Source organism: Enterobacter sp. NFIX58 (assembly GCF_900110475.1).
In the GTDB taxonomy this organism is placed as follows: domain Bacteria; phylum Pseudomonadota; class Gammaproteobacteria; order Enterobacterales; family Enterobacteriaceae; genus Enterobacter; species Enterobacter quasiroggenkampii.
In genome coordinates, this window is record NZ_FODW01000007.1 from 1 (window position 1) to 57,671 (window position 57,671).

50 protein-coding genes and 1 rRNA gene (1 of these 51 running past the window's edge) are annotated in these 57,671 nt (G+C 56.7%); 36 read left to right on the forward strand and 15 right to left on the reverse strand.

The window, feature by feature from the left end:
• Positions 1-11: 11 nt before the first annotated feature.
• The 5 genes from rrf (at position 12) to aceK (ending at position 6,296) form a co-directional block, all read left to right on the forward strand.
• A 5S ribosomal RNA gene (rrf, locus tag BMW97_RS20790) occupies positions 12-127 on the forward strand.
• A gap of 228 nt (positions 128-355) precedes the next feature.
• Positions 356-1,285, forward strand: a complete 930-nt coding sequence (gene metA / locus BMW97_RS20795; RefSeq protein WP_008503405.1) for a homoserine O-acetyltransferase MetA — start codon at positions 356-358, stop codon at positions 1,283-1,285.
• A gap of 270 nt (positions 1,286-1,555) precedes the next feature.
• The gene (gene aceB, locus BMW97_RS20800) at positions 1,556-3,157 is read left to right on the forward strand and encodes a malate synthase A (protein ID WP_045909135.1); all 1,602 of its coding nucleotides are present in this window, start codon (positions 1,556-1,558) and stop codon (positions 3,155-3,157) included.
• A gap of 31 nt (positions 3,158-3,188) precedes the next feature.
• Complete coding sequence (gene aceA, locus BMW97_RS20805) at positions 3,189-4,493, forward strand: isocitrate lyase (protein ID WP_008503407.1); 1,305 nt, start codon at positions 3,189-3,191, stop codon at positions 4,491-4,493.
• A 51-nt stretch (positions 4,494-4,544) separates the two neighbouring features.
• On the forward strand, positions 4,545-6,296 hold the full coding sequence (gene aceK, locus BMW97_RS20810; RefSeq protein ID WP_045909136.1) for a bifunctional isocitrate dehydrogenase kinase/phosphatase: 1,752 nt from the start codon (positions 4,545-4,547) through the stop codon (positions 6,294-6,296).
• 22 nt (positions 6,297-6,318) lie between these two features.
• On the opposite strand, the gene iclR is transcribed toward aceK, so the two are convergent.
• Positions 6,319-7,149: a glyoxylate bypass operon transcriptional repressor IclR gene (gene iclR / locus BMW97_RS20815; RefSeq protein ID WP_126534939.1), complete on the reverse strand. Its 831-nt coding sequence runs from the start codon at positions 7,147-7,149 to the stop codon at positions 6,319-6,321.
• 193 nt (positions 7,150-7,342) lie between these two features.
• Here iclR and metH point away from each other — a divergent pair, with 193 nt between their 5' ends.
• The gene (metH, locus tag BMW97_RS20820) at positions 7,343-11,026 is read left to right on the forward strand and encodes a methionine synthase (protein WP_045909138.1); all 3,684 of its coding nucleotides are present in this window, start codon (positions 7,343-7,345) and stop codon (positions 11,024-11,026) included.
• Positions 11,027-11,142: 116 nt separating this feature from the next.
• On the forward strand, positions 11,143-12,774 hold the full coding sequence (locus BMW97_RS20825; protein WP_008503411.1) for a Na/Pi cotransporter family protein: 1,632 nt from the start codon (positions 11,143-11,145) through the stop codon (positions 12,772-12,774).
• Here BMW97_RS20825 and BMW97_RS20830 read toward each other — a convergent pair.
• Positions 12,771-13,058, reverse strand: a complete 288-nt coding sequence (locus BMW97_RS20830; protein ID WP_021242718.1) for an addiction module antidote protein — start codon at positions 13,056-13,058, stop codon at positions 12,771-12,773. The genes BMW97_RS20825 and BMW97_RS20830 overlap by 4 nt on opposite strands.
• A gap of 6 nt (positions 13,059-13,064) precedes the next feature.
• Entirely contained in the window at positions 13,065-13,367 is a 303-nt protein-coding gene (locus BMW97_RS20835; RefSeq protein WP_045909139.1) for a type II toxin-antitoxin system RelE/ParE family toxin, read from the reverse strand.
• 197 nt (positions 13,368-13,564) lie between these two features.
• On the opposite strand from BMW97_RS20835, the gene rluF reads away from it, so the two are divergent.
• Positions 13,565-14,437 carry a 23S rRNA pseudouridine(2604) synthase RluF gene (gene rluF / locus BMW97_RS20840; protein ID WP_008503414.1) on the forward strand — a complete coding sequence of 291 codons (873 nt, stop codon included), beginning with the start codon at positions 13,565-13,567 and terminating at the stop codon, positions 14,435-14,437.
• Here the strand turns inward: rluF and BMW97_RS20845 are convergent, their stop codons facing one another.
• From BMW97_RS20845 to rtcR, 3 genes are all read right to left on the reverse strand, one after another.
• On the reverse strand, positions 14,438-14,710 hold the full coding sequence (locus BMW97_RS20845) for a YjbD family protein (protein WP_014830263.1): 273 nt from the start codon (positions 14,708-14,710) through the stop codon (positions 14,438-14,440).
• A 50-nt stretch (positions 14,711-14,760) separates the two neighbouring features.
• Positions 14,761-15,705, reverse strand: a complete 945-nt coding sequence (gene panS / locus BMW97_RS20850; RefSeq protein ID WP_045909140.1) for a ketopantoate/pantoate/pantothenate transporter PanS — start codon at positions 15,703-15,705, stop codon at positions 14,761-14,763.
• 105 nt (positions 15,706-15,810) lie between these two features.
• Complete coding sequence (gene rtcR, locus BMW97_RS20855) at positions 15,811-17,385, reverse strand: RNA repair transcriptional activator RtcR (protein WP_045909141.1); 1,575 nt, start codon at positions 17,383-17,385, stop codon at positions 15,811-15,813.
• A 441-nt stretch (positions 17,386-17,826) separates the two neighbouring features.
• Here rtcR and BMW97_RS20860 point away from each other — a divergent pair, with 441 nt between their 5' ends.
• The 3 genes from BMW97_RS20860 to BMW97_RS20870 are packed head-to-tail and all read left to right on the forward strand — an operon-like array spanning position 17,827 to position 20,978.
• Positions 17,827-18,954, forward strand: coding sequence for a slipin family protein (locus tag BMW97_RS20860; RefSeq protein WP_045909142.1), 1,128 nt, complete (start codon positions 17,827-17,829; stop codon positions 18,952-18,954).
• 4 nt (positions 18,955-18,958) lie between these two features.
• Complete coding sequence (locus tag BMW97_RS20865; protein ID WP_045909143.1) at positions 18,959-20,185, forward strand: RtcB family protein; 1,227 nt, start codon at positions 18,959-18,961, stop codon at positions 20,183-20,185.
• A gap of 4 nt (positions 20,186-20,189) precedes the next feature.
• Complete coding sequence (locus BMW97_RS20870) at positions 20,190-20,978, forward strand: nucleotidyltransferase domain-containing protein (protein WP_045909144.1); 789 nt, start codon at positions 20,190-20,192, stop codon at positions 20,976-20,978.
• A 41-nt stretch (positions 20,979-21,019) separates the two neighbouring features.
• Here BMW97_RS20870 and lysC read toward each other — a convergent pair whose 3' ends face one another.
• Complete coding sequence (gene lysC, locus BMW97_RS20875; RefSeq protein WP_045909145.1) at positions 21,020-22,369, reverse strand: lysine-sensitive aspartokinase 3; 1,350 nt, start codon at positions 22,367-22,369, stop codon at positions 21,020-21,022.
• A gap of 374 nt (positions 22,370-22,743) precedes the next feature.
• Between lysC and pgi the strand changes: the two genes are divergently transcribed.
• From pgi to psiE, 6 genes are all read left to right on the forward strand, one after another.
• Positions 22,744-24,393, forward strand: coding sequence for a glucose-6-phosphate isomerase (pgi, locus tag BMW97_RS20880; RefSeq protein WP_045909146.1), 1,650 nt, complete (start codon positions 22,744-22,746; stop codon positions 24,391-24,393).
• Between the two features lie 367 nt (positions 24,394-24,760).
• Entirely contained in the window at positions 24,761-25,003 is a 243-nt protein-coding gene (gene yjbE, locus BMW97_RS20885; RefSeq protein WP_045909147.1) for an exopolysaccharide production protein YjbE, read from the forward strand.
• Between the two features lie 63 nt (positions 25,004-25,066).
• The gene (locus tag BMW97_RS20890; RefSeq protein ID WP_024906676.1) at positions 25,067-25,705 is read left to right on the forward strand and encodes a YjbF family lipoprotein; all 639 of its coding nucleotides are present in this window, start codon (positions 25,067-25,069) and stop codon (positions 25,703-25,705) included.
• Complete coding sequence (locus BMW97_RS20895) at positions 25,702-26,439, forward strand: capsule biosynthesis GfcC family protein (protein ID WP_090393118.1); 738 nt, start codon at positions 25,702-25,704, stop codon at positions 26,437-26,439. The genes BMW97_RS20890 and BMW97_RS20895 overlap by 4 nt, the downstream gene beginning before the upstream one ends.
• On the forward strand, positions 26,439-28,535 hold the full coding sequence (locus tag BMW97_RS20900; protein WP_023345255.1) for a YjbH domain-containing protein: 2,097 nt from the start codon (positions 26,439-26,441) through the stop codon (positions 28,533-28,535). Before BMW97_RS20895 ends, BMW97_RS20900 begins: the two co-directional genes overlap by 1 nt.
• Before the next feature lie 193 nt (positions 28,536-28,728).
• Complete coding sequence (gene psiE / locus BMW97_RS20905) at positions 28,729-29,139, forward strand: phosphate-starvation-inducible protein PsiE (RefSeq protein WP_000202963.1); 411 nt, start codon at positions 28,729-28,731, stop codon at positions 29,137-29,139.
• A gap of 97 nt (positions 29,140-29,236) precedes the next feature.
• On the opposite strand, the gene malG is transcribed toward psiE, so the two are convergent.
• The 3 genes from malG to malE form a co-directional block, all read right to left on the reverse strand.
• Positions 29,237-30,127: a maltose ABC transporter permease MalG gene (malG, locus tag BMW97_RS20910; RefSeq protein ID WP_008500077.1), complete on the reverse strand. Its 891-nt coding sequence runs from the start codon at positions 30,125-30,127 to the stop codon at positions 29,237-29,239.
• A gap of 14 nt (positions 30,128-30,141) precedes the next feature.
• Entirely contained in the window at positions 30,142-31,686 is a 1,545-nt protein-coding gene (malF, locus tag BMW97_RS20915; RefSeq protein WP_048030187.1) for a maltose ABC transporter permease MalF, read from the reverse strand.
• 120 nt (positions 31,687-31,806) lie between these two features.
• Positions 31,807-32,997, reverse strand: coding sequence for a maltose/maltodextrin ABC transporter substrate-binding protein MalE (gene malE / locus BMW97_RS20920; RefSeq protein ID WP_045909150.1), 1,191 nt, complete (start codon positions 32,995-32,997; stop codon positions 31,807-31,809).
• A 370-nt stretch (positions 32,998-33,367) separates the two neighbouring features.
• On the opposite strand from malE, the gene malK reads away from it, so the two are divergent.
• From malK to ubiA, 5 genes are all read left to right on the forward strand, one after another.
• Positions 33,368-34,477, forward strand: a complete 1,110-nt coding sequence (gene malK / locus BMW97_RS20925) for a maltose/maltodextrin ABC transporter ATP-binding protein MalK (RefSeq protein WP_008500080.1) — start codon at positions 33,368-33,370, stop codon at positions 34,475-34,477.
• Positions 34,478-34,548: 71 nt separating this feature from the next.
• On the forward strand, positions 34,549-35,874 hold the full coding sequence (locus BMW97_RS20930) for a maltoporin (protein ID WP_074168353.1): 1,326 nt from the start codon (positions 34,549-34,551) through the stop codon (positions 35,872-35,874).
• Between the two features lie 112 nt (positions 35,875-35,986).
• A complete protein-coding gene (gene malM, locus BMW97_RS20935; protein WP_045909151.1) occupies positions 35,987-36,940 on the forward strand; it encodes a maltose operon protein MalM in 954 nt (317 codons plus the stop codon).
• A gap of 180 nt (positions 36,941-37,120) precedes the next feature.
• Positions 37,121-37,618 (forward strand): chorismate lyase, encoded by a 498-nt coding sequence (gene ubiC / locus BMW97_RS20940; RefSeq protein ID WP_021242729.1) that lies wholly within the window; start codon positions 37,121-37,123, stop codon positions 37,616-37,618.
• A gap of 12 nt (positions 37,619-37,630) precedes the next feature.
• Positions 37,631-38,500: a 4-hydroxybenzoate octaprenyltransferase gene (ubiA, locus tag BMW97_RS20945; RefSeq protein WP_045909152.1), complete on the forward strand. Its 870-nt coding sequence runs from the start codon at positions 37,631-37,633 to the stop codon at positions 38,498-38,500.
• Between the two features lie 88 nt (positions 38,501-38,588).
• On the opposite strand, the gene zntA is transcribed toward ubiA, so the two are convergent.
• Together zntA and BMW97_RS20955 are read right to left on the reverse strand one after the other, a co-directional pair.
• Positions 38,589-40,760, reverse strand: coding sequence for a Zn(II)/Cd(II)/Pb(II) translocating P-type ATPase ZntA (zntA, locus tag BMW97_RS20950; protein ID WP_045909153.1), 2,172 nt, complete (start codon positions 40,758-40,760; stop codon positions 38,589-38,591).
• Between the two features lie 76 nt (positions 40,761-40,836).
• The gene (locus BMW97_RS20955) at positions 40,837-41,463 is read right to left on the reverse strand and encodes a lysoplasmalogenase (protein ID WP_045909154.1); all 627 of its coding nucleotides are present in this window, start codon (positions 41,461-41,463) and stop codon (positions 40,837-40,839) included.
• Positions 41,464-41,592: 129 nt separating this feature from the next.
• Between BMW97_RS20955 and BMW97_RS20960 the strand changes: the two genes are divergently transcribed.
• Positions 41,593-41,952, forward strand: a complete 360-nt coding sequence (locus tag BMW97_RS20960; protein WP_045909155.1) for a DUF2500 domain-containing protein — start codon at positions 41,593-41,595, stop codon at positions 41,950-41,952.
• Between the two features lie 82 nt (positions 41,953-42,034).
• Here the strand turns inward: BMW97_RS20960 and BMW97_RS20965 are convergent, their stop codons facing one another.
• Together BMW97_RS20965 and rsmD are read right to left on the reverse strand one after the other, a co-directional pair.
• Complete coding sequence (locus BMW97_RS20965) at positions 42,035-42,316, reverse strand: DUF1145 family protein (RefSeq protein WP_008500088.1); 282 nt, start codon at positions 42,314-42,316, stop codon at positions 42,035-42,037.
• Entirely contained in the window at positions 42,300-42,902 is a 603-nt protein-coding gene (gene rsmD / locus BMW97_RS20970) for a 16S rRNA (guanine(966)-N(2))-methyltransferase (protein ID WP_008500089.1), read from the reverse strand. Before rsmD ends, BMW97_RS20965 begins: the two co-directional genes overlap by 17 nt.
• A 127-nt stretch (positions 42,903-43,029) precedes the next feature.
• On the opposite strand from rsmD, the gene ftsY reads away from it, so the two are divergent.
• The 6 genes from ftsY (at position 43,030) to livJ (ending at position 50,015) form a co-directional block, all read left to right on the forward strand.
• Positions 43,030-44,490 carry a signal recognition particle-docking protein FtsY gene (gene ftsY / locus BMW97_RS20975; RefSeq protein WP_045909156.1) on the forward strand — a complete coding sequence of 487 codons (1,461 nt, stop codon included), beginning with the start codon at positions 43,030-43,032 and terminating at the stop codon, positions 44,488-44,490.
• A 2-nt stretch (positions 44,491-44,492) separates the two neighbouring features.
• A complete protein-coding gene (gene ftsE / locus BMW97_RS20980) occupies positions 44,493-45,158 on the forward strand; it encodes a cell division ATP-binding protein FtsE (protein WP_025758973.1) in 666 nt (221 codons plus the stop codon).
• On the forward strand, positions 45,151-46,206 hold the full coding sequence (gene ftsX / locus BMW97_RS20985) for a permease-like cell division protein FtsX (protein WP_045909157.1): 1,056 nt from the start codon (positions 45,151-45,153) through the stop codon (positions 46,204-46,206). The genes ftsE and ftsX overlap by 8 nt, the downstream gene beginning before the upstream one ends.
• 251 nt (positions 46,207-46,457) lie before the next feature.
• Complete coding sequence (rpoH, locus tag BMW97_RS20990) at positions 46,458-47,315, forward strand: RNA polymerase sigma factor RpoH (RefSeq protein ID WP_008500093.1); 858 nt, start codon at positions 46,458-46,460, stop codon at positions 47,313-47,315.
• Between the two features lie 136 nt (positions 47,316-47,451).
• Positions 47,452-48,717: a 4-aminobutyrate--2-oxoglutarate transaminase gene (locus BMW97_RS20995; RefSeq protein ID WP_090393120.1), complete on the forward strand. Its 1,266-nt coding sequence runs from the start codon at positions 47,452-47,454 to the stop codon at positions 48,715-48,717.
• 197 nt (positions 48,718-48,914) lie between these two features.
• Positions 48,915-50,015, forward strand: a complete 1,101-nt coding sequence (gene livJ / locus BMW97_RS21000; RefSeq protein ID WP_072163886.1) for a branched chain amino acid ABC transporter substrate-binding protein LivJ — start codon at positions 48,915-48,917, stop codon at positions 50,013-50,015.
• 133 nt (positions 50,016-50,148) lie between these two features.
• Here livJ and panM read toward each other — a convergent pair whose 3' ends face one another.
• Positions 50,149-50,532, reverse strand: coding sequence for an aspartate 1-decarboxylase autocleavage activator PanM (gene panM / locus BMW97_RS21005; protein ID WP_045909159.1), 384 nt, complete (start codon positions 50,530-50,532; stop codon positions 50,149-50,151).
• Between the two features lie 424 nt (positions 50,533-50,956).
• On the opposite strand from panM, the gene livK reads away from it, so the two are divergent.
• The 7 genes from livK to ugpA form a co-directional block, all read left to right on the forward strand.
• Positions 50,957-52,066, forward strand: a complete 1,110-nt coding sequence (livK, locus tag BMW97_RS21015) for a high-affinity branched-chain amino acid ABC transporter substrate-binding protein LivK (protein WP_008500098.1) — start codon at positions 50,957-50,959, stop codon at positions 52,064-52,066.
• 46 nt (positions 52,067-52,112) lie between these two features.
• Complete coding sequence (gene livH / locus BMW97_RS21020) at positions 52,113-53,039, forward strand: high-affinity branched-chain amino acid ABC transporter permease LivH (RefSeq protein WP_008500099.1); 927 nt, start codon at positions 52,113-52,115, stop codon at positions 53,037-53,039.
• Positions 53,036-54,313, forward strand: a complete 1,278-nt coding sequence (livM, locus tag BMW97_RS21025) for a branched chain amino acid ABC transporter permease LivM (protein ID WP_045909161.1) — start codon at positions 53,036-53,038, stop codon at positions 54,311-54,313. The genes livH and livM overlap by 4 nt, the downstream gene beginning before the upstream one ends.
• Complete coding sequence (gene livG / locus BMW97_RS21030; RefSeq protein WP_024906698.1) at positions 54,310-55,077, forward strand: high-affinity branched-chain amino acid ABC transporter ATP-binding protein LivG; 768 nt, start codon at positions 54,310-54,312, stop codon at positions 55,075-55,077. The genes livM and livG overlap by 4 nt, the downstream gene beginning before the upstream one ends.
• Before the next feature lies 1 nt (position 55,078).
• Positions 55,079-55,792, forward strand: a complete 714-nt coding sequence (livF, locus tag BMW97_RS21035) for a high-affinity branched-chain amino acid ABC transporter ATP-binding protein LivF (RefSeq protein ID WP_008500102.1) — start codon at positions 55,079-55,081, stop codon at positions 55,790-55,792.
• 247 nt (positions 55,793-56,039) lie between these two features.
• Positions 56,040-57,356 carry a sn-glycerol-3-phosphate ABC transporter substrate-binding protein UgpB gene (gene ugpB / locus BMW97_RS21040; protein WP_008500103.1) on the forward strand — a complete coding sequence of 439 codons (1,317 nt, stop codon included), beginning with the start codon at positions 56,040-56,042 and terminating at the stop codon, positions 57,354-57,356.
• A 157-nt stretch (positions 57,357-57,513) separates the two neighbouring features.
• Positions 57,514-57,671 carry the start of a sn-glycerol-3-phosphate ABC transporter permease UgpA gene (gene ugpA, locus BMW97_RS21045; protein WP_032650577.1) on the forward strand. The gene runs 730 nt beyond the window's last position, so only the first 158 of its 888 coding nucleotides appear in the window; it begins with the start codon at positions 57,514-57,516; the stop codon falls past the right edge of the window.

Consider the following 57,671-nt stretch of genomic DNA (forward strand, 5'->3'; position numbering starts at 1 on the left):
AACAGAATTTGCCTGGCGGCTTTAGCGCGGTGGTCCCACCTGACCCCATGCCGAACTCAGAAGTGAAACGCCGTAGCGCCGATGGTAGTGTGGGGTCTCCCCATGTGAGAGTAGGGAACTGCCAGGCATCAATTAAGTGAAGAGGCCATCCGAAAGGATGGCCTTTTTGCGTTTATACGCCAAATAAACGGCAGGCCGGGTAAGCGCAGCGCCACCGGGCATGGCAGACCGCACCATCCTCTCCTTGAAACTTTCTCACCTTCTGCTTGCAGACTCGACATTCAAGCCATTTCTGGGTATCGTTAGCTGTCTGGATGTCTAAACGTTTATACGTATGCTGTGAGGATACAAAGCTATGCCGATTCGGGTGCAGGACGAGCTACCAGCCGTCAATTTCTTGCGTGAAGAAAATGTCTTTGTGATGACGACTTCACGTGCGACAGGTCAGGAAATTCGCCCGCTGAAGGTGCTTATTCTCAATCTGATGCCCAAAAAGATCGAAACAGAAAACCAGTTCCTGCGTCTGCTGTCGAACTCCCCGCTGCAGGTCGATATTCAACTGCTGCGAATCGACGCCCGTGAGTCACGCAATACGCCTTCTGAGCATCTGAACAACTTCTACTGCAACTTCGATGACATTCAGGGTGAAAACTTCGACGGTCTGATTGTGACCGGCGCGCCGCTGGGCCTGGTGGAATTTAACGATGTCGCTTACTGGCCGCAGATCAAACAGGTTCTGGAGTGGGCAAAAGATCACGTCACGTCCACGCTGTTTGTCTGTTGGGCGGTACAAGCCGCACTGAATATTCTCTATGGCATCCCCAAGCAAACCCGCACTGAAAAGCTCTCCGGCGTATACGAACACCATATTCTTCACCCCCATGCGTTGCTGACGCGCGGGTTTGATGATTCTTTCCTGGCTCCGCATTCCCGCTACGCTGACTTCCCGGCCCAGCTGATTCGTGATTACACCGATCTGGAGATTCTGGCCGAAACGGAAGATGGAGACGCTTACCTGTTTGCCAGTAAAGATAAGCGCATTGCCTTTGTGACCGGACATCCTGAGTACGATCCGCACACCCTTGCGTCAGAGTATTTCCGTGATGTCGAAGCGGGTCTGAACCCGGATGTCCCGTACAACTATTTCCCGAAAGACGATCCGCAAAACAAACCGAGAGCGACCTGGCGCAGCCACGGGAATTTGCTTTTTACTAACTGGCTCAACTACTACGTCTACCAGATAACACCATACGATCTGCGTCACATGAATCCAACGCTGGAGTAATCGTCTGCACTAAACGATCCTAAAGCGTTTCAGCTATTCAAATCAGGCACCTTCGGGTGCCTTTTTTATTTCCGAAATGTCACTCATCATTCTTCAAAACTTTAATTTCAATAAAATCAATCAATTAATTGCAATTTATAATTAAAATGGAAATTGTTTTTGATTTTAGAAAAAATAGAGATAGTCTTAATTCTGCTGAGCGAAAACTACCCAACGATCTTTCGTTCGCATCGGGAGCGTGATTTTGGATCTTTGATGAGGAGCAGAGTAATGACTCAACAGGCAACGACGGTCGATGAACTGGCCTTTACCCAGCCGTATGGCGAGCAAGAACAGCAAGTTTTGACGGCAGAAGCGGTAGAATTTCTGACTGAACTGGTGACCCGCTTTACGCCGCAGCGCAATAAGCTGCTGGCGGCACGTATTCATCAGCAGCAGGAAATTGATAACGGCAAGTTGCCTGGTTTTATTTCGGAAACCGCTTCCATTCGCCGTGGCGAGTGGAAAATCCGCGGCATCCCTGAAGATTTACAGGATCGTCGCGTTGAGATCACCGGTCCGGTAGAGCGCAAAATGGTGATCAACGCCATGAACGCCAACGTTAAGGTCTTTATGGCCGATTTTGAAGACTCGCTGGCACCGGACTGGCGTAAGGTCATCGACGGACAGATCAACCTGCGCGACGCCGTAAACGGCACCATCAGCTATACCAACGAAGCCGGCAAAATATACCAGCTCAAACCGAACCCGGCGGTACTGATCTGTCGCGTGCGTGGGCTGCACCTGCCGGAAAAACATGTCACCTGGCGTGGTGAAGCCATTCCGGGAAGCCTGTTTGATTTTGCGCTCTATTTCTTCCACAACTACAAAGCCCTGCTGGCAAAGGGCAGCGGCCCGTATTTCTATCTGCCTAAAACGCAGGCCTGGCAGGAAGCGGCCTGGTGGAGCGAAGTCTTCAGCTATGCGGAAGATCGTTTCAACCTGCCACGCGGCACTATCAAAGCCACCCTGTTGATTGAAACGCTGCCTGCCGTGTTCCAGATGAATGAAATTCTGCACGCTCTGCGTGACCACATTGTCGGCCTGAACTGCGGACGCTGGGACTATATTTTCAGCTACATCAAAACGCTGAAAAACTACCCCGATCGCGTACTGCCGGATCGCCAGGTCGTGACCATGGATAAACCGTTCCTGAGCGCCTACTCGCGTCTGCTGATCAAAACCTGCCACAAGCGCGGAGCCTTCGCGATGGGCGGCATGGCGGCCTTTATCCCGAGCAAAGATGCCGAGCGCAACAATCAGGTGCTCAACAAGGTGAAAGCCGACAAAGAGCTTGAAGCACGTAACGGCCATGACGGGACGTGGATCGCGCATCCGGGTCTGGCCGATACGGCGATGGACGTCTTTAACCGCGTGCTTGGCGACAATAAAAACCAGCTGTTTGTCACGCGTGAAGACGATGCCCCAACGGCTGAAGAACAGCTGCTGGCCCCGTGCGCGGGCGAACGGACGGAAGAGGGGATGCGGGCCAATATCCGCGTTGCGGTGCAGTACATCGAAGCGTGGATCTCCGGCAACGGCTGCGTGCCGATCTACGGCCTGATGGAAGATGCTGCGACGGCGGAGATCTCACGTACCTCTATCTGGCAGTGGATCCACCATCAAAAAACGCTCAGCAACGGCAAGCCGGTGACCAAATCCCTGTTCCGCCAGATGCTGGCCGAAGAGATGCGGGTGATCCAGGACGAGCTGGGCGAACACCGCTTCAGCAGCGGACGCTTTGACGACGCTGCGCGCCTGATGGAGCAAATCACCACATCAGATGACTTAATCGACTTCCTGACCCTGCCGGGCTACCGCTTCTTGGCGTAACTCACCACATAACAATATGGAGCATCTGCACATGAAAACCCGTACCCAACAAATCGAAGAATTAAAGAAAGAGTGGACACAACCTCGCTGGGAAGGCATCCGCCGTCCGTACAGCGCGGAGGACGTGGTGAAATTACGCGGCTCGGTCAATCCGGAATGCACGCTGGCGCAAAATGGCGCGGCAAAAATGTGGAAGCTGCTGCACGGTGGTTCCAAAAAAGGCTACATCAACAGCCTCGGTGCGCTGACCGGCGGTCAGGCTCTGCAGCAGGCGAAGGCCGGTATTGAGGCGATTTACCTCTCCGGCTGGCAGGTGGCGGCGGACGCCAACCTGGCCTCCAGCATGTACCCGGATCAGTCGCTCTATCCGGCTAACTCCGTGCCGTCGGTCGTGGATCGGATCAACAACACCTTCCGTCGTGCGGATCAGATCCAGTGGGCGGCGGGCATCGAACCTAACGATCCGCGCTTTATTGACTATTTCCTGCCGATCGTTGCAGATGCGGAAGCGGGCTTCGGCGGCGTGCTGAACGCCTTTGAGCTGATGAAATCGATGATTGAAGCCGGTGCAGCGGCCGTTCACTTCGAAGATCAGCTGGCGTCAGTGAAGAAGTGCGGACATATGGGCGGGAAGGTGCTGGTTCCCACACAGGAAGCGGTTCAGAAGCTGGTTGCCGCGCGTCTGGCTGCTGACGTGCTCGGCGTGCCGACGCTGGTCATTGCCCGTACCGATGCCGACGCGGCTGACCTGATCACCTCTGACTGCGATCCGTACGACAGCGAGTTCATCACCGGCGAGCGCACCAGTGAAGGTTTCTATCGTACCCACGCGGGTATCGAGCAGGCGATCAGCCGCGGTCTGGCGTACGCGCCGTACGCGGATCTGGTCTGGTGTGAAACGTCCACGCCGGATCTGGCGCTGGCAAAACGCTTTGCTGATGCCATTCATGCGAAGTACCCGGGCAAACTGCTGGCCTACAACTGCTCGCCGTCCTTCAACTGGCAGAAAAAGCTGGATGACAAAACGATCGCCAGCTTCCAGCAGCAGCTGTCCGACATGGGCTACAAATACCAGTTCATTACTCTGGCAGGCATCCACAGCATGTGGTTCAACATGTTCGACCTGGCGCACGCCTATGCGCAGGGTGAGGGCATGAAGCACTACGTTGAGAAGGTGCAGCAGCCAGAATTTGCGGCGGGCAAAGATGGCTACACCTTCGTCTCTCACCAGCAGGAAGTGGGCACCGGCTACTTTGATAATGTGACCACGATTATTCAGGGCGGCACCTCCTCCGTCACCGCCTTGACGGGTTCAACGGAAGAAGCACAGTTCTAATCTTTTCCCCCTCTCCCCCCTGGGGAGAGGGTTGGTGGTGAGGGGGAATATATGTCGCGTGGCCTGGAATTACTGATTGCCCAAACTATTTTGCAGGGCTTCGATGCCCAGTATGGTCGTTTTCTTGAAGTGACCTCCGGCGCGCAGCAGCGCTTCGAACACGCAGACTGGCATGCGGTTCAGCAGGCCATGAAGCAGCGTATCCATCTTTATGACCACCACGTGGGTCTGGTGGTGGAGCAGTTGCGCTGTATTACCGACGGTAAAAGTCCGGACGCGGAATTTTTACTGCGCGTAAAAGAGCATTACACCCATTTGTTACCCGACTACCCGCGCTTCGAGATTGCGGAGAGCTTTTTCAACTCCGTCTATTGCCGGTTATTTGACCACCGCTCATTATCTCCTGAGCGGTTATTTATCTTCAGCTCCCAGCCCGAGCGACGCTTTCGTACCATTCCGCGTCCGCTGGCGAAAGATTTCTTCCCCGATCGCGGATGGGAAAAGCTCCTGCACCGCGTGCTTACAGATCTGCCTCTGCGCCTGCCCTGGGAGAATAAAACCCGGGATATCGGGTATATCCACGCCCATCTCAAGGAAGCCTTCGGCGCGGAGGTGCTCAACCACAGCCATTTGCAGGTGGCCAACGAGCTTTTCTACCGCAATAAAGCCGCCTGGCTGGTGGGCAAACTGGTTACGACGACGGCCATTGTGCCGTTTCTGCTGCCCATTCACCGCACCGACGGCGGGGAACTGTTTGTCGATACCTGCCTGACCACCAGCGCCGAGGCCAGCATCGTGTTTGGCTTCGCCCGTTCCTATTTTATGGTCTATGCCCCGTTACCTGCCGCGCTGGTGGAGTGGCTGCGCGAGATCCTGCCGGGCAAAACCACCGCTGAGCTGTATATGGCTATTGGCTGCCAGAAGCACGCTAAAACGGAAAGCTACCGGGAATACCTGCGTTATGTCACTACCGCTGATGAGCAGTTCATCGAAGCGCCCGGCATTCGCGGCATGGTGATGCTGGTGTTTACGCTGCCGGGCTTTGACCGGGTCTTTAAGGTAATTAAGGACAGATTCGCGCCGCAGAAAGAGATGACTGCCGCGCACGTCCGCGCATGCTACCAGCTGGTTAAGGAGCACGACCGCGTCGGGCGCATGGCGGATACTCAGGAATTCGAAAACTTTGTGCTGGATAAGCAGCAGATCGATCCGGCACTCATGGCGCTTTTATTGCAGGAAGCACCTGCCAAAATCACCGATCTTGGCGACAAGATCGCCATCAGCCATCTCTATATTGAACGACGCATGGTGCCGCTGAATATCTGGCTGGAGCAGTCCGACGGTCAGGCTTTAAGAGATGCGATTGAAGAGTACGGCAACGCGATTCGTCAGCTTGCCGCCGCCAACATCTTCCCGGGCGATATGCTATTTAAAAACTTCGGCGTCACCCGTCACGGTCGGGTGGTGTTCTACGATTACGACGAAATTTGCTACATGACCGAGGTGAACTTCCGCGATATTCCACCGCCCCGCTACCCGGAAGATGAGCTTTCCAGCGAGCCGTGGTACAGCGTTTCGCCGGGCGATGTGTTTCCCGAAGAGTTTCGCCACTGGTTGTGCGCCGATCCGCGCATCGGGCCGCTATTCGAAGAGATGCATGCCGATCTGTTTCGCGCCAGCTACTGGCGCGGACTGCAAACGCGGATCAAAAATGGGCATGTCGAAGATGTGTATGCATACCGCCGCAAGCAGCGGTTTTGCATCCGCTTTTCTCCCTCTCCCTGTGGGAGAGGGCCGGGGTGAGGGCATCAGGCCGCACTCAATTTTAACGAATCCCACCGTACGCCAGCGTCACCTCTTTCGCCGCTTTAATCACCAGCGCACCCAGCTCAGTGACCCGATCGTCGGTCATACGCGAAATCGGCCCGGAGATAGAGATGGCGGCAAACGGCTCGCGGTGCTCGTCAAAAATACAGGCTGCGATACAGCGCAGGCCGAGGGCGTGCTCCTCGTCGTCAAACGAATAGCCGCGCTTGCGGGTCAGGGCCAGATCTTCTTTCAGATGCACCGGCGAAACCAGCGTGGCGTGGGTATAGGCGTGCAGCCCTTTACGGTGCAGCAGCCCCGTCACCTGCTCCTCGCTCAGCTGCGAGAGAAATGCTTTCCCCGCCCCGGACGCGTGCATCGGCAGCTTACCGCCAATCGGCGCGGACATGCGCATCAGCTGCGTGCACTGTACCTGGTCGATGATAATCGCCTGATGGTCGCTCTGGTCGAGCACGGCCAGATTCACGGTCTCGCCCGACTCTTCCATCAATTTGCGCAGAATCGGATGCACAATCGCCAGCAGGTTGCGACTCTGCAGGAAGCTGCTGCCCACGATAAACGCATGCGCGCCCACCGCCCAGTGTCCCAGCTCGCCCACCTGGCGGACAAAACCCAGCTGCTGCATGGTGGTCAGCAGGCGGTGTGTTGTGGAGTTCGGCAGGCCAGCCTGCTGGGCCAGCTCCGTCAGGGCCACGCTGCTGTGCGACTCGGCTATCCACTCCAGCAGCTTCAGACCGCGCGTGAGCGATTGAACCTGTCCGCCCTGTTGTGCGGCGGCGGTGGTGGCAGCAGGTTTTCTGCCGCGTTTAGCGGGAACGGTCGCGACCATGACGATCTCCTTTTTCTGTATCGTGGAAATCATTTTCGTTTTATTTGGTGAATTTGCAACCGTTATCCTGACTGATCGGAGGAGTGATGGTGAACATGTCTCATGTTACCGCTGAGCGGCTTTTCCACCCTGCGAGATTGTGCCAGTATGGAACGCAGCCTTTTGGCCTTGTTGAGCGTTGTCGGGAGCAAGTGTGAGCAGCAAAGTAGAGCAACTGCGTGCGCAGTTAAATGAACGAATTCTGGTGCTGGACGGCGGCATGGGCACCATGATCCAGGGCTATCGCCTGAGTGAAGATGATTTCCGCGGCGAACGCTTTGCCGACTGGCCCTGCGACCTGAAAGGGAACAACGACCTGCTGGTGCTCAGCAAGCCGTCCGTGATTAAGGATATCCACAACGCCTACTTCGAAGCGGGTGCGGATATCGTTGAAACCAACACCTTTAACTCGACAACCATCGCCATGGCGGATTACCAGATGGAATCCCTGTCGGCGGAAATCAACTTTGAAGCCGCGAAGCTGGCGCGAGCCTGCGCCGACGAGTGGACGGCCCGCACGCCGGATAAGCCGCGCTACGTTGCCGGGGTGCTTGGCCCGACGAACCGCACCGCGTCGATTTCACCGGACGTCAACGACCCGGCGTTTCGTAATATCACCTTTGACCAGCTGGTTGCGGCCTACCGTGAATCGACCAAAGCGCTGGTGGAAGGTGGTTCCGATCTGATCCTGATTGAAACCGTCTTCGATACCCTCAATGCCAAAGCCGCGATTTACGCGGTGAAAGAGGAGTTCGAGGCGCTGGGCGTTGACCTGCCGATCATGATTTCCGGCACCATCACCGACGCCTCTGGCCGTACCCTGTCCGGCCAGACCACCGAAGCGTTTTATAACTCCCTGCGCCACGCCGACGCGCTCTCCTTCGGCCTGAACTGCGCGCTGGGCCCGGATGAACTGCGCCAGTACGTGCAGGAGCTGTCGCGCATCGCGGAATGCTACGTCACCGCGCACCCGAACGCCGGTCTGCCAAATGCCTTCGGTGAATACGATCTGGATGCCGACACCATGGCGGCACAAATCCGCGAGTGGGCCGAGTCTGGCTTTCTGAACATCGTCGGCGGCTGCTGCGGCACCACGCCGGAGCATATCGCCGCCATGAGCAATGCCGTCGCCGGACTGCCGCCACGCAGGCTGCCCGAACTGCCGGTTGCCTGTCGCCTCTCCGGCCTTGAGCCGTTGACCATTGGTGAAGACAGCCTGTTTGTGAACGTGGGTGAGCGTACGAACGTCACCGGTTCCGCGAAGTTTAAACGCCTGATCAAAGAAGAGAAGTACAGCGAAGCGCTGGACGTTGCCCGCCAGCAGGTGGAAAGCGGCGCGCAGATTATCGATATCAACATGGATGAGGGGATGCTCGACGCCGAAGCGGCGATGGTGCGTTTCCTCAACCTGATTGCCGGTGAGCCGGACATCGCCCGCGTGCCGATCATGATCGACTCCTCCAAATGGGACGTGATCGAGAAGGGGCTGAAGTGCATTCAGGGTAAAGGCATCGTCAACTCCATCTCCATGAAAGAGGGCATTGATGTCTTCATCCACCACGCGAAGAGGGTCCGCCGCTACGGTGCCGCCGTGGTGGTCATGGCCTTCGACGAAGTGGGCCAGGCCGATACCCGCGCGCGTAAAATTGAGATTTGCCGCCGCGCGTACAAAATACTGACCGAAGAGGTGGGCTTCCCGCCGGAAGACATCATCTTTGACCCGAACATCTTCGCCGTGGCGACCGGCATCGAAGAGCACAATAACTACGCCCAGGACTTTATCGGCGCGTGCGAGGACATTAAGCGCGAGCTGCCGCATGCCCTCATTTCCGGCGGCGTGTCGAACGTCTCGTTCTCGTTCCGCGGTAACGACCCGGTGCGTGAAGCGATCCACGCCGTGTTCCTCTACTACGCCATCCGCAACGGGATGGACATGGGGATCGTTAACGCCGGCCAGCTGGCGATTTACGACGACCTGCCCGCAGAGCTGCGCGACGCGGTGGAAGACGTGATCCTCAACCGCCGCGACGACGCCACCGAACGGCTGCTGGACCTGGCGGAGAAATACCGCGGCAGCAAGTCGGATGACGCAGCCAACGTTCAGCAGGCAGAGTGGCGTGCCTGGGACGTGAAAAAGCGTCTGGAATATTCGCTGGTAAAAGGCATCACCGAGTTTATCGAGCAGGACACCGAAGAGGCGCGTCAGCAGTCAGCCCGCCCGATTGAAGTGATCGAAGGGCCGCTGATGGACGGCATGAACGTGGTAGGCGATCTGTTCGGTGAAGGCAAAATGTTCCTGCCACAGGTGGTGAAATCCGCCCGCGTGATGAAGCAGGCCGTGGCGTACCTGGAGCCGTTTATCGAGGCCAGCAAAGAGAAAGGCTCCAGCAACGGCAAGATGGTCATCGCCACCGTCAAGGGTGACGTGCACGACATCGGCAAGAATATCGTCGGCGTGGTGCTGCAGTGTAATAACTACGAGATTATTGACCTCGGCGTGATGGTCCCGGCGGATAAAATCCTCAAGACCGCGCGCGAAGTGAACGCCGATCTGATTGGCCTCTCCGGGCTGATCACCCCGTCGCTGGACGAGATGGTTAACGTGGCGAAGGAGATGGAGCGTCAGGGCTTCACCATTCCGCTGCTGATTGGCGGCGCGACCACTTCTAAAGCGCACACGGCGGTGAAAATCGAGCAGAACTACAGCGGGCCGACGGTCTACGTGCAGAACGCCTCGCGTACGGTGGGCGTGGTCTCCGCGCTGCTCTCTGACACCCAGCGCGACGAGTTTGTTGAGCGCACCCGCAAAGAGTACGAAACCGTTCGCATCCAGCACGGGCGCAAGAAACCGCGTACCCCGCCAGTTTCACTCCAGGCGGCACGCGATAACGATCTGGCGTTTGACTGGTCGAGCTATACGCCGCCGGTCGCGCACCGCCTGGGCGTTCAGGAGGTCAGCGCCAGCATTGAAACGCTGCGCAACTACATCGACTGGACGCCGTTCTTTATGACCTGGTCGCTCGCGGGCAAATATCCCCGCATCCTGGAAGATGAGGTGGTAGGTGAGGAGGCGAAACGCCTGTTTAAAGATGCTAACGACATGCTCGACAGGCTGAGTGCGGAGAAAACCCTTAACCCGCGCGGCGTCGTGGGCCTGTTCCCGGCTAACCGTGTGGGTGACGACATCGAAATTTACCGCGATGAAACTCGCACCCACATACTGGCGGTCAGCCGCCATCTGCGTCAGCAAACCGAGAAAGTGGGCTTTGCCAACTACTGCCTGGCCGATTTTGTCGCGCCGAAGCTGAGCGGTAAAGCCGACTATATTGGCGCCTTTGCCGTGACCGGCGGTCTGGAAGAAGATGCGCTGGCGGACGCGTTCGAAGCGCAGCACGACGATTACAATAAAATCATGGTGAAAGCGATCGCCGACAGACTGGCGGAAGCCTTCGCCGAGTACCTGCACGAGCGCGTGCGTAAGGTGCACTGGGGCTACGCGGCGAATGAAAACCTCAGCAACGAGGAGCTGATCCGCGAAAACTACCAGGGGATTCGTCCGGCACCGGGCTATCCGGCCTGCCCGGAGCACACCGAAAAGGGCACGATCTGGCAACTGCTGGACGTCGAAGCCCATACCGGGATGAAGCTCACCGAGTCGTTCGCCATGTGGCCGGGTGCGTCAGTTTCAGGCTGGTACTTCAGTCATCCGGACAGCAAGTACTTTGCCGTGGCGCAGCTGCAGCGCGATCAGATTGAAGATTACGCCCTGCGCAAAGGCATGAGCGTGTCAGAAGTCGAGCGCTGGCTGGCCCCGAACTTAGGCTACGACGCAGACTAACGTCACTTTTCCTTACAACAAACAAGGCACCTCAAGGGTGCCTTGTCTCTTTCTTACGCTTAACCCCTTATACTAAACCTATGGAAAACGAATAATGATAAGGAGGAAAACCTTCCGTGCTGACCCTGTTACATCTGCTCTCTGCAGTCGCACTGCTCGTATGGGGCACCCATATCGTCCGTACCGGCGTGATGCGCGTTTTTGGCGCCCGTTTACGTACCGTTCTCAGCAGCAGCGTTGAGAAGAAGCCGCTCGCCTTCTGCGCGGGCATTGGCGTAACGGCACTGGTTCAGAGCAGCAACGCCACAACCCTGCTTGTCACCTCCTTTGTGGCGCAGGATCTGGTGGCTCTGGCCCCGGCGCTGGTCATTGTGCTGGGGGCTGATGTGGGTACCGCGCTGATGGCGCGTATCCTGACGTTTGACCTCTCCTGGCTGTCGCCGCTGCTGATTTTTGTCGGCGTCATCTTTTTCCTCGGCCGCAAACAGACGCGGGCCGGCCAGCTTGGACGCGTGGGCATTGGCCTGGGGCTGATCCTGCTGGCGCTGGAGCTGATTGTGCAGGCGGTCACCCCGATTACCGAGGCCAACGGCGTTCAGGTCATCTTCGCTTCCCTGACCGGGGACATCATGCTCGACGCGCTGATTGGCGCGGTGTTTGCCATCGTCAGCTACTCCAGCCTGGCCGCCGTGCTGCTGACGGCCACGCTCACCGCCGCCGGGGCGATCTCCTTCCCGGTCGCGCTGTGTCTGGTGATCGGTGCCAACCTCGGCTCTGGCCTGCTGGCGATGCTCAATAACAGCGCCGCCAACGCTGCCGCCCGCCGCGTGGCGCTCGGTAGCCTGCTGTTTAAGCTGGTGGGCAGCCTGATTATCCTGCCCTTTATCCATCCGCTGGCGAACCTGATGGACAACCTCCCGCTGCCGAAGGCGGAGCTGGTGATCTATTTCCACGTGTTCTACAACCTGGTGCGCTGCCTGGCGATGGTCCCTTTTGCCGGGTCGATGGCCCGCTTCTGCGAACGACTCATTCAGGACGAACCGGAGCTGGATGCGCGCCTGAAGCCGAAGCATCTGGATACCTCCGCGCTGGACACCCCGGCGCTGGCGCTGGCGAATGCCGCACGCGAGACGCTGCGCATGGGCGACGCGATGGAGACCATGCTCGAAGGCCTGCAAAAGGTAATGCACGGCGAGCCGCGGGAGGAGAAAGAGCTGCGCAGACTGGCGGATGATATCAACGTGCTCTATACCGCCATTAAGCTCTACCTGGCGCGCATGCCGCAGGACGAGCTGGCGGAGGAGGAGTCCCGCCGCTGGGCGGAAATCATTGAGATGTCGCTCAACCTTGAGCAGGCCTCCGATATCGTTGAGCGCATGGGCAGCGAGATCGCCGATAAGTCGCTGGCCGCACGCCGGGCGTTCTCCGTTGAAGGCCTGAAGGAGCTGGAAGCGCTGCACGAGCAGTTGGTCAGTAACCTGAAGCTGGCGATGCTGGTCTTCTTTTCCAGCGACGTCCCGAGCGCGCGCCGCCTGCGCCGTAACAAGCATCGATTCCGCATTCTTAACCGCCGCTACTCGCACGCCCACGTTGAGCGTCTGCATCAGCAAAACGTGCAGAGTATCGAAACCAGCTCACTCCACCTGGGACTGCTGGGCGATATGAAGCGCCTTAACTCGTTGTTCTGTGCGGTGGCCTACAGCGTGATGGAACAGCCGGATGAAGATGACCAGCGGGATGAGTATTAATCCCCGGCGTGTTTGAGTGTTAACCCAAAACCCAATGCTTTCATGACCGCGAGCGTAGTTTTGAGCGTTGGGTTTCCTTTATCACTGAATGACCGATAAAGCTGCTCACGTGATAAACCGGTTTGCTGTGAAATGTTCGACATGCCTTTGGCTCGCGCGACAACACCAAGGGCTTTAGCGATATATGTCGAGTCGCCTGTTTCTAGTGCATCAGCGATAAACACGGCGATTTCCTCGTCATCCACCAACGCGTTGGCGGGATCGTAAGGTGTTAATTTATGCATGCTCATTCACTCCTGCCATTGGGATACATTGCTCAGCATTTTTGCCATCAGTATGTCTCTGGCCTGGCTGCTTTTGTCACCACCACATAACAGCACGATGATGTAATTGCCCTGGTCTTTAAAATAGATTCTGTAGCCCGGACCAAAGTGGATCCTTAGCTCACTTATACCTTCTCCCACGGGGTTAACGTCGCCAGCTAAGCCATTTGCCAACCGAAAGAGGCGGGAAGCGATAATGGTCTTCGCTCGTCGATCTTTTAAGTTTTGCTCCCAGCGTCGGAAGGATTCTGTCTGAACAATCTCCTTCATATTACTCCCTGTGATTTATAAACTACAAATACTTCTCCATGGAGAGTAAAACTAAAAGGCTTGAACACATGGGTAAATGACAGGATGCAAAATCCTGAAAGCGTCTCGCAAACTAAAAAACCCGTCTCAGTTACCGTCGGCTAATCTTTTTTTCCAGTCCATACCTAAGGTATATTTCGCCCTTCACAGGAGAAACTATGCTGCCAACTCAATCAACCCGATTAAACAAATACATTAGCGAGAGCGGGATCTGCTCACGTCGCGAGGCGGACCGTTACATTGAACAAGGTAATGTGTTCCTCAACGGCAAACGCGCCACGATTGGTGACCAGGTGATGCCTGGCGATGTGGTTAAAGTGAATGGTCAGCTCATCGAACCGCGTGATGCCGAAGACCTGGTGTTTATCGCGTTGAACAAACCGGTTGGGATTGTCAGCACCACGGAAGATGGCGAGCGGGACAACATCGTTGATTTCGTGAACCACAGCAGCCGTATCTTCCCGATTGGCCGTCTGGATAAAGACTCTCAGGGGCTGATTTTCCTCACTAACCACGGCGATCTGGTCAACAAGATCCTGCGTGCCGGTAACGATCACGAGAAAGAGTACATTGTGACGGTGAATAAGCCGGTCACGGACGACTTTATTCGCGGTATGGGCGCCGGTGTGCCGATCCTCGGTACCGTTACGAAAAAGTGTAAGGTGAAGAAAGAAGCGCCGTTCGCGTTCCGTATTACCCTTGTGCAGGGCTTAAACCGCCAGATCCGCCGCATGTGCGAGTACTTCGGTTATGAAGTGACGAAGCTGGAGCGCACGCGCATCATGAACGTCAGCCTGTCCGGCATTCCGCTGGGCGAATGGCGCGACTTAACGGACGACGAACTGATCGAGCTGTTCAAGCTTATCGAGAACTCCTCGTCCGAAGCGAAGCCGAAAGCCAAAGCAAAACCGAAAACCCAGGCGATTAAGCGTCCGGTCGTGAAGGCACCGCAGGCGGAAGAGAAAGGACGCGGCAAACCGGGCAACGGGAAGCGATTTACCCAGCCTGGCCGTAAAAAGAAAGGGCGCTAGCTAGCGCCTTCCACGGGTAGAGGTATTGGCCGACCAGGAAAAGGTCGTTTCGGTATCCGGCTTGTAAGCCTGCTGCTTTTTCAGTTTGCGGGCTTTTTTCGCCTCGGCGTCACGCTGCGCCATCAGTTTGTCGATGTACTCTTTTTTCACCTGATTGGTTTCGGCGTTGGTCAGCGTACGGCCATGCGCGATGCGGGCGCGGTCGAGAAGCGTTTTCAGTTCGCGCTGCTCGGCTTCCGTCATGTCTTTCTGGGTCAAACGTGGTGTCGCCATTGCTGAAGCCTCCTGAGAGAGAGGCTTCAGTGTAAAGCAAGCTGAGTCAATTAACCCTGCTTCACCGCATCTTTTTTCGTTTGTTCCTCAATCGGTTTGCCGGACCAGTAGCCCGCCAGCAGCGAGCCGGAGAGGTTATGCCAGACGGAGAACAGCGCACCCGGCAGGGCCGCCAGCGGCGAGAAGTAGATTTTACCGAGCGCCGCCGCCAGGCCGGAGTTCTGCATCCCTACCTCGATTGCCAGCGTGCGGCAGGTCGATTCGTCGAAGCCAAACAGTTTCCCGCCCCAGTAGCCGCCCAGCAGGCCAATGGTGTTATGCAGCACCACCGCGACGATCACCACAAAGCCTACGGAAGCAATGTGCGAGGCGGAGCCCGCCACCACGGCGCTGATGATGGCCAGAATACAGACCATCGAAAATGCGGGCAGGTATGGCTCAACGGCCTTCACCACGCGCGGGAAAAGATGGTGAATGACCAGCCCCAGCGCAATCGGGATCACCACGATTTGCAGAATGCTCAGCAGCATACCCATCACGTCCACCTGAATATGCGCATCCACGTACAGGCGGGTTAACAGCGGCGTGGCAATCACGCCCACCAGCGTAGAGACGGACGAGATAGTGACGGAGAGCGCCACGTCGCCTTTCGCCAGATAGATCATGACGTTGGACGCCGTGCCGCTGGCCACGCTGCCCACCAGCACCATCCCGGCGGAAAGGTCGGGCGGCATCTTAAAGGCCATCGCCAGCAGCCACGCCGCGAGCGGCATCACCAGGTAGTGCAGAAATATTCCTGCCGCGACGGGCGCAGGGCGAGACAGCACGCGTTTGAAGTCGTCGACTTTCAGATGCACGCCCATACCGAACATGATCAGCATCAGCAGCGTGGTGACCCACGGACCAATACCGGTGAACGTGGTGGGCGTGTAATACGCGAGTACGGAGAGCAGCAGCGCCCATAACGGGAACAGCCGCGTAATAGCGGATAACATAATGATTTCCTTGCGATGAATGTTGTATGTGTTTGTTATAAAAAGCCGGGATCGAGCCCGGCTATAGTTATTGTTTATCGCGTAAGGAAGTAATATTCAAATGAATTATGACCGGATGCTTTCCCAGCTCAGACTAAAGCGAGCCAGATATTTGCGCAGTCGGTCGGCGTCGTTAGGATTGGCTTTTTTGAGCCGTGAAACGGCAAACAGCTCACGTCCGGCTTCAGACAACGATGCGCTGCGGCGACATACCTCCAGCACCGTTTCAAGTTGCCGCTGGTCAAAGAGGTCAATCTCCATGTCAGTTGCAGGCTGCGTCACGTCAGTTTGCCAGTCGGTCTGAAGACGTGAGATCTCCTCCAGCACCAGATCCTGAGTAATACGCCCTCGTTCCGCCAGCGTCGCCATGCGTGCGACGCTGGCGCTCAGTTCGCGAAAGTTGCCCCGCCACAGCGCCCTGCTGGAACAGGCAAAGGCCAGATAGCCTTCGCGCGCCTCTTTATCGAAGCGGATTTGCGTCTGGCTTTCGCGAGAGAAACGTTGAAGTTCGTAGTCGACATTCGGCGTGATGTCCTCTTTCCGTTGGGCAAGGCCGGGCAAGGCAAAGCTCCACACATTAATACGGGCATAGAGATCTTCACGAAAACGTCCCTCGGCCACCCACTGGCGCATATTACGGTGGGTTCCGGCGATAAGTTGAAAATCGCTGTGAACTTCTTTATCGGAGCCAAACGGGAAAAAAGTTTTCTCTTCAATGGCTTTGAGCAGCATCGCCTGTTCATCCAGGCCTAGTTCGGCAATCTCGTCGAGGAAAAGGACGCCGCCATCGGCTTCACGCAGCAGGCCGCTGCGCGCCGACAGTGCGCCGGTAAAGGCTCCTTTCACATGGCCGAACAGCGTGGACATGGCGTTATCACCGCGCAGGGTCGCGCAGTTGACGGAAACCAGCTTGCCGGATACCTGATGGCGTGACTGCTTAAGCTGATAAATGCGGTTCGCGAGGAACGACTTGCCCGCGCCGGTGGGGCCGGTCAGCAGAATCGGGGCTGTTGAACGTAGCGCCACGCGTTCAATCTTGTCGATAAGAGTGTTAAAGGTGGCATTTCGCGTATCAATGCCCGCTTTCAGAAATGAGATTGACTGCTGCTGCTCGCGCTGAAAACGGTTGGTAAGGGTCGTGTAGCGGCTTAAATCCAGGTCGATAATTGAGTAAGTTCCGGCTGCAGTCTCCTCAGCAGAGGCTTCTTTTCTGGCAGGGCCAGTCTGCAAAAGGCTGGCGGGAAGATAGCGGGCTTCCGTCAGCAGGAACCAGCAGATCTGCGCCACATGCGTGCCGGTGGTGATGTGGACGAAATACTCTTCGTGATCGGTATCAAAAGTATACTGGGTGGCGAAATCGAGAAACGCGGCATAAACCTCTTCGAAATCCCACGGGTCTTCAATGATTACCGTGCTGGGACGCACCTCGGTGTGGGGGGAAACCAGCACAATATCTTCCGCCAGTTGCTGAGCCATGCCGAGATCTCGCGGTTGATGTAGCAGCTCCAGCCTGTCGACCGGGAAATCCGGCTGTTGGCACAGCCCGACGGTCGGTCGCCATTTGCGAAAGCGATTAGCCCGCTTTCCCCGTTTATCCATCACGGTGCCAAGCACCCCGATTACCACCTTCCGCTTCTTCATGTTTATCCAGAAAGATAATTGTCGATATAACAGGATAAAAAATGTTGAGCCGAACGGCAATGAATGAAAAGTGTGATAAATAAAAAGCATTAATTATCAATGAAATAAAAAAATAAAACGACAATTTTTGTTTTTGGCACGCTTCTGGCAATACAGATAACGTCACGACGTTGAGCACACTGGGGGTTAAGGCCCCGTCGGCGCACCAGGAACGGCAAGGCTGTTTTCCGGGGGCGTTCCGTCAACCAATGACAGACAGAAGGGTTCGATTCCCGATTCATTCTCCCAATGAAAACTGGTTGTAAACATCAAAGTAAAAACGGGGATTGCGCAGTCAGCAATCCCAATGAAGGTCGCCGGTAATGGCGCCGGATCGCAGGCGAAAAGGCATTCCCCTGTGATTTCGTGCCTGCACTCGCGCCTGACTTTAAGGAATATAAAATGGCTAAAAAAATCACGATAAAAAAAGGTCAGTTAGGACTGGTAGCAAAAGCTGGCGATTATTACCGGGTACTGGAGGCGGGTGAACACCGTCTGGGTTGGTTCAATACTGACGACGTGCTGGTGGTGAGCCAGGACGGCAGCGAGGTGCCGGGTGCGCTGGCGGATTATCTGCGCCGCTTTCAGCCTGACTGGGTGGCACGTTACTGCCTGGCGGTTGATCTTACTGCGGATGAAATCGGGGTGTTATCGAACAACGGCGTATTGCAGGAGATTGTGCCGCCTTGTACACGTCGTCTGTACTGGCAGCAGGATGCGGCGTTGAGCCTGCGAAGAATTGATACCCGTGATGTGCGGGTGCCGGAGGACGTGATGAATGCTGCTCTGCAGCCGCGTCGCAATGGCGCGGTAAAAGGGCGTGACGCGATGCTGGTCGTACACGTACCTGCCTGGCACGTCGGGGTGGTGAAAATCGACGGAGAAATTCAGGCACTGTTACCGCCGGGACTGACGGCTTACTGGAAAATTAACCATCTGGTTGAGGCAGAGGTAGTGGATACGCGCCTTCAGGTGGTGGAAGTGAGCGGGCAGGAGATCCTGACGAAGGACAAAGTTAACCTGCGCCTGAACCTGGCGGCTAACTGGCGCTACAGCGACGTGCTGCAGGCCTGCGGACAGCTTACGAAACCGCTGGAACATTTGTACCGCGAACTCCAGTTCGCACTGCGTGAAGCGGTCGGCACCCGCACGCTCGATGAGTTACTGGAAGATAAGCAGATCATTGACGAGGTGGTCAGCAAACAGGTGCAAGGCCGCCTGTCATCCTTTGGAATGGAAATTGCGTCGCTTGGGGTAAAAGATATTGTTTTACCTGGTGATATGAAAACGATTTTATCCCGTCTGGTAGAGGCCGAAAAATCGGCCCAGGCGAATGTTATTCGCCGACGTGAAGAAACGGCGGCGACACGATCGCTGTTAAACACCGCAAAGGTGATGGAGAACAACCCGGTGGCGCTGCGTTTAAAAGAGCTGGAAACCCTGGAAAGGGTCGCGGAGCGTATCGACAAAATTTCAGTATTTGGTGGCCTGGACCAGGTATTACACGGCCTTGTTAACCTGAAAGGATAACGCAATGCAACAGAATGATTTTGAATTACTGACAGCGCCATACGGCGCCCCGATCAAAATGTGGACTCACGGTGTGCCCGTGGAACCAGAGGCACAGGCGCAGTTACTGAATACCGCAAAGATGCCGTTTATTTTCAAACACCTTGCGGTGATGCCCGACGTTCACCTCGGTAAAGGCTCAACCATCGGCAGCGTGATCCCGACCAAAGGGGCAATTATTCCTGCGGCGGTTGGCGTAGATATTGGCTGCGGGATGATTGCCGTTCGCACGTCGCTGGTGGCCGGTGATTTGCCGGATAATCTCAGCGGTTTACGTAGCGCCATTGAACAGGCAGTACCGCATGGGAGAACCAATACCCGTTCTCGACGGGATAAAGGCGCGTGGGAAACGCCACCGAAAGAAGTGGACGATCGCTGGTGGGTGCTGGCCCCACGTTTTAAACAACTCACGGATAAATACCCGCAGTTGCGGAAAACCAACAACTACCAGCATCTGGGCACGCTGGGTACCGGAAATCACTTTATTGAAATTTGCCTCGATGAGCAGCAGCGCGTCTGGGTGATGTTGCACAGCGGCTCGCGCGGCGTAGGAAACGCCATCGGTAATGTGTTTATCGCCCTGGCACAGCAGGATATGCAGCATCACCTGGGACATCTGCCGGATAAAAATCTGGCCTATTTTCAGGAGGGGAGTCGTCACTATGAGGACTACATCGAGGCGGTGGAGTGGGCGCAGGATTTTGCCCGCCACAATCGGGAAGTGATGATGTCGCGCGTGCTGGCGGCGCTCTCTCGCGAAGTGACTAAGCCCTTTATTACGCAGCAGGAGGCGGTTAACTGCCATCATAACTATGTGCAGAAAGAGCATCACTTTGGGGAAGAGGTACTGATCACGCGCAAAGGTGCGGTGTCGGCGCAGAAAGGGCAGATGGGGATTATTCCGGGCTCAATGGGCGCGAAGAGCTTCATCGTGCGTGGCCTCGGCAACGAGCAAAGCTTTTGTTCCTGCAGCCACGGCGCTGGGCGAGTGATGAGTCGAACGGCGGCAAAAAAACGCTATACCCTTAGCGACCATATTCAGGCGACCTCTCACGTAGAGTGTCGCAAAGACAATGAGGTGATCGATGAAACGCCGATGGCCTATAAAGACATTGACGCCGTGATGGCCGCGCAATCGTCGCTGGTGGAGATCGTTCACACCCTGCGACAGGTAGTGTGTGTAAAAGGATAAAAAAATGAGCAACAACGATGTTGATAGCGCGATGCGTGCACGCGTATGCGGGCAACTTCACGATATAGAGCAGCGCTATAACGTGCGCATGCTCTACGCCTGTGAATCGGGCAGTCGGGGATGGGGTTTTGCCTCACCGGATAGCGATTATGATGTACGGTTTTTGTACGTTCACCGCCCAGAATGGTATTTGCGCGTCGAAGCCCAACGGGATGTGATCGAGCTGCCGATAGATGATGAACTGGACGTATGTGGCTGGGAATGGCGCAAGACACTGGGCCTGCTGAAGGGTGCAAACCCGACGCTTATCGAGTGGCTGGATTCCCCTGTTGTTTATCAGGAGGATGAGACGGTAGTGGCCGAGTTGCGTGCGCTAATACCTGCGTGGTTTTCGCCATTGCGCGCCCGCTGGCATTACTACTCGATGGCCCGAAAAAACTTCCGTGGATATTTACAGGGGGAAACGGTTCGGCTGAAAAAGTACTTTTATGTTCTGCGCCCTTTGCTGGCGGCGCGGTGGGTAGAAGCGGGGAAAGGCGTTCCACCGATGCGTTTTGCCGAACTGCTTGCCGGAAGCGAACTGTGTGCGCCGTTACGTGCGGAAATCGATGCATTGCTGGAAATAAAACAGCGCGCAGGTGAAGCGGAATATGGTCCTAAACGGCCATTACTCCACGCTTTTTTGCAAAATGAGCTGGTGAGAGGAGAAGTACCGCCGGTACTACCCGACAGCAGAGAAGGAAATTTAAAAGATCTGGATTCGTTGCTGATGAGAACAGTAATGAAAAGCTAAAGAATGGCCCGGTAGTGAAAATGCCCGGGCCATTCTTGCGCTTATTCAAACAAATTCTGATGAAGCTTCTGCACGACCTGCTCGGCCTGATCGGCTGGCACCAGGAAGCAGAGGTTATAGCTGGACGCACCGTAGCAAATCATGCGGATGTTGAACGGGTCGAGCACGCCAAACACCTCTTTGCCCACGCCGCAGGCGCGCGACAGCTTGTTGCCGATGATGGCAACCAGCGCCAGGTCTTCTTCGACTTCCACGCGGCACAGCTCAGACAGCTCAATCAGCAGCGACTGCGTCAGCAGGGTGTCACCGGTTGAGGTAGAGCCCGTGGTATCCAGCGTCAGCGCAATGCTCACTTCAGAGGTGGTGATCAGATCCACGGAGATATTGTGACGCGCCAGAATGCCAAACACTTCCGCCAGGAAACCGCGGGAGTGCAGCATATTGTGGCTGTGCAGGGTGACCAGCGTCTGGCGACGGCGCAGGGCCAGGGCGCGGAAGAGCGGCGGGTTTTCCGTTTTCTTACAGACCAGCGTGCCGCCCGCTTTTGGATCTTTACTGGAGCCGACGAAGACCGGAATATCGCTGCGCACAGCAGGCAGCAGCGTTGCCGGGTGCAACACTTTCGCGCCGAAGGTGGCCATTTCCGCCGCTTCTTCAAACGCGATCACATCAATACGTTTCGCCGCAGAAACAACGCGCGGGTCGGTAGTGTAAATGCCCGGAACGTCAGTCCAGATATCCACGCGCGTGGCATGCAGGGCCTCGCCCAGCAGCGCGGCGGTATAGTCGCTGCCGCCACGGCCAAGCGTGGTGGTGCGGCCTTTCGCTTCACTGCCGATAAAGCCCTGAGTGATCACGATGCCGTCTGCCAGACGCGGGGCCAACTGCTGATTGGTCAGCTCGGCCAGTGCTTCAACGTCCGGCTCGGCGCGACCAAAGCGGTCGCTGGTGCGCATCACTTTACGCACGTCAAACCACTGCGCCTGAATGTTACGCTCGCGCATGATTTCCACAAACAGCAGGGTGGACATCAGCTCACCGTGGCTGACCAGCTCGTCGGTCAGGGCGGTGGAGGTGGCCAGCGAGGCGGCTTCTGCCAGGGTGGTGATGTTTTCCAGCAGACGTTCCACTTCCTCGCGGATGACGTTCGGGTTCTGCAGACGCTCAAGAATGTCGAACTGAATTTTGCGCAGTGCATCCAGCTTCACGAAACGTTCTGTCGCTTCCAGTCCTTCAGACAGAGAAACCAGCAGGTTCGTCACGCCGGCAGATGCAGACAGCACCACCAGGCGGGTATTCGGATCGGCCAGCACCACATCGGCGCTGCGGTTCATGGCATCGTAATCGGCCACACTGGTGCCGCCAAATTTGGCGACCACAAAACTCGTCATAACAACCTCGTGTCAGGGAATGAATAAGCGACCTTGGCACAAGAGTGAAACGAAAACAGGTGCAGGCGCAAAATACGGCCCTATAAATAAAATGCGGGGGAGGTCCTGTCAATGCTGGGATTATGCGGATTTTTTATGGGGGGGTACCCCTGAGAAACAGGACTTATAACAGGGCCAGATTTTATGCTCCGTTTTAGGGCATTTTGACCGACATTTCACCGCTCCTGGAAGGCGCTTCAGCAGCTATACTTTTCGGGTCTTTTCACCTGTGTTTGATGCAGGCCAGGGCAATGGCATAAAAACCATCACAATTTTTATTTGCAGGCGCTACAATCGACCGCAGTCACAATTCTCAAATCAGAAGAGTATTGCTAATGAAAAACATCAACCCAACGCAGACCGCTGCCTGGCAGGCACTCCAGAAACATTTTGATGAAATGAAAGACGTCACCATCGCGGATCTGTTCGCGAAAGATGCCGATCGTTTCAACAAGTTCTCCGCGACCTTCGACGACCTGATGCTGGTGGATTTCTCTAAAAACCGCATTACCGAAGAGACGCTGGCAAAACTGCAGGATCTGGCGAAAGAAACCGAGCTGGCGGACGCCATCAAATCCATGTTCTCCGGTGAGAAGATCAACCGCACCGAAGACCGTGCCGTGCTGCACGTCGCTCTGCGTAACCGTAGCAATACGCCAATCATCGTTGACGGCAAAGACGTTATGCCGGAAGTGAACGCGGTGCTGGAAAAGATGAAAACCTTCTCCGAAGCGATCATCTCCGGTAGCTGGAAAGGCTACACCGGCAAAGCGATCACCGACGTGGTAAACATCGGTATCGGCGGTTCTGACCTCGGCCCGTTCATGGTGACCGAAGCGCTGCGTCCGTACAAAAACCACCTCAATATGCACTTTGTGTCTAACGTCGATGGTACCCACATCGCCGAAGTGCTGAAGAACGTGAACCCGGAAACCACCCTGTTCCTGGTTGCGTCTAAAACCTTTACCACCCAGGAAACCATGACCAACGCCCACAGCGCGCGCGACTGGTTCCTGAAAACCGCGGGCGACAACAAGCACGTGGCGAAACACTTCGCGGCGCTGTCTACCAACGGTAAAGCCGTCAGCGAGTTCGGTATCGACACCGCGAACATGTTCGAGTTCTGGGACTGGGTTGGTGGCCGCTATTCTCTGTGGTCTGCAATTGGCCTGTCTATCATCCTGTCCGTGGGCTTCGACAACTTCGTTGAGCTGCTCTCCGGCGCGCACGCGATGGACAAACACTTCTCCACCACCGCGCCTGAGAAAAACCTGCCGGTGCTGCTGGCGCTGATCGGGATCTGGTACAACAACTTCTTCGGCGCTGAAACCGAAGCGATCCTGCCGTACGACCAGTATATGCACCGCTTTGCTGCGTACTTCCAGCAGGGCAACATGGAATCCAACGGTAAATACGTTGACCGTAATGGCAACGCGGTGGACTACCAGACTGGCCCAATCATCTGGGGCGAGCCGGGTACTAACGGCCAGCATGCTTTCTACCAGCTGATTCACCAGGGCACCAAAATGGTACCGTGCGATTTCATCGCGCCGGCTATCACCCATAACCCGCTGTCCGATCACCATCCGAAGCTGCTGTCCAACTTCTTCGCCCAGACCGAAGCGCTGGCGTTCGGTAAATCCCGCGAGGTGGTAGAGCAGGAATACCGCGACCAGGGTAAAGATCCGGCCACGCTGGACCACGTTGTCCCGTTCAAAGTGTTCGAAGGCAACCGTCCAACCAACTCCATCCTGCTGCGCGAAATCACGCCGTTCAGCCTGGGTGCGCTGATTGCTCTGTACGAGCACAAAATCTTCACGCAGGGCGCGATCCTGAACATCTTCACCTTTGACCAGTGGGGCGTTGAGCTGGGCAAACAGCTGGCAAACCGTATTCTGCCAGAGCTGGGTGATGATAAAGCGATTACCAGCCATGACAGCTCGACCAATGGTTTGATCAACCGTTATAAAGCATGGCGTGCGTAATTAAAACGTCATGAAAACGTGCCGGCTTAATGCCGGCATTTTTTTATCGGATAATTCCTGATGTCTGTTAGTTAACTCAAATTCTGGTTCTGAGTTTAATCCGAAAAAGACGCTTAACCCGTTAATTGCTGCGGTTTATTTTAAGAAAATACGCAGAAGTCAGTTAATATCTCTATATTATAACCTCTTGATTTTTATTGGTTATATATTTTCCTGTTTTTCCTTTCATTTCGATTTTATCCATTAGTCCGAAAACCCTCTCCCTATTTCCCCTTACGGCAAACCCGCGGCAGTAGTTGTGTATACTCGATTCCGCCTGAAATTCTTTTCGGGCAAATCTCCATTCATTCATTGAAGGGAAATTGTTATGAAGAAAGTACTGTATGGCATTTTTGCCATATCTGCGCTTGCGGCGACATCTGTCTATGCAGCTCCGGTTCAGATCGGGGAAGCGGCAGGGTCGGCTGCGACGTCTGCGTCTGCGGGGAGTTCTACCGCAGCCAGCGCCAGCACCGTAAGTTCAGCCGTGGGTGTCGCGCTGGCGGCAACCGGTGGCGGTGATGGCTCCAACACCGGAACCACGACCACCACGACAACCAGCACCCAGTAATAGCGGGTGTTTTAATCATAACCACACTTCGGTGTGGTTATTTCGCCCCTTCGGAGAAGAGTCGTGAAGCGACCTGCAATCATTCTGATTTGCCTGCTGCTGCAGGCGTGCTCGGCCACCACTAAAGGGCTGGGAAACTCACTGTGGGAAAGCCTGTTCGGCACACCGGGCGTGCATCTGACCGATGACGAACTTCAGAACATGCCCTATGCCAGTCAGTACATGCAGCTTAACGATGGCCCGCAACTGTTTGTGGTGCTCGCTTTCGATGAAAACGGGCAGCAGAAATGGGTGACTCAGGATCAGGCCACCATCGTGACGCAGCATGGCCGTATCGTGAAAACCCTGTTGGGCGGCGATAACCTGCTGGAGGTGAATAATATCGCCGACGACCCGCTGATCAAGCCGAACCAGATCGCCGACGGCGCAGGCTGGACGCGCACGATGGGCTGGACCGAACACAAGCAGGTGCGTTACGCCACGGCACGCTCGACCTTCCGCTGGGACGGCACCGACAGCGTGAAAGTCGGCAGCGACGAAACGCAGGTTCGCGTGCTGGATGAAGAGGTCACCACCGACCAGGCCACCTGGCATAACCGCTTCTGGATCGACGAGGAAGGGCAGATCCGTCAGTCCTTACAGTATCTCGGTGCCGGTTTCTTCCCGGTCAAAACCACCCTGATCAAGGCGGCGAAATCATGAAAACGCTCATTCACGTTGCGCTTATCGCCAGTTTTGCCGCGCCGCTGGCATGGTCCGCCGGGACAGTAAAGGTCTACACACCGGACAGTGAAAAACCCAAAACCTTAACCCACGCCGAGCATCTGCTCGATCTTGTCGGACAGCCAAGGCTCGCCAACAGCTGGTGGCCAGGCGCGGTCATCGCTGAACGGCAGAAGACCGTGGAAGCGGAACAGCAGCACAAGGCGCTTCTTGCCAGGCTAACGGGACTCGCGGAGCAGGAAGATGGCGATGACGCGGCGGCCATTAATAGCGTCCGTCAGCAACTGCAGGCGCTGAAGGTGACGGGCCGACAGAACGTCAATCTTGACCCGGATGACGTGCGCGTCACGGAAAACGGCAACCCCGCGCTGGAAGGGGACTATACGCTCTGGCTTCCGGCGAAGCCGACGACGGTGACCGTGATGGGGCTTATCAGCAGCCCGGGTAAGAAGCCCTTTACCCCCGGTCGTGACGTGGCGAGCTATCTCGACGAGCAGAGTCTGCTGAGCGGCGCGGATAACAGCTACGCCTGGGTGGTTTACCCTGACGGCCACACGCAAAAAGCCCCCGTCGCTTACTGGAATAAGCGTCATATCGAACCCATGCCGGGCAGCATTATTTTTGTCGGTTTTGCCGACCATTTCTGGACGAAGGCGTATGACGGGCTTAACGCCGATATCCTTCACTCCCTGATTCAGCGGATACCGGAATAATGAAAAGAACCTATCTCTACAGCATGCTGGCGCTCTGCGTGAGTGCCGCCTGCCATGCAGAAACGTATCCGGCACCCATTGGCCCGTCTCAGTCAGACTTCGGCGGCGTCGGTTTACTGCAAACGCCCACCGCGCGTATGGCGCGTGAAGGGGAAATTAGCCTTAACTACCGTGATAACGACCAGTATCGCTACTACTCGGCGTCGGTGCAGCTGTTCCCGTGGCTTGAAACCACCCTGCGCTATACCGACGTGCGGACGAAACAATACAGCAGCGTCGAGGCGTTCTCAGGCGATCAGACCTACAAAGATAAAGCCTTCGACGTCAAGCTGCGCCTGTGGGAAGAGAGCTACTGGATGCCGCAGGTCTCCGTGGGTGCCAAAGATATCGGCGGTACCGGCCTGTTTGATGCGGAATACATCGTGGCCAGCAAGGCCTGGGGACCGTTTGATTTCTCACTCGGTCTGGGATGGGGCTATCTCGGCACCAGCGGCAACGTGAAAAACCCGTTTTGCTCCTACAGCGATAAATACTGCTACCGCGATAACAGCTACCAGAAAGCGGGCTCCATCAACGGTGACCAGATGTTCCACGGTCCGGCGTCACTGTTTGGCGGCGTTGAATATCAGACGCCCTGGCAGCCGTTACGCCTGAAGCTGGAGTACGAGGGGAATGACTACTCGCAGGACTTCGCCGGGAAGATTGAGCAGAAGAGCAAGTTTAACGTCGGCGCCATTTATCGCGTCACCGACTGGGCCGACGTTAACCTCAGCTACGAGCGCGGCAATACGGTGATGTTTGGCTTCACGCTGCGCACCAACTTTAACGACATGCGGCCGCACTACAATGATAACGCGCGGCCTGCATACCAGCCGGAGCCGCAGGATGCGATTCTGCAGCACTCCGTGGTGGCAAACCAGCTGACGCTGCTGAAATACAATGCCGGTCTGGCGGATCCGAAAATTCAGGTGAAAGGCGATACGCTGTACGTCACCGGCGAGCAGGTGAAATACCGCGACTCGCGTGAAGGGATCGAACGCGCCAATCGGATCATCATGAACGATCTCCCGGACGGGATCCGCACGATCCGCGTGACGGAGAATCGTCTCAACCTGCCGCAGGTGACGACGGAAACGGACGTTGCCAGCCTTAAGCGCCACCTGGAAGGCGAACCGCTTGGGCATGAAACCGAGCTGGTGCAAAAACGCGTTGAGCCGATCGTGCCGGAGACCACCGAGCAGGGCTGGTATATCGACAAGTCGCGCTTCGATTTCCATATCGATCCGGTGCTGAACCAGTCCGTCGGCGGGCCGGAAAACTTCTACATGTATCAGCTGGGCGTCATGGCGACGGCGGATCTGTGGCTCACCGACCACCTGCTGACCACTGGCAGCCTGTTCGGCAACATCGCCAACAACTACGACAAGTTCAACTACACCAATCCGCCAAAAGACTCGACGCTGCCGCGCGTGCGTACCCGCGTGCGTGAGTACGTGCAGAACGATGCCTACGTGAATAACCTGCAGGCCAACTACTTCCAGTACTTCGGCAACGGCTTCTACGGCCAGGTGTACGGCGGGTATCTGGAAACCATGTACGGCGGTGCGGGTGCAGAAGTGCTTTATCGTCCTGTCGACAGCAACTGGGCGTTCGGGATTGATGCCAACTACGTCAAACAGCGTGACTGGCGCAGCGCCCAGGACATGATGAAGTTCACCGACTACAGCGTCAAAACCGGCCATCTGACCGCCTACTGGACGCCGTCGTTCGCGCCTGACGTGCTGGTGAAAGCCAGCGTCGGCCAGTACCTGGCGGGCGACAAGGGCGGCACGCTGGACATCTCCAAACACTTCGACAGCGGCGTCGTGGTGGGCGGCTACGCCACCATCACCAACGTCTCGCCGGACGAATACGGGGAAGGGGACTTCACAAAAGGGGTTTACGTGTCGATTCCGCTGGATCTGTTCTCATCCGGTCCAACCCGTAGCCGCGCGGCCATTGGCTGGACGCCGCTGACGCGCGACGGCGGTCAGCAGCTGGGACGTAAGTTCCAGCTGTATGATATGACCAGCGACAAGAACATTAACTTCCGCTGATGCCCCTCACCCTAACCCTCTCCCCAAAGGGGAGAGGGGATCGCTCGGTGCTGTCTTTTCCCCCTCGCCCCTTTGGGGAGAGGGCCGGGGTGAGGGGAATCCTCTCCGGTGCGCTAAACATAAACAAAAAATATAGATCTCCGTCACATTTTTGCGTTATACAGAAACCTCGCCCTGGAGAATGAGGTGCTGTATGACATCCCTGACTCGCCCGCGCGTTGAGTTTATCTCAACTATCCTCCAGACCGTGCTGAACCTCGGTCTGTTGAGCCTTGGCCTGATACTGGTCGTCTTTTTGGGTAAGGAGACGGTGCATCTGGCGGATGTGCTGTTTGCCCCTGAACAAACCAGCAAATATGCGCTGGTGGAAGGACTGGTGGTCTACTTTCTCTACTTTGAATTTATCGCCCTGATTGTGAAGTATTTTCAGTCCGGCTTTCACTTCCCGCTGCGTTATTTTGTCTACATCGGGATCACCGCGATTGTGCGGCTGATCATCGTCGATCATAAATCCCCGCTCGACGTGCTGATCTACTCGGCGGCGATCCTGCTGCTGGTGATCACCCTCTGGCTGTGTAACTCGAAGCGGCTGAAGCGAGAATAAAAAAATGGCGCTCCGAAGAGCGCCTAACAACAGTCACAAGTTGGGTCAATACAATACGTCTAAAGTTGAGGGTTGCAGTGGCATAACAAAATGAAACTTAACCTTTCACACCGCCCGCCGTCAGGCCGTTGACCAGCCAGCGCTGCGCCAGCAGGAACACCACGGTAATCGGGATGGCAGAGAGTACGGCCGCCGCGGCAAAGTCGCCCCACAGGTAGTTTTGCGGGTTGAGGTATTGCTGCATACCCACGGCCAGGGTGTAGCTGTTCACATCACGCAGTAACAGTGAGGCAACCGGTACTTCGGTGATCGCAGCGATAAACGACAGGATAAACACCACCGCCAGAATCGGCACCGACAGCGGCAGCAGCACCAGGCGGAACGCCTGCCACGGGGTAGCCCCATCCAGCGCGGCCGCTTCTTCCAGCGAACCGTCGATGGTTTCGAAATAGCCTTTAATGGTCCACACATGCAGTGCGATACCGCCAAGGTAGGCGAAGATCACGCCGCCGTGGGTGTTCAGACCGATAAACGGAATGTACTGGCCCAGGCGGTCAAACAGGGCGTACAGCGCCACCAGCGACAGCACCGCCGGGAACATCTGGAAAATCAACATCCCTTTCAGCAGCGTCGCTTTGCCCGGGAAACGCATACGGGCAAAGGCGTAAGCGCAGGTGGTGGACAGCGCCACGATACCGATCGCAGTAATGCCTGCGATTTTCACCGAGTTCCACAGCCACAGCAGCACCGGGAACGGCGGCGGCGTGACGCGGCCATCCGCGTGCTCCACGCTGAAGCCCAGCGCGAGCTTCCAGTGCTCCCAGGAGATTTCGTCCGGGATCAGGCTCCCGGTGGCAAAGTTACCCGAACGCAGGGAGATGGCGATTACCATCAGCAGCGGGAACATGATCGCCGCGATAAAAATCAGCAGGCCTAAATGCGTCGCCAGGAGGCGCAGTTTCTGAGATTTGGGTTGTACCATAGCCATGTTCAGTGCCCTCCTTAGTCAAATTTCATACGCGTGGCTTTCAGGTTCACTATCGCCAGTGCGCCTACCAGCAGGAAGATCAGGGTGGCAATCGCCGCCGCCAGACCGAAGTCCTGACCGCCGCCACCTTCGAAGGCGATACGGTAGGTGTAGCTCACGAGCAGGTCGGTATAGCCTGCCGGCGTGGTGGTGCCCAGGCGGTCCGGGCCGCCGTTGGTCAACAACTGAATCAGCACGAAGTTGTTAAAGTTAAAGGCGAAGCTGGCAATCATCAGCGGGGTGAGCGGCTTGATGAGCAGCGGCAGCGTAATCTTAAAGAAGTTCTGGAACGGGCCCGCACCGTCCATCGCCGAAGCTTCGTACAGGTCATCCGGGATGGCCTTCAGCAGCCCCATGCACAGGATCATCATGTACGGATAGCCCAGCCAGGTATTGACGATGATGATCATCGAGCGGGCGGTGGTTGGGTCGCTGAACCAGGCCGGTTTGATGCCGAACAGCGCGCTCAGCATCATGTTGATTTCACCGAAGCTCTGGTTAAACAGCCCTTTGAAAATCAGAATCGAGATAAACGACGGCACGGCATACGGCAGAATCAGCAGCACGCGGTAGATCGCTTTGCCCTTCAGGGATTCCCACTGGACAAGACAGGCCAGTACCATGCCCACGGCCACGGTGAGGATCACGGTCAGTACGGAGAAGACCACCGTCCAGACGAAGATGGCGAAGAACGGTTTCTGAATGCCTTCGTCGGTAAACACGCGGGTAAAGTTGTCCCAGCCGATGGTGACGGTGTAGCCCGGGCTGAGCTTGTCATCACCCCATTTGCCGTCGGCAGTAATGGACTGATAGAAACCAATGTCGTTATTCGGACGATATTTCACACCGCTCTGGTTGTTGGTCAGCGTGCCGTCATCCGCCAGGGTATAGAGCGGTTGGGTGCCTGAGAACTGGCGCAGCGAGCTCATGATCACTTTGCTTTCGTCCGGCAGCACGGCGGTGAGCTGGGTCAGCGCCTGACGGTTCTGGGTAATGACGCGCAGGTTGGCACGTTCACCTTCCGGCAGGGCTTGCGCCTCTTTTAAGGCCAGCTTCTGCTCGCCGCCAAATTTGAAGGCGTCAGAAACATAGTATTTCCCGCTTGCTTCGTCAGTGAGCGCTAACTTCCACTCATTGCCTGCAGGATAGAGGCCGAAGTTAAAGGTCTTGCCTGCCTGGTATGAGCGGTCCAGCAGGACCTGCTGCGCGCGTTCCTGCGCAAGCTGGTTGGTGCTGCTGTAGTTGGTAAACGCAATGGCGACGGTACAAATCAACGGGAACAGGACAAACAACCCCATCCCGGCCACGCCAGGGTAGACATAGCGCCAGGCGTAGGCTTTACGGTTGGCGAAAATATACAGGCCAGCAGAGCTTAAAATCAGCGTCATGATGGCGAACAGATATTCCCCTTGTACGTACATTAAAACAACAAGGTAACCCACCAGCAGGCACAGCAGACCGATCGCTGACCACTTCAGCGCGTCGCTTTGCCACCAGCGTTTCTTTTTAATGACATCCATGGGGTTCTTCCTCTACAACGGTGGAATCTTATCGTCAGGTGGCGCTGCGCTTACCTGACCTACGGATCGTGCCGTAGTCGTAGGGCGGGTAAGCGCACGCGCCACCCGCCGTTTTTCTGCTTACTTCGTAATACGACCCTGAGCATCTTTCAGCGCGGCATCAACGGTCTGGCGACCGCTTGCAGCGTTGATAACCGCGGTACGGGTGGCGTACCAGAATGCGGCCATCTGTGGGATGTTCGGCATGATTTCGCCTTTCTGGGCGTTATCCATGGTGGCCGCGATACGTGGGTCTTTCGCCAGCTGATCCTGGAAAGATTTCAGCGCGACGGCGCCCAGCGGTTTGTCCTTGTTCACTTCATCCAGACCCTGATCGGTCAGCAGGTAGTTTTCCAGGAACTCTTTCGCCAGCTCTTTGTTCGGGCTGGCGGCGTTGATGCCTGCGCTCAGCACGCCAACGAACGGTTTAGACGGCTTGCCTTTGAAGGTTGGCAGCAGCGTCACCCCGTAGTTGATTTTGCTCTTATCGATGTTGGTCCAGGCCCACGGACCGTTGATGGTCATCGCGGTTTCGCCTTTGTTGAACGCCGCTTCCGCGATGGAGTAATCGGTATCCGCGTTCATGTGTTTGTTCTTGATCAGGTCAACCAGGAAGGTCAGGCCCGCTTTCGCACCTGCGCTGTCGACGCCCACGTCTTTCACGTCGTATTTGCCGTTTTCAAACTTGAACGCGTAACCACCGTCGGCAGCAATCAGCGGCCAGGTGAAGTACGGCTCTTGCAGGTTGAACATCAGGGCGGATTTACCTTTCGCCTTCAGCTCTTTATCCAGTTTCGGGATCTCTTCCCAGGTTTTCGGCGGGTTAGGAACCAGGTCTTTGTTGTAAATCAGAGACAGGGCTTCGACCGCGACAGGGTACGCGATCAGCTTGCCGTTATAGCGAACGGCATCCCAGGTGAACGGGAACAGTTTATCCTGGAACGCTTTGTCCGGGGTGACTTCAGCCAGCAGGCCAGACTGCGCGTAACCGCCGAAACGGTCATGCGCCCAGAAGATGATATCCGGGCCGTCGCCGGTTGCCGCAACCTGCGGGAATTTCTCTTCCAGTTTGTCCGGATGCTCTACGGTCACTTTGATGCCGGTGTCTTTCTCGAATTTTTTGCCCACTTCGGCCAGGCCGTTATAGCCTTTGTCGCCGTTAATCCAGATAACCAGTTTGCCTTCTTCAATTTTGGCGAGCGCCGGTGCGGAAATCATCATTGCTGCGAGGGCGGACAATGCGAAAACGCGTGCGCCAGTCTTGATATTCATATCTGCCATCCTTTTTGGTGATGTCTCGTGGTATGACTTCAGTGGTTCAACGTGACTCAGTCTCCTTATTTGACATCCTCTTTCCATCCTCCCAACCCCTACGCCCCACCCCCCGTTTGTGTGATCTCCGTTGCATAAATTTAAGTTATGAGTGCTGGCGCACATAAAAACGCACTGAATTTTGCAGGCGGCTTCACGAATTTTGCCCTGGCCCGCCCGTGCCGGTCGCAGAGCCTGCTCTCTCATCCTCCCGCCTCCTCCCCCATAAAAAAGCCGGGGGGTGGAGGATTCGGGAAAGTAATGGATACCCCATAGTGAACTTATCTTGAATGTTTCTGTCGGTGACAGGTTGTAACGAAGGGAGAAGGGCATGGCGAGCGTACAGCTGCGTAATGTAACGAAAGCCTGGGGTGACGTTGTGGTGTCGAAAGACATCAATCTGGACATCCACGAAGGTGAATTCGTGGTATTTGTCGGCCCATCAGGCTGCGGTAAATCAACTCTGCTGCGTATGATTGCCGGTCTTGAAACCATCACCAGCGGCGACCTGCTGATCGGTGATACCCGAATGAATGACATCCCGCCTGCCGAACGTGGCGTAGGCATGGTGTTCCAGTCTTATGCTCTCTATCCCCATCTTTCCGTCGCCGAGAACATGTCTTTTGGTCTGAAGCTGGCCGGCGCGAAGAAGGAGGTCATTAACCAGCGTGTGACGCAGGTGGCGGAAGTGTTACAGCTGGCGCACCTGCTGGAGCGTAAGCCGAAAGCGCTTTCAGGCGGTCAGCGTCAGCGTGTGGCGATCGGCCGTACGCTGGTTGCCGAGCCGCGCGTCTTCCTGCTCGACGAACCGCTTTCCAACCTGGATGCCGCCCTGCGCGTCCAGATGCGTATCGAAATCTCCCGTCTGCACAAGCGTCTTGGCCGCACGATGATTTACGTCACCCACGATCAGGTCGAAGCGATGACCCTCGCCGACAAAATTGTGGTGCTGGATGCCGGCCGCGTGGCGCAGGTGGGCAAACCGCTGGAGCTGTATCACTACCCGGCAGACCGCTTTGTTGCGGGCTTCATTGGCTCGCCAAAGATGAACTTCCTGCCCGTCAAAGTGACCGCGACCGCGATTGAACAGGTACAGGTGGAGCTGCCAAACCGCCAGCAGGTCTGGCTGCCGGTCGACAGCGCCAACGTACAGGTGGGGGCAAACATGTCCCTCGGTATTCGTCCTGAGCATTTACTGCCGAGCCACATCGCCGATGTGACGCTGGAAGGTGAAGTTCAGGTCGTCGAACAGCTTGGTCACGAAACACAGATTCATATCCAGATCCCCGCCATCCGTCAGAACCTGGTCTACCGCCAGAACGACGTGGTGTTGGTAGAAGAGGGTGCCACATTCGCTATCGGCTTGCCGCCAGAGCGCTGCCATCTGTTCCGTGAGGATGGCACTGCATGTCGTCGGTTGCACAAAGAGCCAGGCGTTTAAGCAATCCCAAAAGAAGACACGAAACCGACAGGTGAAGTGTTCAAAGAAAAGCAATGATCTCAGGAGATAGAATGATGATTACTCTGCGCAAACTTCCTCTGGCAGTTGCCGTCGCAGCGGGCGTAATGTCTGCTCAGGCAATGGCCGTGGATTTCCATGGTTATGCTCGTTCCGGTATCGGCTGGACGGGGAGTGGCGGCGAACAACAGTGCTTCCAGGCAACCGGTGCTCAAAGTAAATACCGTCTGGGTAACGAATGTGAAACCTATGCGGAACTGAAGCTGGGCCAGGAAGTATGGAAAGAAGGCGACAAGAGCTTCTACTTCGACACCAACGTAGCGTACTCCGTGGCGCAACAGAACGACTGGGAAGCCACTGATCCGGCGTTCCGTGAAGCCAACGTGCAGGGTAAAAACCTGATTGAGTGGCTGCCAGGTTCCACCATCTGGGCCGGTAAGCGCTTCTATCAGCGTCATGACGTCCACATGATCGACTTCTACTACTGGGATATTTCAGGTCCTGGTGCGGGTATCGAAAACGTCGATCTGGGCTTCGGTAAACTGTCTCTGGCCGCGACCCGTTCTCAGGAAGCGGGTGGTTCATACATCTTCACCAGCAACGATATCTATCATAACTTCAAAGACACCGCTAACGACGTCTTCGATGTGCGTTTAGCGCAGATGGAAATCAACCCGGGCGGTACGCTGGAGCTGGGTGTTGACTATGGCCGAGCTAACAAAACTGACGGTTACAGCTTCGCTGACGGCGCATCTAAAGATGGCTGGATGTTCACCGCTGAACATACCCAGAGCATGCTGAAAGGCTACAACAAGTTTGTTGTCCAGTACGCTACCGATGCAATGACCACTCAGGGCAAAGGTATTCCGCAGGGTTCCTTCACCGGCAACAACTATGACAAAGACGCTGAAATTGGTGTTGTAGACAACAAGATCAACAACAACGGCTCTCTGGTTCGTATTCTCGACCACGGTGCGATCTCTCTGGGTGACAGCTGGGATCTGATGTACGTCGGTATGTATCAGGATATCGATCGTGACGACAACAACGGTACGACCTGGTACACCGTGGGTGTGCGCCCAATGTATAAATGGACGCCAATCATGAGCACCTTGCTTGAAGTAGGCTACGACAACGTTAAGTCGCAGAAAACTGACGATACCAACAACCAGTACAAAATTACCCTTGCACAGCAATGGCAGGCCGGTGACAGCATCTGGTCCCGTCCAGCGATCCGTGTCTTCGCAACTTACGCGAAGTGGGATGAGAAATGGGGTTATGACAACGGCATTGCAAAAAGCGATACCAAAGCCACAACCTACAGCCGCGGTGACAACGACGAGTGGTCCTTCGGCGCCCAGATGGAAATCTGGTGGTAATACCGTCTTAACCTGACGTAATGACCAAACTGAGGGGCGCAAGCCCCTCAATCCTTGGGACGGCGCGCTATTGCCTGGCTACCGCTGACCTGTGCATTTTGAGGTGATAACAATGAAAATGAACAAAACTCTCCTTGCCCTTTGTTTATCCGCAGGGTTGCTGGCGAGCGCGCCTGCTGTAACGCTCGCTAATGTGAATTTCGTTCCGCAAAACACAACATCCGCGCCGGCCATACCGGCCGCAGCGTTGCAACAGCTGGTCTGGACGCCTGTCGATCAATCTAAAGCCCAAACGACCCAGCTCTCGACGGGGGGACAACCGCTTAATGTTCCAGGCATCAGTGGCCCGGTGGTCGCATACAGCGTGCCCGCTAACATTGGCGAACTGACGTTAACGCTCTCCAGTGAAGTCAATAAACAGACCAGCGTCTTTGCCCCGAACGTGCTGATTCTTGACCAGAATATGACGCCTTCTGCATTCTTCCCGAGCGAATACTTTACCTATCAGGAACCCGGCGTCATGAGCGCAGACCGCCTGGAAGGGGTAATGCGCCTGACGCCTGCGCTGGGTCAGCAGAAAATTTATGTTCTCGTCTTCACCACGGAACAAGATTTGCAGCAAACCACCACGCTGCTTGATCCCGCTAAGGCCTATGCCAAAGGCGTAGGTAACGCCGTACCGGATATTCCGGACCCGATTGCCCGCCATACCACTGACGGCCTTGTGAAGCTGAAAGTATCGACCAGCAGTGCATCCAGCGTCCTGGTCGGCCCGCTGTTTGGCTCCTCCGGTACCGGCCCTGTCACGGTAGGTAATACCGCTGCGCCTGCCTATACCGCACCTGCTGCCACGACAGCCGCACCGGTAGCGACCGCAGCGCCAGCCCCGGCGAAGAAAGCGGAGCCGGTACTGAACGACACCGAAGAATACTTCAACAACGCCATTAAGCAGGCGGTGAAGCGCGGCGATGTCGATAAAGCGCTGAAACTGCTTGATGAAGCCGAACGTTTAGGTTCAACCACTGCCCGTTCCACCTTTATCAGCAGTGTAAAAGGCAAGGGGTAACCGTTTCCCCGCAGTGCTGATTTGTTAGTCGTTTGGTGCGCCTGAGTGGGCGCACTTTTTTTCGTCTCCGCCGGGCTGTTGCACTCTTGTTGCGATCGTGATCGTTAAATAACGTTTGGCCCCCCTCAATCCGTGTTTCTGCGATACAATGCCATTACGTTATGTATCGGAGAGTCTGGCATGTCACACCCTGCGCTAACGCAACTGCGTGCGCTGCGCTATTTCGACCAAATACCTGCGCTTGATCCCCAGCAACTGGACTGGTTGCTGCTGGAAGATTCCATGACGAAACGTTTTGAGCAGCAGGGAAAAACGGTCACGGTGACCCTGATTCAGGAAGGGTTTGTCTCTGGCGATGAGATCGCCAACGAGCTGCCGCTGCTGCCGCACGAGCCACGTTACTGGCTGCGTGAAATTTTACTTTGTGCCGATGGCGAGCCGTGGCTTGCCGGGCGGACGGTGGTGCCCGAGTCCACCCTTTCCGGGCCAGAACTGGCGCTGCAACGTCTGGGGAAAACGCCGCTGGGGCGTTACCTTTTCACCTCGTCTGAGCTTACCCGGGATTTTATTGAGATTGGTCGTGATGCCGAACTGTGGGGGCGTCGTTCCCGCCTTCGCCTGAGCGGTAAGCCGTTAATTCTGACGGAGCTTTTTTTACCGGCATCGCCGTTGTACTAAGAGGAAGAAAAAATGGAGTGGAGCCTGACGCAGAATAAGCTGTTGGCGTATCACCGCTTAATGCGTACCGATAAACCGATTGGCGCGTTGCTGCTGCTGTGGCCGACCCTATGGGCGCTGTGGGTTGCCACGCCGGGCGTGCCGCCGCTGTGGATCCTTGGCGTGTTCGTGGCTGGCGTCTGGCTGATGCGCGCGGCGGGCTGCGTGGTCAATGATTATGCCGATCGTAAATTCGACGGCCATGTAAAGCGTACTGCCGGTCGTCCGTTACCCAGCGGGCAGGTCACCGGGAAAGAAGCCCGCGTGCTGTTCATCATTCTGGTGCTGCTCTCTTTCCTGCTGGTGTTAACCCTCAACACCATGACCATCCTGCTTTCCGTTGCGGCGCTGGCCCTGGCCTGGGTGTATCCTTTTATGAAGCGCTATACCCACCTGCCTCAGGTGGTGCTGGGGGCGGCGTTTGGCTGGTCGATTCCGATGGCGTTTGCGGCAGTTAGTGAGTCCTTACCGCCCAGCTGCTGGCTGATGTTCCTGGCGAACATACTTTGGGCGGTGGCGTACGACACGCAGTACGCGATGGTTGACCGCGATGACGACCTGAAAATTGGCATCAAATCCACCGCCATCCTCTTTGGCCGTCAGGACAAGCTGATTATTGGTATCCTGCAGGTCGCGGTACTGGCGCTGATGGTGGCGATCGGTCGCCTGAACGGGCTGAACTGGGAGTTTTACTGGTCCGTGCTGGTGGCGGGGCTGCTGTTTGCCTACCAGCAAAAGCTGATTGCGAAGCGCGAACGCGACGCCTGCTTCAAGGCGTTTATGAACAATAACTACGTCGGTCTGGTGCTGTTTTTAGGGCTGGCGATGAGCTACTTCATCTAAAAAAAGCCGGGTGGCGGCTTCGCCTTACCCGGCCTACGATTAGCAGGATATGTAGGCCCGGTAAGCGTCAGCGCCACCGGGCGTTTTTTTACCGGCGACGCAACAGCCGGAGCGCGTTCGCCGTCACCAGCACCGTCGCGCCGGTATCCGCCAGCACCGCCAGCCACAGCCCGGTCATGCCCAGCAGCGTGGTCACCAGAAAAATCCCCTTCAGCCCCAGCGCGATGCCGATGTTCTGACGGATATTGGCCCGCGTCGCGCGCGCAAGATCGATCATCTGCGCCAGCCCGGTCAGGCGGTTGTGGGTCAGCGCCGCGTCAGCCGTTTCCAGCGCCACGTCGGTCCCGCTGCCCATCGCAATACCGATGGTGGACGCTTTCATCGCCGGGGCATCGTTAATCCCGTCACCGACCATCGCCAGCGGCGCCTGAGCATTCAGTTCCGTCACCGCGCTGACCTTATCCGCCGGCAGCAATCCGGCTTTAAACGCCAGCCCCAGCTCACCGGCAATGGCGGCGGCCGCGCGCGGGTTATCGCCGGTGAGTATCACGCCCTGCACGCCCAGCTGATGCAGCGCCGCCACGGCCTCTTTTGCGTCATCGCGCAGGGTGTCGCGCAGCGCCAGCATCCCTTTTGCGATGCCGTCCTGCATAACGGTCACGACAGTTTGTCCGGCCTGTTCTAACCCCTCCACCTCTGGCGTAGAAGACTTGCCAGCCGCGACAATCAGTACCTTTTTACCGTCAACGGTGGCCTCAATCCCTGTCCCGACCAGCGCCCGCTGGGCGGTTGCCGGAGGGATGTTCAGCCCGCGCGACTGCGCTTCTCGCACAATCGCCTGCGCCAGCGGGTGAGTGGACCCCTGCTCAACGGCGGCGGCCAGGGTCAGCAGTTCATCTGCACTGATGTCCTGCGGATACACGCCGGTCACCTGCGGCTTGCCGACGGTCAGCGTACCGGTTTTATCAAAAGCGATATGCTGGACCTGGCTCAGCTGCTCCAGCGCCGCGCCGCCCTTAATTAGCGCCCCGCGACGTGCCGCAGCCGCCAGCCCGGACGTAATGGCCGCCGGGGTGGAAATCACCAGCGCGCACGGACAGCCGATCAGCAATAGCGTCAGCCCTTTATAAATCCACCCCTCCCACGGCGCGCCAAAGAACAGCGGCGGAACGACGGTAACCAGCAGGGCAACCAGCATAATGGCGGGCGTGTAGATCCGGCTGAAGCGGTCGATAAAGCGTTCGACCGGCGCGCGGCGCTCTTCGGCCTCTTCAATCAGCTTCAGGATGCGGTCGATGGCGCTGTCACCCGGCTCGGAAAGCACGGTGAGCTGCACCAGACGGTCGACGCTGGTGGCGCCTGCAGGCACTTTTTCACCCGCCTCACGTTCAACCGGAATGGATTCGCCGGTCAGGGCGCTTTCATCAAAGCTCGCGGTGGCGGTAAGCAGCGCACCGTCTGCAGGCAAGCGTCCGCCTGCCGCGACTTCAATCACGTCGCCCGGACGAAGGGTCGTGATGGCGACCGTTTCACGCGTGCTGTTTACCACGCGCGTGGCGGTTTCCGGCTTCAGCGCCATCAGCGCGCTGACCCCTTTGCGCGCCCGGCTGGCTGCCCAGCCCTCAAGGCGTTCACCGATTAAGAACAGCAGCAGCACCATCGCCGCTTCTGCCGTCGCGCCAATAAACAGCGCGCCGATGGCCGCCACGCTCATCAGCGTTTCGATGGCAAACCAGCTGCCGCTTTTCATCAGGCGTAGCGCCTGACGGGCAATCGGGAACAGACCGACCAGCGTGGTGGCGATAAACGCCAGGTTGCCGAACGGATGGTTAATCTGTTCCAGCCCCCAGCTCAGGGCCATCATGATGATGAGGGTGATGAGCGGCAGGTTTTCCCGCAGGGATGACGTTTTTTCCGCGGGCGCGGCTTCGCTACGCAGGCTGTAACCCGCCTTGCTTACCGCGGCTTCCACCTGTTTGCTGACGTCGTTTTCGGCGCTAACCAGCAGCTTTTCGGTGGCGAACAGCACCTGAACGTGGCTGACGCCCGGCACCTGTTTCACCGCATTTTCTACTTTACGGGCGCAGGCGGCGCAGTCCATGCCGTTAACGACCCAGCTGTAGCGGTTGCCGCTTTCGGGCAGCATTTCCGTTTGCGTTTCGCACGTGCCTTCGCAGCAGCAGCCATCTTGCGGCGGAACCGGACTGAGCTTAAGCGCCGAGAATTGAGGAACTTTTTTGGGTGTTTCTGGAGTCGACATGGCAGTCTCCGGCAATGATAATTTTCTCATTAACCGCAGCATACACTCTGGAGTCGACTCCAGAGTCAAGCGTTATTTAGATATACAGCGAACGCACAATCAGGAAGTGCCCGGCAAAGTAACAGGCGGCGGCAATCGCGTTATCCGCCCGGAAACGGCGGCGGTAGTGGCTGCCCAGCCACACGATATTCCCAATCAGCAGCAGCGCGGCGCCGAAGAATGCGGACATTGCTGGAGCGGTCGGACGGAAGAACCACAGTTCACCTGCCAGCCATACCATCACCAGGGTCATGGCGATAAACGTGCAGACCGGCAAACGCATCTCTTCCAGACGCGACCAGATCACCGCGATCAGCAGGGCGCCAATCACCAGCAGGACCAGCGGCAGCGGCCAGAAGAAAGAGAGCGTCATCTGGCTGGCGAAGTAGATGGTATACAGCAGGTGCGACAGGAAAAATGCCCCTACGGCATACAGCAGGCGCTGGCGCGGCAGCAGGGTCAGGGCGTCGCCAATCAGAGAGGCGCACAGCCCGGCGAGCACCAGATAGCTGACGGCGTTGAACATCGGCGCTTGCCAGGCCAGCAGCAACAGAAGCAACAGCGTGACGGGTTTAAACAGCCAGCGCTGCCAGGTGGGACCACGGTACGACGCATCGACATAAAGCCATGCGGAAAAACAGACAGCGATAAATGACCAAAGCATATTAACTCCCTGTATCTGTTAAGTCTGAATAATCAGTTTCTGATCCAGTGTAGTGACGCGGGCGGGCGTTTGGCAATGGCGGGGAAGGCAGGGTATCCTGAATTCCGCATAATCTGATGGGATTGTAGAATGAGCAAGATGCCGCTGTTTTTCATTATCGTGGTGGCGATTATCGTCATTGCCGCCTCGTTCCGCTTCGTGCAGCAGCGCCGCGAGAAGGCGGATAACGATGCCGCACCGCTGATGCAAAAGCGCGTGGTGGTGACGAACAAACGCGAAAAACCGCTCAATGACCGCCGCTCGCGCCAGCAGCAGGTGACGCCTGCGGGCACAACAATGCGCTATGAAGCGAGCTTTAAGCCGGAAACGGGCGGCCTGGAGATGACCTTCCGCCTGGAGGTGCAACAGTACCACCAGTTGACGGTGGGAGAGAAAGGAACGCTGAGCTACAAAGGGTCGCGATTCGAAGGGTTTGCACCGGAGCGGTAACGCCGGGCGGCACTGCGTTTGCCCGGCCTACAGGGTTTCGTAGGCCCGGTAAGCGAAGCGCCACCGGGCGATAGCGCGCACCTTACTTCTTCACCTGCGCCTTAAACTTCTTCATCCACACCAGCAGCTCAAACACGCCGAAAATAAACACGCGCAGCTGCTGCCAGCCCGTCATCTGCGGGCCGTCTTTCGGCAGACCGTTTTTCAGCATCACCATCTGCAGGGCGTGCATGAACGAGGTGAAAATCAGCGCCACGTTAACGAAAATATTCATCGGGCGCGGGAACGGGTGCACCAGATTGAGCAGCAAAAACGCCCAGACGCCCAGCATCAGCAAGCGTCCCAGATTAATCAGTACCGGCATCGGATCCTCCTTGTGCCTGACGGTGATACAGACGATAAGCAACCTGACCTGCGACTTTTTCACGGTGCAGATCCCAGTGGGCGGGAACCGGCGGTAAACCGTTTTCCACTTCGCTTTCCACGTAAATCAATGCGTCATCCGCCAGCCAGCCGTTTTGCTCCAGCAGGGATAACGTCTCTTCCAGCAACCCCTTGCGGAACGGCGGGTCGACAAACACCACGGTGTGCGGCGTGCCCTTTTGTGCGAGGAAGCTCAGCGTGTTGGTGTTCACCACTTTCGCGTTGCTCGCCTTCAGCGTCGCCAGATTTTGCTGCAACGTCTGCGCCACGCCGCGCTCCATCTCCAGCAGCGTGGCGCTGGCAGCATAGCGCGACAGCGCTTCCAGCCCGAGCGCACCGCTTCCGGCGAAGCAGTCCAGGCAGCGGGCGTCTACCATTGACGGGGCCAGCCAGTTAAACAGCGTCTCGCGCACGCGATCGGTAGTAGGGCGTAAACCGGGGCTGTCCGGCACCGGTAATTTCCGGCCTCGCCACTGACCGCCGATAATACGAATTTGACCGGCCGGGGCGCGGTTGGGTTTCTTCATCTCAGGAAAGCTCTGTTAACAATTGGCCTGCGATTGCGGGCGGTGATGTCAATTAAGTAAAGTGTTAGACTATTTCATCATTTTTTTAGCTTCCATGTATATAGCGCCGCGAGGAGTGTAGTCGCAGATGGCAAAACAAAAAAAACGTGGCTTCTTTTCCTGGCTGGGCTTCGGTGAAAAAGAGCAAGAAACAGAACAGAAAACCGAAGAGCAACATGCCGTTGAAGAGCCGTCGCAGCCTGAAACGCCAGTAGAAACCGCCGCGGTTGTCGATGCGGAAGAAACGGCGCACAGCAAAGAAGAGGTTGAAACCTTTGCTGAAGAGGTGGTTGAGGTCACTGAACAGGTTCAGGAAAGCGAGAAGCCAGAACCGGTTGTCGTAGAAGCCGCTATCGAAGCGCCACAGGCTGCTATCGAACACGAAGAGCTGCCGCTGCCGGAAGAGGTCAAAGACGAAGCGGTGTCTGCCGAAGAATGGCAGGCCGAAGCGGAAATCGTTGAAATCGTTGATGCGGTGGAAGAAGAGGCGGCGCTTGAGCCAGAGCTGACCGACGAAGAGCTGGAAGCTCAGGCGCTGGCGGCCGAGGCCGCTGAAGAAGCGGTTATCGTTGTGCCGGTAGAAGAGCAGGCCGAAGAAGAGACCGTTCAGGAGCAGGAAAAACCGACCAAAGAAGGTTTCTTCGCGCGCCTGAAGCGCAGCCTGCTTAAAACCAAAGAAAACTTAGGTTCCGGATTTATCAGTCTGTTCCGCGGCAAGAAGATCGACGACGATCTGTTTGAAGAGCTGGAAGAGCAACTGCTGATTGCGGACGTGGGTGTCGAAACCACCCGTAAGATCATCACTAATCTGACCGAAGGGGCGAGCCGCAAACAGCTGCGTGACGCCGAAGCGCTGTACGGCCTGCTGAAAGACGAGATGGGTGAAATTCTCGCAAAAGTTGACGAACCGCTTAATATTGAAGGCAAAACGCCATTTGTTATTCTGATGGTCGGCGTGAACGGCGTGGGTAAAACCACCACCATCGGCAAGCTGGCACGTCAGTTCGAGCAGCAGGGTAAATCGGTGATGCTGGCGGCGGGCGACACCTTCCGTGCGGCGGCGGTTGAGCAGCTGCAGGTGTGGGGCCAGCGCAACAACATCCCGGTCATTGCTCAGCATACCGGCGCGGATTCCGCGTCCGTGATCTTTGACGCCATCCAGGCAGCGAAGGCGCGCAACGTGGATGTGCTGATTGCCGATACCGCAGGGCGTTTGCAGAATAAATCGCACCTGATGGAAGAGCTGAAGAAAATCGTTCGCGTCATGAAGAAGCTGGACGAAGACGCACCGCATGAAATTATGCTGACCATTGATGCCAGCACCGGACAGAACGCCATCAGCCAGGCAAAACTGTTCCATGAAGCGGTAGGACTGACGGGGATCACGCTGACCAAACTGGACGGCACCGCGAAAGGCGGGGTGATCTTCTCCGTGGCCGACCAGTTCGGCATTCCTATCCGTTACATCGGTGTGGGCGAGCGTATTGAGGATTTACGTCCGTTTAAGGCGGACGACTTTATTGAGGCATTATTTGCCCGAGAGGACTAACAATGATTCGCTTTGAACACGTCAGCAAGGCCTATCTCGGTGGGAGACAAGCGCTGCAGGGGGTCACATTCCACCTGCAGCCGGGCGAGATGGCATTCCTGACCGGCCATTCCGGCGCGGGGAAAAGTACCCTGCTCAAGCTTATCTGTGGGATCGAGCGGCCAAGCGCCGGGAAAATCTTTTTCGGCGGCCATGAGATCAGCCGCCTGAAAAACCGCGAAGTGCCGTTCCTGCGTCGTCAGATCGGCATGATTTTCCAGGATCACCACCTGCTGATGGATCGCACCGTTTTCGATAACGTGGCCATTCCGCTGATTATTGCCGGCGCCAGCTATGATGATATCCGCCGTCGCGTTTCCGCGGCGCTGGATAAGGTCGGGCTGCTGGACAAAGCGAAGAACTTCCCGATCCAGCTCTCCGGCGGTGAACAGCAGCGCGTGGGTATCGCCCGTGCGGTGGTGAACAAGCCTGCGGTGTTGCTGGCGGATGAACCGACCGGTAACCTGGACGATGCCCTGTCAGAAGGGATTTTGCGTCTGTTTGAGGAGTTTAACCGCGTGGGGGTTACCGTATTGATGGCGACGCACGACATCGGGCTGATTTCCCGTCGTTCGTACCGCATGCTGACCCTGAGCGACGGTCATTTGCACGGAGGCCACGGTGAATAAGCGTGATGCAATAAACCAGATTCGGCAGTTCGGGAACCGGTTTGACCGTTTCCGTAAGCCGCAGGGCGGGGGTGACGGCAATCGTAATGCGCCGAAGCGCCAGAAGGCCGCGCCAAAGCCAGCCTCCCGTAAAACCAACGTGTTTAATGAGCAGGTGCGCTACGCGTTCCACGGCGCGCTGCAGGACCTGAAAAGCAAACCGCTGGCGACGTTCCTGACGGTGATGGTGATCGCCATCTCCCTCACGCTGCCAAGCGTCTGCTATATGGTCTATAAAAACGTCAACCAGGCGGCGTCGCAGTATTATCCGTCTCCGCAGATCACGGTCTATCTGGATAAAGCGCTCGACGATAACGCGGCGGCGCAGGTGGTTGGGCAAATTCAGGCCGAGCAGGGCGTGGAGAAGGTCAATTATCTCTCACGTGAAGACGCGCTGGGCGAGTTCAGGAACTGGTCTGGCTTTGGCGGCGCGCTGGATATGCTCGAGGAGAACCCGCTGCCCGCCGTGGCGGTGGTGATCCCGAAGCTGGATTTCCAGGGGACAGATTCGCTTAACACCCTGCGCGATCGCATCACGCGCATTAAGGGGATTGATGAAGTGCGCATGGATGACAGCTGGTTTGCGCGTCTCTCTGCTCTGACCGGGCTGGTAGGCCGCGTCGCGGCGATGATTGGCGTGCTGATGGTGGCGGCGGTCTTCCTCGTCATCGGCAACAGCGTTCGTCTGAGCATCTTCGCCCGTCGCGACACCATCAACGTGCAGAAACTGATTGGTGCGACAGATGGCTTCATCCTCCGACCGTTCCTTTACGGTGGCGCACTGCTCGGTTTTTCCGGCGCATTTCTTTCACTGATATTGTCAGAAATTTTGGTGATGCGGCTTTCCTCTGCCGTGACTGAAGTGGCGCAGGTTTTCGGAACGAAGTTTGATATCAGTGGTTTAGGGTTCGATGAGTGCCTGTTGTTGCTGCTGGTGTGTTCGATGATTGGGTGGGTGGCAGCGTGGCTGGCAACCGTTCAACATTTACGTCACTTTACTCCCGACTAATAAAAGCGTGATATAATCTTTCCCTGCACCGAGATGTTCGCTCTGCAGGGAAAGCGTCCCTGTTGTCTCTTCCCCTGTTATCATCTCCATGTCACATTTTGTGCGTAATTTATTCACCGTTGCACCTGGAACTTGTGGATAAAATCACTGTCTGATAAAAGAGTGAATGCTAATCTCGTTGCTCAAACGCTTTGGCATGGTTGTTGCCTGACGGGGACAACCTGGACCAGAAGAAACACTGAGAGGAATGAATGACCAAAGAAATGCAAACTTTAGCTTTAGCCCCTGTTGGTAACCTGGAATCTTACATCCGGGCTGCGAACACCTGGCCGATGTTAACGGCCGAGGAAGAAAAGGAGCTTGCTGAAAAGCTGCATTACCAGGGCGATCTGGAAGCAGCGAAAAAGCTGATCCTGTCTCACCTGCGCTTTGTTGTTCACATTGCTCGTAATTATGCGGGCTATGGCCTGCCGCAGGCGGACTTGATTCAGGAAGGTAACATCGGCCTGATGAAGGCTGTGCGTCGCTTTAACCCGGAAGTGGGTGTGCGACTCGTCTCCTTCGCCGTACACTGGATCAAAGCAGAAATTCATGAATACGTGCTGCGCAACTGGCGTATCGTGAAAGTCGCCACGACAAAAGCGCAACGCAAACTGTTCTTCAACCTGCGTAAAACTAAGCAGCGTCTGGGCTGGTTCAATCAGGATGAAGTGGAAATGGTGGCGCGCGAGCTGGGCGTATCCAGCAAAGACGTGCGTGAGATGGAATCCCGTATGGCCGCGCAGGACATGACCTTTGATATGTCCTCCGACGACGACGCATCCGACAGCCAGCCAATGGCACCGGTTCTGTATCTGCAGGATAAAACCTCTAACTTTGCTGACGGCATCGAAGAGGATAACTGGGAAGATCAGGCCGCGAACAAGCTGAGCTATGCGATGGAAGGCCTCGACGAACGTAGCCAGGATATTATCCGCGCCCGCTGGCTGGACGAAGACAACAAGTCCACGCTGCAGGAGCTGGCCGACCGCTACGGCGTCTCTGCGGAACGTGTCCGTCAGCTTGAAAAGAACGCCATGAAAAAACTTCGCGCTGCTATCGAAGCGTAATTTCCGCGAAGTATACCGAGAACCCCTGGATGAGAGTCTGGGGGTTTTGTTTTTTTAGCGCCCGCTCTGGCGAATTCCCTCCCCCTGGCAAACACTTACTGATGCGCTAAGCAGGCGACTTTCTCAGGGGGACAGGGTGAAAAACAACGAACTGAACGACCGGCGTTTACAGGCGACGCCTCGCGGCATCGGCGTGATGTGTAACTTCTATGCCGATAAAGCAGAAAACGCCACGGTGTGGGACGTCGAGGGCAATGATTACATCGACTTCGCCGCCGGTATCGCGGTGCTGAATACCGGCCATCGCCATCCCAAAGTCATTTCCGCCATCGAAAAACAACTCCACGCCTTTACCCACACGGCGTACCAGATCGTGCCGTACGAAGGCTACGTGGCGCTTGCCGAGCGCATCAACGCACGGGTGCCCATTGACGGCCCTGCCAAAACGGCGTTCTTCTCGACGGGCGCAGAAGCGGTGGAAAACGCCGTAAAAATTGCCCGCGCCTTTACCAGACGTCCTGGCCTTATCACCTTTGGCGGCGCGTTCCACGGCCGCACCTTTATGACCATGGCGCTGACCGGCAAGGTTGCGCCGTACAAGCTCGGCTTTGGGCCCTTCCCCGGCTCGGTGTATCACGCGCAGTATCCGAATGAACTGCACGGCGTCAGCACCGCTGAGGCGTTAAAAAGCCTGGAACGTATCTTTAAAGCGGATATTGCTCCTGACCAGGTCGCAGCGATCATTCTCGAACCGGTTCAGGGGGAGGGCGGCTTCAACATCGCTCCTGCTGATTTTATGCAGGCGCTGCGCGCCCTGTGCGATATCCACGGCATTTTGCTGATTGCCGACGAGGTGCAAAGCGGCTTCGCCCGCACCGGCAAGCTGTTCTCGATGGAACACCACTGCGTGAAACCGGATCTGATCACCATGGCGAAAAGCCTGGCGGGCGGGATGCCGCTCTCGGCGGTGTCGGGACGTGCTGAGGTGATGGATGCGCCCGCGCCGGGCGGGCTGGGTGGCACCTACGCAGGTAACCCGCTGGCGATTGCGGCGGCGCATGCCGTGCTGGACGTGATTGATGAGGAAGATCTCTGCACGCGATCGGCGCATCTTGGCCATCACCTGGTGGAAGTGCTGAACAAAGCGAAGGAACATTGCCCGTATATCGCGGATATTCGCGCCCAGGGCTCGATGGTGGCGGTTGAGTTTAACGACCCGCAAACGGGCCAGCCTTCGCCAGAATTTACCCGCCAGGTGCAGGAGCGGGCGTTGCAGGAAGGACTGCTTCTTCTGAGCTGCGGCGTCTACGGCAACGTCATTCGTTTCCTGTATCCGCTGACGATTCCCGAAGTGCAGTTCCGTAAAGCGCTGGACATTATCTCCGCCTCGCTGACACGTTAAAGCCATATGCCCGGCGAAAATTCCCGCCGGGCCTGTCATATATTCATTTCAAATTAGCTATTCCAAAATCATAAAAATCGGGTATGTTTTAGCAGAGTATGCTGAAAAAGCGCGAACAGCACACCTATAACTGACATAAAGCGCTGCACAACAACATCACAACAATCGTAATAACCATAATAATGGGGAATCTCAGGATGAACATGAAGGGTAAAGCGTTACTGGCAGGATGTATCGCGTTGGCATTCAGCACCATGGCGCAGGCAGACATTAAAGTGGCTGTGGTTGGCGCCATGTCCGGACCGGTAGCGCAGTACGGCGACCAGGAATTTACCGGCGCTGAGCAGGCGGTTGCAGACATTAATGCTAAGGGCGGTATCAAGGGCGAAAAACTGCAGATCGTAAAATATGATGATGCCTGTGACCCGAAACAAGCGGTCGCGGTCGCGAACAAAGTGGTGAACGACGGGATCAAATACGTTATCGGTCACCTGTGCTCTTCTTCTACTCAGCCCGCGTCTGACATCTACGAAGACGAAGGTATCCTGATGATCACCCCGGCTGCGACCGCACCGGAGCTGACCGCGCGCGGCTACAAGCTGACCCTGCGTACCACCGGTCTGGACTCTGACCAGGGCCCAACCGCGGCGAAATACATCGTTGAAAAAGTGAAGCCGAAGCGCATTGCCATCGTTCATGACAAGCAGCAGTACGGTGAAGGTCTGGCGCGTTCAGTGCAGGACAACCTCAAGAAAGCCAATGCCGACGTGGTGTTCTTCGACGGGATCACCGCCGGTGAGAAAGACTTCTCCACCCTGGTGGCGCGTCTGAAGAAAGAGAATATCGACTTCGTATACTACGGCGGCTACCACCCGGAAATGGGTCAGATCCTGCGCCAGGCGCGCGCAGCGGGTCTGAAAACCCAGTTCATGGGCCCGGAAGGGGTGGCGAACGTTTCTCTGTCGAACATCGCAGGTGAATCCGCTGAAGGCCTGCTGGTGACCAAACCGAAGAACTACGACCAGGTCCCTGCGAACAAACCTATCGTAGATGCCATCAAGGCGAAGAAACAGGATCCAAGCGGCGCGTTCGTCTGGACCACCTATGCGGCGCTGCAGTCTCTGCAGGCGGGCCTGAACCAGTCAGCCGATCCGGCTGAGATTGCCACCTGGCTGAAAGCGAACACGGTTGAGACCGTCATGGGGCCTCTTTCCTGGGACGCGAAGGGCGACCTGAAGGGCTTCGAGTTCGGCGTGTTTGACTGGCATGCTAACGGCACGGCGACCGACGCAAAATAAACGCAAATGGCAACCGTAAGGTTGCCATTTTAGTGTTTGCACCCTCTCCCCGTGGGAGAGGGCTGGGGTGAGGGCATCAGACCGCACAGCACCTCGTAGGCCGGGTAAGGCGCAGCCGCCACCCGGCTTTCTTTTAGCGCTTCTCCCACCCGCTTTCCTGCGCCGTAAAGCCTAACGCCTGCATAAACGCCGCCATCACGTCGCGGTCTTCCACGCCCACGTCGGCCATCCACCAGGAGGTCACGCTCGGGTTTTCGCGGATCACTTCTTCAATTAAATACTGTCCCACGCCGCGACGACGGGTGACGTCACGTACGCGCAGCGAGTCCAGCGCCCCTTCTGTACCGCTCAGGGTGACGCGAACCGCTGCCAGCAGGCGCTCGTTAAAACGCGCGGCATAAATGCGGTGGGTCTCATCCACGCGTAGCGACGAAGGGGAATATTCCGGCCAGATCTTGCCCAGGTCGATATGATCCTGGTCGCTAAAGGTCACCAGACGCACGATAGTCAGTTTCATTAGCTACTTGTCCAAATCAAATTGAGTAGAGGCAGTGTACTCAATTTATTCACTCAGGGGCTTCCTCTTTTTATTCTCATTCGCCAGGTGATTAGTTTTTTGGCAACGCGTTGGGCAGTTTGAAAACACATGGATCGAAAAATACGCAGAATTTTAACCTGATGGGTAGTGATTTATTCGGCGCTTTGTGCCGTTATTTTATGCTGCAAACTGCACTTTTAGTTGTTTATCTCTGCCTGATTTCAGAATATTATCTTTGCTTAATAGCCTGAAAAATAGAGATTTTAGTCTGGTTTTTGACAAAAACCTGCGCTAAACCATTAAAGGCACTGGTAAAAATAGCGTTGTTCATTAAAAGTACAGAATGCTTTTTAACCATAATAAAACAAAATATAAACACGACATCACGAATGGGGATTCAGAGATGAAAAGGAACGCGAAGACGTTAATCGCGGGGATGGTCGCACTGTCGATCTCGCATGCCGCCATGGCGGAGGACATTAAAGTTGCGGTAGTGGGTGCGATGTCCGGCCCTGTTGCCCAGTGGGGTGACATGGAGTTCAACGGTGCGCGCCAGGCCATCAAAGACATCAACGCTAAGGGCGGCATCAAAGGCGACAAGCTGGTGGGCGTAGAATATGACGACGCCTGCGATCCGAAACAGGCCGTCGCGGTCGCTAACAAAATCGTCAACGATGGCATCCAGTATGTGATCGGCCACCTGTGCTCGTCGTCCACCCAGCCCGCGTCTGATATCTACGAAGACGAAGGCATTCTGATGATCACCCCCGGTGCGACCAACCCGGAACTGACCCAGCGCGGCTATCAGCACATTATGCGTACCGCCGGTCTGGATTCCTCTCAGGGGCCAACCGCCGCCAAATACATCCTTGAAACCGTCAAGCCGCAGCGTATCGCCATTATTCATGACAAGCAGCAGTACGGTGAAGGCCTGGCGCGCTCCGTTCAGGACGGCCTGAAAAAAGGCGGCGCAAACATCGTCTTCTTCGACGGGATTACCGCCGGTGAGAAAGACTTCTCCGCGCTGATCGCTCGTCTGCAAAAAGAGAATATCGACTTTGTTTACTACGGCGGCTACTACCCGGAGATGGGGCAGATGCTGCGTCAGGCGCGCGCCACCGGTCTGAAGACCCAATTTATGGGGCCTGAGGGCGTGGGCAATGCCTCCCTGTCAAACATCGCCGGGGATTCTGCCGAAGGCATGCTGGTGACGATGCCAAAACGCTATGACCAGGATCCGGCCAACAAGGCTATCGTGGATGCGCTCAAGGCGCAGAAGAAAGATCCGAGTGGTCCGTACGTCTGGATCACCTACGCCGCCGTGCAGTCTCTGGCCACCGCGCTGGATCGTACCGGCAGCAAAGAACCGCTGGATCTGGTGAAAGATTTAAAAGCACACGGGGCGAACACCGTGATTGGGCCGCTGAACTGGGATGAGAAAGGCGATCTGAAGGGATTTGAGTTTGGTGTCTTTAAGTGGCACGCCGACGGGTCATCCTCGGCCGCCAAATAATTATCCCACCGCCCGGACTGACGGGCGGGTATAAAAAGGTTTGTATATGTCCGAGCAGTTTCTCTATTTCCTGCAGCAGATGTTTAACGGCGTTACGCTGGGAAGCACCTACGCGCTGATCGCCATCGGCTATACGATGGTTTACGGCATTATCGGCATGATCAACTTCGCCCACGGCGAGGTCTACATGATCGGTAGCTACGTCTCCTTTATGATTATTGCTGCCCTGATGATGATGGGCATCGACAGCAGCTGGCTGCTGGTCGCCGCCGGGTTTGTCGGCGCGATTGTGATTGCCAGCGCCTACGGCTGGAGCATCGAGCGCGTGGCCTACCGGCCGGTGCGCAGCTCCAAACGCCTGATCGCGCTGATTTCCGCCATCGGGATGTCGATCTTCCTGCAAAACTACGTCAGCCTGACCGAAGGCTCGCGCGACGTGGCGCTGCCAAGCCTGTTTAACGGCCAGTGGATTGTGGGGGCCAGCGAAAACTTCGCGGCCTCTATCACTACCATGCAGCTGGTTATCTGGGTCGTGACCTTTATTGCGATGCTTGCCCTGACGCTGTTCATCCGCTACTCGCGGATGGGACGCGCCTGCCGCGCATGCGCAGAAGACCTGAAGATGGCGAGCCTGCTCGGGATCAACACCGACCGCGTGATTGCCCTGACCTTCGTGATTGGCGCCGCGATGGCGGCCGTCGCAGGTGTCCTGCTCGGCCAGTTCTACGGCGTAATCAACCCGTACATCGGCTTTATGGCCGGGATGAAAGCCTTTACCGCGGCGGTGCTGGGCGGTATCGGCAGTATTCCGGGCGCGATGATTGGCGGCCTGATCCTGGGCGTGGCGGAAGCGCTCTCCTCGGCGTATCTGAGCACGGAATATAAAGATGTGGTGTCGTTTGCCCTGCTGATTCTGGTTCTGCTGGTCATGCCTACCGGCATTCTGGGCCGTCCGGAGGTAGAGAAAGTATGAAACCGATGCATTTTGCAATGGCGTTGCTCTCTGCCGCCATGTTCTTCGTGCTGGCAGGCGTCTTTATGGGCGTCCAGTTAGGTCTGGATGGGACGAAGCTGGTGGTGGATACCGCCCCCGACATCCGCTGGCAGTGGGTATTTATCGGCACTGCCGTGGTGTTCCTGTTCCAGCTGCTGCGTCCGCTGTTCCAGAAGTCGCTGAAAAACGTCTCCGGGCCGAAATTCGTTCTGCCAGCCATCGACGGGTCTACCGTTAAGCAGAAGCTGTTCCTCGTGGCGCTGCTGGTGGCTGCCGTGGCGTGGCCGTTTGTGGTCTCTCGTGGCACCGTGGATATCGCTACCCTGACCATGATCTACGTGATCCTCGGTCTCGGTCTGAACGTGGTGGTGGGGCTCTCTGGCCTGCTGGTGCTGGGCTACGGCGGCTTCTACGCCATCGGCGCCTACACCTTCGCGCTGCTGAACCACTATTACGGCCTCGGCTTCTGGACCTGTCTGCCGCTGGCGGGGCTGGTCTCAGCCGCGGCAGGCTTCCTGCTCGGTTTCCCGGTACTGCGCCTGCGCGGTGACTACCTGGCGATTGTAACCTTAGGCTTTGGCGAAATCGTCCGTATCCTGCTGCTGAACAACACCGAAGTGACCGGCGGCCCGAACGGCATCAGCCAGATCCCGAAACCAACCTTCTTTGGCCTGGAGTTCAGCCGTACCGCCCGCGAAGGCGGCTGGGACACCTTCAGTAACTTCTTCGGCGTGAAGTATGACCCGTCCGACCGCGTCATCTGGCTCTATCTGGTGGCGCTGCTGCTGGTGGTGATTACCCTGTTCGTGATTAACCGCCTGCTGCGCATGCCGCTGGGCCGCGCGTGGGAAGCGCTGCGCGAAGATGAGATTGCCTGCCGTTCCCTGGGCCTGAACCCGACCCGCATCAAGCTGACCGCGTTCACCATCAGCGCCGCGTTTGCCGGTTTCGCCGGGACGCTGTTTGCCGCGCGTCAGGGCTTCGTCAGCCCGGAATCGTTCACCTTTGCCGAATCCGCTTTTGTGCTGGCGATTGTGGTGCTCGGCGGGATGGGCTCGCAGTTTGCCGTTATCCTCGCGGCCATCCTGCTGGTGGTCTCGCGCGAGCTGATGCGCGACTTTAACGAATACAGCATGTTAATGCTGGGTGGTTTGATGGTGCTGATGATGATCTGGCGTCCGCAGGGCTTGCTGCCGATGACCCGTCCACAGCTGAAGCTGAAGAACGGGCAAGCGAAAGGAGAGCAGGCATGAGTCAGCCATTATTATCCGTTAACGGTCTGATGATGCGTTTTGGCGGCCTGCTGGCGGTCAACAATGTGTCACTGGATCTGCACAAGAAAGAGATTGTCTCCCTGATTGGCCCGAACGGCGCGGGGAAAACCACGGTATTTAACTGCCTGACCGGTTTTTACAAGCCGACGGGCGGCACCATCATGCTGCGCGACAAGCATCTTGAAGGGCTGCCTGGCCAGCAGATTGCCCGCATGGGCGTGGTGCGTACCTTCCAGCACGTACGTCTGTTCCGCGAAATGACGGTGATTGAGAACCTGCTGGTCGCGCAGCATCAGCAGCTGAAAACCGGGCTGTTCTCCGGCCTGCTGAAAACCCCGGCCTTCCGCCGCGCCCAGGATGAAGCGCTCGATCGCGCCGCCACCTGGCTCGACCGCATTGGCCTGTTGCAGCACGCCAACCGTCAGGCGAGCAACCTGGCCTACGGCGACCAGCGTCGTCTGGAGATTGTGCGCTGCATGGTGACCCAGCCGGAGATCCTCATGCTCGACGAACCGGCGGCGGGCCTCAACCCGAAAGAGACCAAAGAGCTGGACGAGCTGATTGCCGAACTGCGCGATCACCACGACACCACCATTCTGCTGATTGAGCACGACATGAAGCTGGTAATGGGTATTTCCGACCGTATCTACGTGGTTAACCAGGGTACGCCGCTGGCAAACGGCACGCCGGAAGAGATCCGCAACAACCCGGACGTGATCCGCGCATACCTGGGTGAGGCATAAGATGGAAAAAGCGATGTTAACGTTCGACAAGGTCAACGCGCACTACGGCAAGATCCAGGCGCTGCACGATGTCAGCCTGCATATCAATCAGGGTGAAATCGTTACCCTGATTGGCGCCAACGGCGCGGGCAAAACCACGCTGCTCGGCACCCTGTGCGGCGACCCGCGCGCCACCAGCGGGCGGATTGTGTTTGATGGCAAAGACATTACCGACTGGCAGACGGCCAGAATCATGCGTGAGGCGGTGGCGATTGTCCCGGAAGGGCGCCGCGTATTCTCGCGTATGACGGTGGAAGAGAACCTGGCGATGGGCGGTTTCTTCGCCCATCGCGATGAATACCAGACCCGCATCAAGTGGGTGTACGAGCTCTTCCCGCGCCTGTGGGAGCGTCGCATTCAGCGTGCGGGCACCATGTCCGGCGGTGAACAGCAGATGCTGGCAATTGGCCGCGCGCTGATGAGCCAGCCGCGCCTGCTGCTGCTGGACGAGCCGTCGCTCGGTCTTGCGCCGATCATCATCCAGCAGATATTCGACACCATCGAGCAGCTGCGTAAAGAGGGGATGACCATCTTCCTCGTCGAGCAGAACGCCAACCAGGCGCTGAAGCTCGCTGACCGTGGCTACGTGCTGGAGAACGGCCGCGTGGTGCTGGAAGACACCGGCGATGCGCTGCTGGCGAACGAAGCGGTGCGGAGCGCTTACCTGGGCGGCTGAGCCGTCTGTATCGCCCGGTGGCGCTGCGCTTACCGGGCCTACAGGGATCGAGTAGGCCGGGTAAGGCGTAGCCGCCACCCGGCTTTTTTAACCGCTACACCCCTTCACACAACCATCATCCCCCTGACCCTTTACTGTCACTTATCTGTAAACAAACAGTTATTTTTCTGTCATTCGAGCATGTCATGTTACCTCGCGAGCATAAAACGCGTGATATCGCGCATCCGGCACAATAAGAGAGATGACAATGACATCGTTACGACACACAGCTTTGGGTCTGGCACTGGGTCTGGCTTTTGCGACGAACGCAATGGCTGTGACGACCATTCCGTTCTGGCATTCCATGGAAGGGGAGTTGGGTAAAGAAGTTGACTCCCTGGCGCAGCGTTTCAACGACACCCATCCGGATTACAAAATTGTGCCGGTGTACAAAGGTAACTACGAGCAGAGCCTGAGCGCGGGCATCGCCGCCTTCCGTACCGGTAACGCGCCTGCACTGTTACAGGTTTATGAAGTGGGCACCGCCACCATGATGGCCTCCAAAGCTATCAAGCCGGTGTACGAAGTGTTCAAAGAGGCGGGTATCAACTTCGATGAATCCCAGTTTGTGCCGACCGTAGCGGGTTACTACACCGATTCCAAAACCGGGCATCTGCTGTCTCAGCCGTTTAACAGCTCCACGCCGGTGCTGTACTACAACAAAGACGCCTTCAGGAAAGCCGGTTTAGACCCGGAGCAGCCGCCAAAAACCTGGCAGGACCTGGCCGAATACACCGCGAAGCTGAAAGCGGCGGGGATGAAGTGCGGCTACGCCAGCGGCTGGCAGGGCTGGATCCAGATTGAAAACTTCAGCGCCTGGCACGGCCTGCCGGTGGCGACCAAAAACAACGGCTTCGACGGCACCGATGCGGTACTGGAGTTCAACAAGCCGGAGCAGGTGAAGCACATTGCGCTGCTGGAAGAACTCAACAAGAAGGGCGACTTCAGCTACTTCGGGCGTAAAGACGAATCCACCGAGAAGTTCTACAACGGCGACTGCGCCATTACCACCGCCTCGTCCGGCTCGCTGGCGGATATCCGTCACTACGCCAAATTCAACTACGGCGTGGGCATGATGCCGTACGACGCTGACGTGAAGGGCGCGCCACAGAACGCCATCATCGGCGGGGCGAGCCTGTGGGTGATGCAGGGTAAAGACAAGGGCACCTATAAAGGCGTGGCCGAATTCCTCGACTTCCTGGCGAAGCCGGAAAACGCTGCCGAATGGCACCAGAAGACCGGCTACCTGCCGATCACCAAAGCCGCGTATGACCTGACCCGCGAGCAGGGCTTCTACAGCAAGAACCCAGGCGCGGATATCGCGACGCGTCAGATGCTGAACAAGCCGCCGTTGCCGTTCACCAAAGGCCTGCGCCTGGGCAACATGCCACAGATCCGCACCATCGTGGATGAAGAGCTGGAAAGCGTGTGGACCGGGAAGAAAACGCCACAGCAGGCGCTGGATTCCGCAGTAGAGCGCGGGAATCAGCTGCTGCGCCGCTTTGAGCAGTCGACGAAATCGTAATCCGTGATTCGCCCGGTGACGCGTAGCGATCCGGGCCTACGGGGATCGTGCGGGCTGATGCCCTCACCCCAACCCTCTCCCACGGGGAGAGGGAGAAATATTTGTAGGCCGGGTAAGGCGCAGCCGCCACCCGGCATTGCTCAGGAACCCAATCTCAATGTCATCATCCCGTCCGGTGTTCCGTTCCCGCTGGCTGCCGTACCTGTTGGTCGCGCCTCAGCTGGTCATCACCGTTATCTTCTTTATCTGGCCTGCGGGCGAAGCGCTGTGGTACTCGGTGCAAAGCGTCGATCCGTTTGGGCTCTCCAGCCAGTT

Coding starts and splice junctions, on each gene's coding strand:
- metA (WP_008503405.1), top strand. CDS start 356: ATGCCGATTCGGGTGCAGGACGAGCTACCAGCCGTCAATTTCTTGCGT.
- ftsY (WP_045909156.1), top strand. CDS start 43,030: ATGGCAAAACAAAAAAAACGTGGCTTCTTTTCCTGGCTGGGCTTCGGT.
- zntA (WP_045909153.1), bottom strand. CDS start 40,760: ATGTCGACTCCAGAAACACCCAAAAAAGTTCCTCAATTCTCGGCGCTT.
- livM (WP_045909161.1), top strand. CDS start 53,036: ATGAAACCGATGCATTTTGCAATGGCGTTGCTCTCTGCCGCCATGTTC.
- BMW97_RS20865 (WP_045909143.1), top strand. CDS start 18,959: ATGCAACAGAATGATTTTGAATTACTGACAGCGCCATACGGCGCCCCG.
- livG (WP_024906698.1), top strand. CDS start 54,310: ATGAGTCAGCCATTATTATCCGTTAACGGTCTGATGATGCGTTTTGGC.
- rsmD (WP_008500089.1), bottom strand. CDS start 42,902: ATGAAGAAACCCAACCGCGCCCCGGCCGGTCAAATTCGTATTATCGGC.
- livF (WP_008500102.1), top strand. CDS start 55,079: ATGGAAAAAGCGATGTTAACGTTCGACAAGGTCAACGCGCACTACGGC.
- malG (WP_008500077.1), bottom strand. CDS start 30,127: ATGGCTATGGTACAACCCAAATCTCAGAAACTGCGCCTCCTGGCGACG.
- malF (WP_048030187.1), bottom strand. CDS start 31,686: ATGGATGTCATTAAAAAGAAACGCTGGTGGCAAAGCGACGCGCTGAAG.
- aceB (WP_045909135.1), top strand. CDS start 1,556: ATGACTCAACAGGCAACGACGGTCGATGAACTGGCCTTTACCCAGCCG.
- ugpB (WP_008500103.1), top strand. CDS start 56,040: ATGACATCGTTACGACACACAGCTTTGGGTCTGGCACTGGGTCTGGCT.
- rluF (WP_008503414.1), top strand. CDS start 13,565: ATGCTGCCAACTCAATCAACCCGATTAAACAAATACATTAGCGAGAGC.
- aceK (WP_045909136.1), top strand. CDS start 4,545: ATGTCGCGTGGCCTGGAATTACTGATTGCCCAAACTATTTTGCAGGGC.
- ubiA (WP_045909152.1), top strand. CDS start 37,631: ATGGAGTGGAGCCTGACGCAGAATAAGCTGTTGGCGTATCACCGCTTA.
- BMW97_RS20960 (WP_045909155.1), top strand. CDS start 41,593: ATGAGCAAGATGCCGCTGTTTTTCATTATCGTGGTGGCGATTATCGTC.
- aceA (WP_008503407.1), top strand. CDS start 3,189: ATGAAAACCCGTACCCAACAAATCGAAGAATTAAAGAAAGAGTGGACA.
- psiE (WP_000202963.1), top strand. CDS start 28,729: ATGACATCCCTGACTCGCCCGCGCGTTGAGTTTATCTCAACTATCCTC.
- BMW97_RS20900 (WP_023345255.1), top strand. CDS start 26,439: ATGAAAAGAACCTATCTCTACAGCATGCTGGCGCTCTGCGTGAGTGCC.
- BMW97_RS20930 (WP_074168353.1), top strand. CDS start 34,549: ATGATGATTACTCTGCGCAAACTTCCTCTGGCAGTTGCCGTCGCAGCG.
- malE (WP_045909150.1), bottom strand. CDS start 32,997: ATGAATATCAAGACTGGCGCACGCGTTTTCGCATTGTCCGCCCTCGCA.
- iclR (WP_126534939.1), bottom strand. CDS start 7,149: ATGGTCGCGACCGTTCCCGCTAAACGCGGCAGAAAACCTGCTGCCACC.
- lysC (WP_045909145.1), bottom strand. CDS start 22,369: ATGACGAGTTTTGTGGTCGCCAAATTTGGCGGCACCAGTGTGGCCGAT.
- rtcR (WP_045909141.1), bottom strand. CDS start 17,385: ATGAAGAAGCGGAAGGTGGTAATCGGGGTGCTTGGCACCGTGATGGAT.
- panS (WP_045909140.1), bottom strand. CDS start 15,705: ATGTTATCCGCTATTACGCGGCTGTTCCCGTTATGGGCGCTGCTGCTC.
- panM (WP_045909159.1), bottom strand. CDS start 50,532: ATGAAACTGACTATCGTGCGTCTGGTGACCTTTAGCGACCAGGATCAT.
- yjbE (WP_045909147.1), top strand. CDS start 24,761: ATGAAGAAAGTACTGTATGGCATTTTTGCCATATCTGCGCTTGCGGCG.
- livJ (WP_072163886.1), top strand. CDS start 48,915: ATGAACATGAAGGGTAAAGCGTTACTGGCAGGATGTATCGCGTTGGCA.
- BMW97_RS20830 (WP_021242718.1), bottom strand. CDS start 13,058: ATGCATAAATTAACACCTTACGATCCCGCCAACGCGTTGGTGGATGAC.
- BMW97_RS20870 (WP_045909144.1), top strand. CDS start 20,190: ATGAGCAACAACGATGTTGATAGCGCGATGCGTGCACGCGTATGCGGG.
- livK (WP_008500098.1), top strand. CDS start 50,957: ATGAAAAGGAACGCGAAGACGTTAATCGCGGGGATGGTCGCACTGTCG.
- BMW97_RS20955 (WP_045909154.1), bottom strand. CDS start 41,463: ATGCTTTGGTCATTTATCGCTGTCTGTTTTTCCGCATGGCTTTATGTC.
- BMW97_RS20965 (WP_008500088.1), bottom strand. CDS start 42,316: ATGCCGGTACTGATTAATCTGGGACGCTTGCTGATGCTGGGCGTCTGG.
- malM (WP_045909151.1), top strand. CDS start 35,987: ATGAAAATGAACAAAACTCTCCTTGCCCTTTGTTTATCCGCAGGGTTG.
- malK (WP_008500080.1), top strand. CDS start 33,368: ATGGCGAGCGTACAGCTGCGTAATGTAACGAAAGCCTGGGGTGACGTT.
- BMW97_RS20860 (WP_045909142.1), top strand. CDS start 17,827: ATGGCTAAAAAAATCACGATAAAAAAAGGTCAGTTAGGACTGGTAGCA.
- BMW97_RS20895 (WP_090393118.1), top strand. CDS start 25,702: ATGAAAACGCTCATTCACGTTGCGCTTATCGCCAGTTTTGCCGCGCCG.
- BMW97_RS20845 (WP_014830263.1), bottom strand. CDS start 14,710: ATGGCGACACCACGTTTGACCCAGAAAGACATGACGGAAGCCGAGCAG.
- BMW97_RS20835 (WP_045909139.1), bottom strand. CDS start 13,367: ATGAAGGAGATTGTTCAGACAGAATCCTTCCGACGCTGGGAGCAAAAC.
- ubiC (WP_021242729.1), top strand. CDS start 37,121: ATGTCACACCCTGCGCTAACGCAACTGCGTGCGCTGCGCTATTTCGAC.
- pgi (WP_045909146.1), top strand. CDS start 22,744: ATGAAAAACATCAACCCAACGCAGACCGCTGCCTGGCAGGCACTCCAG.
- livH (WP_008500099.1), top strand. CDS start 52,113: ATGTCCGAGCAGTTTCTCTATTTCCTGCAGCAGATGTTTAACGGCGTT.
- rpoH (WP_008500093.1), top strand. CDS start 46,458: ATGACCAAAGAAATGCAAACTTTAGCTTTAGCCCCTGTTGGTAACCTG.
- ftsE (WP_025758973.1), top strand. CDS start 44,493: ATGATTCGCTTTGAACACGTCAGCAAGGCCTATCTCGGTGGGAGACAA.